A 54,229-nucleotide genomic window follows, 5' to 3' on the forward strand; every position below is an offset into this window, starting at 1 on the left:
GCCGCTGGCCCGCGTCACCGACTTCATCCGCTCGCAGGGTGCGGTGGCCTCGGTGCAACTCGCACACGCAGGCCGCAAGGCCAGCACCTGGGCGCCGGGCAAGGGCAACGGGGAGGTTCCAGTGGCGCAAGGCGGCTGGCAGGTGGTGGCGCCCTCCGCCCTCCGCTTCTCCGACAACTACCCGCAGCCGCAGGCACTGGATGCGGATGGCATCGCGAAGGTGATCGCCGACTTCGAGGCCGCGGCGCGCCGCGCGCTGTACGCCGGCTTCGAGGTGATCGAGGTGCATGCCGCGCACGGCTACCTGCTGCACCAGTTCCTGTCGCCGCTTTCCAACCATCGCAGCGACGCCTACGGCGGCAGCTTCGACAACCGTGTGCGCCTCACCCGCGAGGTCGTGCGCGCCGTGCGCAAGGTCGTGCCCGAACAGTTGCCGCTGCTGGTGCGGCTGTCGGCGACCGACTGGGCGGAATCCGGCGGCTGGGACGTCGAACAGACCATCGCACTGGCCCGCCTGCTGAAGGACGATGGCGCGGACCTGATCGACACCACCAGTGGCGGCATGCTGGCAGCGCCAGACATTCCGCTCGGTCCGGGCTACCAGACCGGTTTTGCAGCGCGCATCCGGGCAGAGGCCGGTATCGCCACCGGCGCGGTGGGCCTCATCACCCACGCCATGCAGGCGGAGCACATCCTGCGCACCGGGCAGGCCGACATGATCTTCCTGGCACGTGAGCTGCTGCGTGACCCGTACTGGCCGCTGCATGCCGCCAGCACGCTGCACACGACCACCAGCTGGCCGCGACAGTACCTGCGCGCCGCGCCGCAGGGTTCGACGGCCCGCACGGCGCGTTCTGCCGACTGAGAAGGCGTAACGGAATGGCGTGAGGCGCAGCGTAGCGATTCTGGCCAGGTGCATCGACGCAGGCAGTACGCGCCCGGTACGCCAGGGCGATGCAACGACGCCAGAACCGTTCCGCTGCGGCTTCTCCTCAGCAGCCCTCGCATGCCGGCACCGCCCGGGCGGACGCCGGCAGGCCGAACACCCGGTCGAAGCACCAGGTGAACACCATCGTGTAGAACATGAAGAACACGATGAGGCCGATGTCCATCACCAGCGCCTGCAGCAGGCTGACCTCCAGCCACCAGGCGATGACCGGCACGATGAAGAACACCAGCCCGGCCTCGAAGCCCAGCGCATGCAGGACGCGGCGCAACAGCGTGCGTTCGCGGCTGGCCTGGCGTGCCTCCCAGGCTTCGAAGCCGGTGTTGTAGAGCATGTTCCAGGTGAGCGCGATCAGCGACGTGGCCGCGGCCAGGCCACCGGAACTGGCCGCGTCGTGGTCCGACACCGCCATCACCGCGGCGGTGACCAGCACGATGGCGATCGCCTCGTAGCTCAGCGCCTGAACGATCTTCCGTTTGAATCCTTGCATGACTGTGTTCGACGCCTTTGTCGCAGCGGACTTCCGATGGGCTTGACTTTATGTCAGTGCCACTAACAATGCGAGTCAGCTGATTTCAGTTTTCCTGACAGGTTCCGGATCAAACGGCAACCGGTGCGCTACCCGACGATCCAGACAATCCAGACAACTCCATGAAGCTCTCCAGCGATGCGATCGAAGTCTTCCTGGCGGTGCTGGACCACGGCTCCTTCTCCGCCGCGGCCCGTGCCCTGGGTCGCGTGCCCTCGGCCGTAAGCATGGGCATCGCCAACCTGGAGGCGGAACTGGGCCTGGTGCTGTTCGACCGCAGCGGCCGCGAGCCGGCCCCGACCGATGCGGCCCGCGCGCTGGAGCCGCAGGCGCGTCACATGCTGGTCCAGCTGCGCGAGCTGGAAGCCCATGCCCTCGCGCTGTCGCAGGGGCTGGAAAGCCGGTTGAGCCTGGCCATCGCGCCCGAGCTGCTGGGATGCGACTGGGCCGCCCACCTCGCCACCCTGGTGCAGCGCTATCCGCAACTGGACGTGGAAGTCCTGTGCGCGCCACAGGACGACGCCCTGCGCATGCTGCACGAAGGCCGCGTGCAACTCGCGCTGGTGTTCGAACGCACCCACTTCGACGGCCGCGAGGGCTTCGAGGAGGTCAGCACCGACACCCTGGTCACCGTGCTCGCGCCCAGCCACGCCGCCTACGAAAGCGGCAAGGCTTTCCGCACCGACGAGTTGAACGAGTACCGCCAGATCGTGGTGGCCGGACGCGACGCGGGCCCGGCGGAGATGCGCCTGAAGCTGTCGCAACGCTACTGGCGCACCGACAACCACGAGGTGGCCATCGCGCTGATGCAGGCGGGCCTCGGCTGGGGCATCCTGCCGCACGCGCTGGTACGCCCCCATATCGCCGCCGGCACGCTGGTGGAGATCGCGCTGGAGAATGCAACCGGCATCTTCCGGCTGTGGGTGGACGTGGTGTGGTCGAAACAGCATCCGCTGGGCCCCGCGGCGCGGATGTTCGTGGACCTGATCCGCAAGCGCGACACGGAGGCCTGATGCTGCTCTACCTGTGCGACCTCATCGGCGTGGCGGTATTCGCCATCAGCGGGGCACTGGCCGCCGGGCGTATCGGCCTCGACTGGCTGGGCGTGAGCATCATCGCCGCGGTGACTGCCATCGGCGGTGGCACCTTGCGCGACATCCTGCTGGCGCGGCCGGTGTTCTGGCTGCGCGACCCGATCTACCTGTACGTCATTCTCGGCGCGACGCTGCTCACCATCGTGTGGGGACATTTCCTGACCGTGCCATTGCCGGCCCTGCTGATTCTCGATGCGCTGGGGCTGGCCCTGTTCGCGCTGGCTGGCGCACAGATCGCGGAAGAGGCGAAGCTGCCGCCGATCATCATCGTGCTGGCCGGCACCATGACCGGGGTGGCCGGTGGCGTGGTGCGGGACGTGCTCTGCGACCGCATTCCGCTGCTGCTGCGCGGCGACATCTACGCCACCGCCGCCATCGTCGGCATCCTCGTCTATCTGCTGGTGCACCGCCTCGGCACACGGCGCGGTGCGGCCTTCGCCGCCGGCTTCGCGGTCGTCTTCGGGGTACGCCTCGCGGCGATCGTGTGGGGGCTGAACCTGCCGGTATTCCGCTTCAGCCAGGGCTGAGCAGGCCGCGGCCCTGCGGGCCTGCCCTCGTCTGCCCTCTCTGCCCTCATCTGCCCTTTCGTCTGCCGCGTTCCGGGCCGAATCTGATTCGGCCGTCATGCAGGGGTAATGCTGTCCTACAGGGCCGCCGCCTGCCGCTCGCTAGCATCTGTTCCAGACAAGACGGCAGACAGGACGCGATCCACGCGAGCCTGCTTAGCCCCGGGCCATGGGTCGTTCCCTTCCGCCCGCAAGGAGAGCGCATATGTACTCCAGCACCCTCGCAGCACCCTCGGGCACCACCCGACAAGCCACCACACCGTCACGCTTCCGGCAGGCAGCCATGCCGCGGCTCTGGCTGAACGCCGGCGCACCGCTGTTGCTGGCGCTCGCCGTGCAGGCGCTGATGTACGCCCTGACAGGCGAGCATCCAGGACCGGCACAGGACGGCCTGCCGTTCGCCCCCGCGCCCTGGCTCTCGCTACTGGCCAGCGCAGCCCTCTTTCCGATGTGGGGCGTGGCACGCTGGAAGGCTTGGAGCAGCGGCGGTGAAGGCCGTCGGCAGTCACGCTGGGTGGTCGCCCTGGTCGCCTGGGGCCTGCTGCATCTGGTGCTGGTCGCCAATGCCGGCGCCTATGCCACGAGCTTCCTGAACCTCGCGTCGCTGCTGGTGGTGACCACCGCCACCTGGCATGTTGCCAAGGCGTCCACTGAAGCCGCCTGGTGGCTGACGCCGTCGGTACTCTGGACGCTCTATACGAGCTTCGTCGGTTTCGCTGCCCTCGCGCTGCAATGAACGAGGCCGACCTCTGGCAGCAGATCGTCGAGACCGTACGTTCCGAATTTTCCGATCTGGATGATATCCGCGAGCTCACCCGTGTCACCGTGCGGCTCTGCGTCGCCCTGGTACTCGGAGGCCTGATCGGCCTGGATCGCGAGCGCCACGACAGTGACGCCGGCCTGCGCACCCACATGCTGGTGGCGCTCGGCGCCGCGATGTTCGTCGTGGCCCCCGCGATGGCAGGCGTAGCGCCCGGCGACATGAGCCGCGTCCTGCAGGGCATCATCACCGGCATCGGTTTCCTGGGCGGCGGCGCGATCATCAAGCTCAGCGAGCAGGAGAAGATCAAGGGCCTGACCACCGCCGCGAGCATCTGGCTGACGGCTGCGGTCGGCATCGCCGCCGGCCTCGGCAGGGAAGTCACCGCCATCCTCGCCACCGTGCTGGGCCTGATCGTGCTGAGCCTGCTGCCTCACCTGGAAAAACACATCCCGCGCCGGGACCACGAGGACAAATCCACGGGCACGCGCAAGGCTGCGGACGTAGACCAGGGCTAGCCCCCGCCCCTCCCCAGCTGTCGGGGCGTCAGCCCTTCAGGCTGGAGGGCAGTTCCGCGAAATCCTCGCTGCGTGCCAGGTCGGCCTGCGCTGCCATGATCAAGTCGGGCGGCGCGACCAGCTTGCGTGCCTCCAGGTCCAGCCAGCCGCCGGTGCTGGTCAGCCGCGCCACCAAGGTCTCGTCCACCCAGAACAGGTTGCGCAGGCGGAAGCGACTACCGTCCGGCGACACGCCGGCCAGCATCAGCCCCACCCTCAGGGACTGCAGCAGCTTTACCTCGCGGAAGTACTCGATCTCGTCACGCATCACCACCGGCCCGATGCGCAGGCGCATGAACTCGCTCATCGGCAGACCGTGCTCGGCAAAGAACATCATGCGCAGGTCCGCCGCCTTGTCGAGGTAGGCAGTGTTGCGCATGTGCGCGTTGTAATCCATGTCGCCCCAGCCGGCGACGAACGTCTTCTCGAACATGCCTCTTCTCCGCATCACGTACGCCGGCAGCATGGCACAGGCGGCCCGTCCATGCTGCGTTTGACGACCGTCTGGAAGCTGGATGCAGCTCACGCGCCCTGTCACGCCGTCGTGGACACGGGTGTCGACTAGGCTGATCGGGAGCCGGCTGGTTGGCCGCCTGGATGGCCGGTGTCACCCGGCACATTCGCCGAGCCCTGCAAAGGAGGCACGATGTCCGGACTAACGAACCTGGGTACCTTCCACACCGTGCTGGCGCTGGTCGCCGTGGCTGCCGGCCTGGTCTGCCTGCTGCGCGACCAGGACATCTCGCTGCGCAGCCGCGCCGGGCAGGCGTATGTGGGGCTGACGGTGCTGACCTGCCTGACCGGCTTCGGCATCTTCCAGCGCGGCGGCTTCGGCGCACCGCACGTCCTGGGCATCCTGACGCTGGGGGTGCTGGCGTTGGCGGCCTGGGCGGGTACCGGACGATTCGGCAGGCTGTCGCCCTACGTGGCGACGGTCAGCTATTCGCTGACCTTCTTCTTCCACATGATCCCCGGCCTGACCGAGACCTTCACCCGCGTGCCACTCGGCGCGCCGCTGTTCAGCAGCCCGGAGGACCCCGCCCTGCAGAAGGTGGTGGGTATCGTGTTCGCGTTCTTCGTGGCCGGTGCCGCGCTGCAGGTGCGCCGCCTGCGCAGCGGCCGCGGCGTGATGGCGCGCGCCTAGGCGCGCCCGCTCAGGCTTCAGCCAGCGGCAACCAGCCGTTCTGCCGCAGCCAGCCTTCGGCCAGGCCTGTCCATGCCGCCACGGTGCCGTGACGCGCAAAACGGATGCCGAAGCCATGACTGCCGCGCTGGAAGCTGTGCAGCTCGGCACTCACGCCGGCATGGCGGGCCGCGAGGTACATCCGCACGCTGTTTTCCGGCAGCACCGACGCATCGTCGTCCGGCAGGAAGATGAACAGCGGCGGCGTCTGTGCATTCACCTGGCATTCCGCGCTGTAGCGACGCACGTGCGACTCGTCGCTGCCCAGCAGCGCCTGGCGGGAACCGGCGTGGGCAATGGCGGCATCCATGCTGATCACCGGGTAGCCGAGCAGCACGAAGTCCGGCCGTGCGGACAACGCGTCGGCCGCGTCGACAGCGGCGTACACCTCGCGGACGTGGCAGGTCGCCAGCATGGCCGCCACGTGACCACCTGCGGAGAAACCCAATGCGCCGACATGGTCCAGCCCCCACTCCGCCGCACGCTGGCGGATCAGTCGCAGCGCGCGCTGGGCATCCTGCAGCGGAACGTCGGCGCCGTGATTGTGACCTTCGGCCGGCAGCCGGTATTGCAGCAGGAACACCGTGACCCCCAGGGCATTGAGCCACTGCGCGATGTCCTCGCCTTCCTTGTCCAGCACGATGCGCTGGTAACCGCCACCCGGCGTCAGCAACACGCCGCAGCCGTTGGGATGCGCGGGCCGGAAGACGGTGAGGGTCGGCCGGCGGATGCTGCTCACCGCGCGGTCGCGCACAGCGGGGTCGGCGCTGCGCTCCACGCACTGCAGGTCGAAGTCCAGGCCTTCCGAGCCCGGCGCGTCGCCGGGCCAGAGTTGAAGGATTGCGGGTTTCATGTGCGGATGCTTCCTGTTGCTTCCCGATGGTTCCCGAAGGTTCCTGTCGCTGCCGGCTGTCAGCGACTCAAGCCCAGCAGCTCGGCTGCGTGGCTGCGGGTGGTGTCGGTGATCTTCACACCGCCCAGCATGCGGGCGATTTCCTCCACCCGTCCCGCGTCGTCGAGCTCGACCAGTTGCGAGCGGGTGACGTCACCTTCCGTGTGCTTGGACACGCGCCACTGCCAGTTGGCCTGTGCCGCCACTTGCGGCAGGTGGGTCACGCACAGCACCTGGCGATGCGCCCCGAGCTCACGCAGGCGGCGGCCGACGACTTCGGCCACGCCACCGCCGATGCCGACGTCCACCTCGTCGAAGATCAAGGTCGGCACCGATTGCGACTGCGAGGTAATGACCTGGATGGCCAGCCCGATGCGCGACAGCTCGCCGCCGGACGCCACCTTGGCCAGCGCACGCAGCGGCTGGCTGGGGTTGGCCGCCACCTGGAATTCGATGCGCTCGTTGCCGTTGGCGCTGCCCGCCGCCTCCGGCACCAGGGCGATCTCGAAACGGCCGCCGGACATCGCCAGGTCTTGCATCGCGGACGTGACGGCCGCGGCGAGTTCGGCGGCGGCAGCAGCGCGCAGCTTGCTGAGCTTCTGTGCAGCCCCGTCGTAGGTCTTGCGGGCCTTCTCTTCCAGTTCCGCGAGCTTCACCGGATCGCCGGATTCGCCGATGGCGGTCAATCGCACCGCCAGATCCGACAGCAGGTCCGGCAATTCTTCTGGCTGCACACGGTACTTGCGGGACAAACCCAGCACGTCACCGATGCGCCCGTCCACTTCCGCCAGCCGTGCCGGGTCAAGGTCGACGCGGTCGCTGTAGCGGCGCAGCTCATGCCCCGCCTCCTCCAGGCGGATCGCGGCTTCCGAGATCAGCTCGGCCATCGGCTTCAGCGCGTCGTCGTAAGCGGAAAGTTCGTGCAGGCGGGCGGCCAGTCGCTCGGCTTCTGCAGCCAGTGGCGTGTCGCCTTCACTGACGATGTCCAGTGCCGCCGCCGCGCCCTGCTGCAGTTCGGCCGCGTTCGACAGGCGGGCCTGCTCCTGGTTGAGGGCCTCCCACTCGCTGGGCACGAAGGCCAGCGCCGTCAGCTCGCGCACCTGGAATTCCAGCATCTCGCGCTCACGCGCCAGGCCGGCCTGGTCCTGCTCCGCCGCTTCACGCGTACGCCGGGCGCTCTGCCATTCGCGGTAGTAGGCCGCCAGTTCCCGCGCCTGCAGCGTCAGGCCGGCATGGGCATCCAGCAGCTGGCGTTGCGCGTCCGGGCGCAACAAGGCCTGGTGGGCGTGCTGGCCGTGGATGTCGGCCAGCAGGTCGCCCAGCTCACGCAATTGCGTGGCCGTGGCGGCGATGCCATTCACGTAGGCGCGGGAGCGGCCCGCGCTGTCGATGACCCGGCGCAACAAGGCCAGGCTGTCGTCGTCCCCGGCGAGGTCCTGCTCGGCCAGCCAGTTGCGCGCCGGGGCGGCGTCGGCCAGTTCGAACTCGGCGCTGAGGTCGGCCTTGTCGCAGCCATGGCGGACCATGGCGGCGTCTGCGCGCTCACCCAGCAGCAGCGACAGCGCGTCGAGAAGGATGGATTTTCCAGCACCGGTCTCGCCGGTCAGGGCGCCGAAGCCGGCACGGAAGTCCAGTTCCAGGCGGTCGACGAGGACGAAATCGCGGATCAGCAGGCGACGAAGCATGAGGTCGTTTCAGGACGGAAGTTCAGCGCGGGCGCTGTGGCACGGCGCTCCAGTGCAGCTTTTCGCGCAGCACCGCAAAGTAGCTGTAGCCCTCGGGGTGCAGCAGCGTGACCGTCTGCGGCGAGCGGCGCAACACGATGCGGTCGCCCTCGCGTGCGTCGAACAGGGTCTGGCCATCGAAATGGATACGCGCATCGTGGCCGGGGCGGATCACCAGTTCCACCGTACTGTCCTGTGCCAGCGCCAGCGGTCGGTGGGTCAGCGCATGCGGGCACAACGGCACCAGCACGATGCCGGCCAGTCGCGGATGCAGCAGCGGACCGTTGGCGGATAGCGCATAGGCGGTGGAGCCGGTCGGCGTCGCGACGATCATGCCGTCGGAGCGTTGCGAGTAGATGTACTCGCCATCGACGTGCAACTCGAACTCGATCATGCGGCCGATCTCGCCGCGCGACAGCACCACGTCGTTCAGCGCGGTGTCGGCAAAGACGCGTTCGCCCGCGCGCAGCACCTCGGCTTCCAGCAGGATGCGACGCTCGCGCAGGTAACGCCCGGTGAGGATCTCGCCGACCCGCTCCAGCATCTCGTCATGGCCGACGTCGGTCAGGAAACCCAGGCGTCCCAGGTTGATGCCCAGCAGCGGCACGGTGTGCGGTGCCACCCGACGGGCGGCCATCAGCATGGTGCCGTCGCCGCCCAGCACGATGACCAGGTCGGCAAATTCGCCGATGCGCTCGAAGCTGGCGGTCTCTTCCCGGCCGGTCAGGCCGGTGGCCGCAGCGGTCTCGGTCTCTATCCACACCTGCGCGCCAGCGTCACGGGCGAAGCGCGCCAGCCGCGTCAGGGTGTCTACGATGTCGGCACTCTGGTACTTGCCGACCAGCGCGACAGTGTTGAATTCCAGACTCATGCCGCGCATTTAACCATATCGGAATGTCAGGCATGCCTTTGCCTGCCAGCGCTGGCTCATTAGAATGGGGGCTGCTTATGAATGCCCTCGATCACCGCTCCCGGGTTCTGCTCAAGACGCTCATCGAGCGTTACATCGCCGACGGCCAGCCCGTCGGGTCGCGCGCCCTGTCCCGCCAGTCCGGTCTGGAACTGTCGCCCGCGACCATCCGTAACGTGATGTCCGACCTGGAGGATGCCGGCTTCGTCGCCAGCCCCCACACTTCCGCCGGCCGTGTGCCAACGGCGCGGGGCTACCGCCTGTTCGTCGACACGCTGCTGACCGTGCAGCCGCTGGAGCACACCCAGGTGCGCGAGCTGCGCAGCCAGCTGCAACCCGACGAACCGCGCCGCCTGATTTCCGCCGCCTCCCACCTGCTGTCCGACCTGACCCGGTTTGCCGGCGTGGTGGTGACCCAGCGCAACGACACGACGACGATCCGCCAGATCGAGTTCGTCAGCCTGTCCGAGACGCGGGTGCTGCTGATCATCGTCACGGCCAAGGGTGACGTGCAGAACCGCCTGCTGATGACGCAACGGCCCTACACCGCCTCCGAGCTGGTCGAGGCCGCCAACTTCCTGAACCATCACTTTGCCGGGCTGGACCTCGGCAACATGCTGACCAAGCTGCGCGAAGAGCTGCACCAGATCTCCGCCAACATGAACGAGCTGATGACCGCCACCGTTCATGCCGGCGAGGAGGCCCTGGGTGCCGACAGCGGCGTGGTGATCTCCGGTGAGCGCAACCTGCTGGAGGTGGACGAGTTGTCCACCAACATGGGCCGCCTGCGCGAGCTGTTCAGGCTCTTCGAGCAACGCACCGGCATGCTCCAGCTGCTGGACCTGTCCCATCGCGCCGAGGGCGTGCAGATCTACATCGGCGACGAGTCCGGCCTCGCACCGCTAGACGAATGCAGCGTGGTCACCGCGCCCTACGAAGTGGATGGCAAGGTCATCGGCTCGCTGGGCGTCATCGGCCCAACCCGCATGGCCTACGAGCGGGTGATCCCGATCGTGGACATCACGGCACGTCTGCTGTCGTCGGCACTGTCGTCCAGCAACTGAGGCATGCCGGCGCGCTGGCTGCTGCTGGTCGCCATCCACGGCTACAGGCGTTTCGTTTCACCATGGAAGGGTTTCCGCTGTGCCTACCGCGCCCAGACCGGCCACGCCAGCTGTTCCACGCTGGGCCTGAGGGCAGTACGGCGCCACGGTGCCTTGAAAGGGCTGGGCATCCTCGACCTTCGCCTCGCGCGTTGTCGCGAAGCGCAACGCCTGCATGTCCCGCCACCGCGCCGGCCGCTCGCCGCCCAGCGTGGTGATTGCGACCTGCCCTGCGATGTCGACTGCGACCTGCCGCGCAGCGGAATGACCCGGCTGGCGAATCTGCTGAGCTGTGCGGACTGCTGCTCCTGCGAACTGCCGGGTCGCCGCCGGAACAAGCTGGACGACAAGCCGCGTAAAATCCACGTTCCGCCGCGCCGGCGTGACCGCTGAACCCGTTCCGGACCTCTCTGTTCCTCCGTTCCCTATGTCCCGCTTCCTGCCCGAACCTGCCCACCGTCATGGCAGCACCGAACGCTTCGGCATCCTGCTGGTGAATCTCGGCACGCCGGAAGCCGCGACCGCGCCGGCGGTGAAGAAGTACCTCGCCGAGTTCCTGGCCGACCCGCGGGTGGTGGAAATTCCGTCCTTTGCCTGGAAGCCAGTCCTGCACGGCATCATCCTCAACACCCGCCCGAAGAAGTCCGCCGCCAAGTACGCGCAGGTGTGGACCAGCGAAGGCTCGCCACTGGCGGTCCACACCGAACGACAGGCCAAGCTGCTGCAGGGCTACTTCGGCCACGCCGGCGAGCAGCGCGTGTGCGTCATGCATGCCATGCGCTACGGGCAGCCAGCCATCGCAGACGTCATCGGCAAGCTGAAGGAGGAGCAATGCTCGCGCATCCTCGTGCTGCCGATGTATCCGCAGTACGCTGCCAGCACGACCGCCAGCGTCATGGACGCGGTGGGTGCGGCGCTCGCGCGCATCCGCAATCTTCCCGAGATCCGTCTGGTGCGCAGTTTCCATGACGACCCGGGCTACATCCGCGCACTGGCTGCCAGCGTGCAGGAGCACTGGGCGCGCAACGGCCGCGGCGAGAAGCTGGTGATGAGCTTCCACGGCCTGCCGCGCTTCTCGCTGGACCGCGGCGACCCCTACCACTGCGAGTGCCACAAGACCGCACGCCTGCTGGCCGAAGCCCTGGGCCTGAAGGCGGATGGCCATGTCGTGACCTTCCAGTCACGCTTCGGCCGGGCCGAATGGCTGCAGCCCTATACGCAGGCCACGCTGGAGAAGATGGCCGGCAAGGTGAAGACGGTGGATGTCATCTGCCCCGGTTTCGTCGCCGATTGCCTGGAAACGCTGGAAGAGATCGCCATGGAATGCAAGGCCGCCTTCCTCAACAAGGGCGGGCGCGAACTGCGCTACATTCCTGCATTGAACGAACGCCACGAGTTCGTCGCCGCTCTGCACGCCATCGCGCGGCGCCAGATGGGCGACTGGCTGGCCCGCCCGCAGCCTTCCGCCGAAGAACTCCGCAATACCGAAACCCGCGCCAAGACCCTTGGCGCATCCCGCTAGGAAGCCACCACCATGATGTTGCTGATCCGCTGGGCGTTGGGCGCCCTGGCCCTGATGATCGTGCCGGAAATCGTCAGCTCGATCCGCGTCGAAAGCTATCTCGCCGCGCTGGCCGCAGCCCTGCTGCTGGGCCTGGTCAACGCGCTCATCCGCCCCATCCTCATCCTGCTGACCCTGCCCATCACGGTACTGACCCTGGGCATCTTCGCGCTGGTCATCAACGCCCTGCTGTTCTGGGGCGTGTCGGAACTGGTGACCGGCTTCCGCGTCGACGGGTTCTGGGCCGCGATGTGGGGTGCGCTGGTGTACGGCGTACTCACCTGGATGATCAACCTTGCCCTGGCAGACCGGAAAAAATGACCACCACGATCTACGGCATCAAGAATTGCGACAGCATGAAGAAGGCTTTCACCTGGCTGAAGGAAGCCGGCGTCGCCTATGAATTCCACGACTATGCCCGCCGCGGCATCGACGAGGACACCCTCAAGCGCTGGGCTGCGCACACCGGCTGGGAAAAGCTCATCAACACCAAGGGCCTGACCTGGCGCGGCCTCTCGGACGCCGAGAAGAGCAACCTCTACGAAGCCAGGGCCTACCAGCTGATGATCGCCAAGCCCAGCCTCATCCGCCGCCCCGTCGTGGAACGCGATGGCCAGTTGATGATGGGCTTCGACCCCACCCGTTTCGACGAGTTTTTCAATCAATGAGCTCCAGCCAGTGAGCTCCAACCTGACGGGCAAGCGCCTGCGGTCCGCACCATGAGCAATCACGTACAACGCTTCCTGCTCGAAGAGCTGGACATCCGTGGCGCCGTCGTGCGCATCACCGACACCTGGTCGCTGATCCAGGCCCAGCGCGACTACGACCCCACTGCCCGCTCGCTGCTGGGACAGATGTGCGCCGTCGCCACGCTGATCGCCGCCAACCTCAAGCAACCCGGCCGCCTGACTTTCCAGTTGCGCGGCCACGGCACGCTGTCGCTGCTGGTCGTCGACTGTTCGCAAAGCCTCAACCTGCGCGGCTACGCCCAGACCGAAGGCAAGCTGGACGCCGCCACCCCGCTGCAGGACCTGCTGGGCGATGGCCGCCTGATGCTGACCCTGGACGCGGACAGCATGCGCCAGCCCTACCAGAGCTTCGTGCCGGCCGAAGGCGACAGCCTGTCGGAGATGTTCCAGAACTACCTGGCCTTGTCGGAACAGCAGCCGGCGCACCTGATCCTCGCGGCCGATGAGAATGTCGCTGCCGGTTTCTTCGTGCAGAAGCTGCCCGGCGCGGACGCGCGCGACGAGGACGGATGGTCGCGCGTCGAACAGCTGGTCAACACACTGTCGGACGCCGAGTTGCTGGCAACCCAGCCGGAAACGCTGCTGACCCGCCTTTTCCACGAGGAGACTGTCCGCGTCTTCACCCCCAGCGAGGTGACGCACGACTTCCCGCCGGACTGGGACAAGGTGCGCAACGTGCTGCGGTCACTTGGCCCGGCGGAGGTGGAACGCATGCTGACCGAAAACGGCGAAGTGGTGATCCGCGACGACCTGTCCAACCACACCTATCGCTTCACCGCAGACGAGGCCCGTGCTGCGGCAAACAGCAGTGACCTGACTCGACACTGACCCAGCGCAAAGCCGGTACCGAGGCGGGTCGGCATCGACACCAGGCCGCACTCCCTGCCCGGCAAAAGCAAACGGCCCGCAATGCGGGCCGTTTGTCTTGATGCAACCTCCTCCTGCTTCCTGCCTTCTTACTTCGCCTTCTCCGGCGGAGCGACCGGTGCCACGGCAGGCGCCGAGGTCTCGGCCGTCGGCGTCACCGGCTTGGTCTGCACCGGCAGGCCCTTGAGATGATTGACGGCCTGTTCGAACTGGAAGTCACCCTTGGTACCGAATTCGATGGGCGGGGCGTTGTCGACCTTCGCGGGCGGCGGAGCCTTCTCTTCCGTGGCCTTCGTCGGGGCAGCCGGCACGGCCGCGCCATCCTTCGGGTTGGACAGGTGGCCCTGCAGGTCGGCTTCACGCAGGCGCGGGAAATTTGCACCAGCGGTCTCTTCGACCAGCAGGTCGGGCTCGATACCCTTGGCCTGGATCGACCGGCCATTCGGCGTGAAATAGCGCGCCGTGGTGATCTTCACTGCCGTACCGCCCGGCAGGTCGATGACGCTCTGCACCGAACCCTTGCCGAAAGTCTGAGTGCCCAGGATGGTCGCGCGCTTGTAGTCCTGCAGTGCGCCGGCCACGATTTCCGAAGCAGAGGCCGAACCACCGTTCACCAGCACCACGATGGGCACCTTCTTGGCTTCGGGCGGCAGCCCCTTCAGCGGGTCGTCGCCACTGTTGTCAGCACGGTAGTAGTCCAGCGAAGCGAAGAACTTCGTCTTCGCATCCGGCAGGCGACCGTCGGTGTACACCACCAGCGCATCCTTTGGCAGGAAGGCCGCCGACACGCCGACGGCGTTGTTCAGCAGGCCGCCCGGGTCGTTACGCAGATCCAGCACCAACCCCTTGACCGGACCCTGCTTGTAGATGCGGTCGAGATGGCGCACCAGGTCGCTGGTGGTGTTGCGCTGGAACTGGGTCAGGCGGACGTAGCCGTAGCCGGGCTCGATGAGCTTGGACTTGACGCTCTGCACCTTGATGACCTCGCGGGTCAGCGTCACCTCGATGGGCGCCTCCGCACCCTTGCGGGCGATGGTCAGGTTGATCTTGGTACCGGGCTTGCCGCGCATGCGCTTGACGGCGTCATTGAGCGACAGGCCTTTGACCGACTCGTTGTCCAGGCGGACGATGAGGTCACCTGCCTTCACGCCTGCGCGGAAAGCCGGGGTGTCTTCGATCGGGGAGACGACCTTGACGAAGCCGTCCTCCATGCCGACCTCGATGCCGAGACCGCCGAATTCCCCGCTGATCGAAACCTGCAGGTCCTTCTTCTCTTCCTGGTCAAGGTAGGTCGAGTGCGGGTCCAGGCCCGACACCATGCCGCTGACCGCGTTCTTGACCAGCTTCTTGTCGTCCACCGAATCGACGTAGTTCTGCTTGATCGCCTCGAAGACCGTGGCGAAAGCACGCATCTCTTCCACCGGCAAGGGCGTCGGCCCCTCGCGGTCGGCGCGTGCGGAGAAATGGAGACTCAGGAGGACGCCGACGACGACGCCACTCATTACCAGACCTGCTTGCTTGAACTTGCTGCTCATTGTTTCTCCGTTGCGCCTGTGGGTGGGCACACCTGCATCAGCGCCCCGTCATCCATTTGACGGGGTCTTGCGGCTGACCGCGATAGCGTATTTCAAAGTATAAGCCGGATTCTTCCGCGCCCCCGGTGGCGCCTACACTGGCAATCGATTCGCCCTGCCGGACAGGCTGGCCCGGCGACTTGTACAGCGACTCGTTGTTGCCATAAATACTCATGTAACCCTCACCGTGATCCACGATGATGAGGTTGCCGAAACCACGCAGCCAGTCCGCAAAAGCCACACGACCACCGGCCACCGCACGTACGTCGCTACCCCCGGCAGCCCGGATCATCACGCCCCGCCAGGTACCACCTTCCGTCCTTTGAGCACCGAACCGGCCCAGTAGTTCGCCGCGCACCGGCCAGCGCAACCTGCCGCGCTGTGCCGCGAACGCGCCATCACCTCCGTCGTCGGGTGCGGCCACATCACCGGCGATGCCGGTCACCCGCTCGCCGGGCGCGGACTGGGATGCACCTGACGGTGCTGGCTTGTTTACGGCAGGACCGCGCGGTTTTGCAGGGGGGGGATTGTTTCGGGCAATCCGGTCGAGGCCCTGGATGAGCTTTTCCATCCGCGCTTCGTCACGCTGCAGGGACTTCATCTCGCGGCGCTGGACCCGCAGCTTCTCGGCCGCCGCGTTGAGTACGGCACGCTGCTGGGCGCGCTGGGCAGCCAGTTCCTTCTGCTGCCCCTTGCGTTCGGTCTCCAGCGCCAGCAACTCGGCGCGCTTGGCCTCGACCTCGGCCAGCACCGTCTGCAAGTTGCTCAGCGACACCCTGGCTTCATCGATGGCCCTGGCGCGCTGGCGGGCGATCTGCTCCAGGTAGTAGGCATCGCGGGCAAGCTGGTTGGGGTCATCGCCTCCCAAGAAGCGCCGGGCCCCCGCCTGGCCGCCCTCCACGTAGATGCGGTACAGGGTGTCGCCCAGCCGCTGGCGCTGGGCATCGACCTCGGCCTGCAGGCGGGCCTGCTCTTCGACCAGCCGGACGATCTCGACATCCAGCCGGCCACGCATGATCTGGATTTCGCGCAGGCGGCGTTGCGCACCGGAAATGCTGCGCTCGACCTCGGACAGCAGATCCGCGGCTTCCTCGCGCACGTCCTCGCTCTGGGAGATTTCAGCCTGCAGGGCGCCGATCTGCGCCCGCAGGCCTTTCAGTTCGTCGCGCCGCTCATCGATCGGCGCGGCATGCGCCGCGCCAGCCACCAGGGCGGTGACCAGCAGGCAGCGCATGCGCAACCGGAGCATCAGGCCTTGGCCTTGCCCTGGTTGGCGACGGCCGCCATGGCGGCGGCGATCGCGTCGGCATCGCCGAGGTAGTAGTGCTTGATGGGCTTCAGATCGGCGTCCAGTTCATACACCAGCGGCTGCGCCGTCGGGATGTTCAGCTCGACGATGTCGCCTTCGGACACGTTGTCCAGGTACTTGATCAGCGCGCGGATGCTGTTGCCGTGGGCGGCGATGATCACCTTCTTGCCCGACTTCACGACGGGAGCGATGGTGTCCAGCCAGTACGGTACGAAGCGGGCGACCGTGTCCTTCAGGCATTCGGTGCGCGGGAACTCGCCATCCTTCAGGTTGGCGTAACGCGGTTCGCCGGTTTCCAGGCGCTCGTCGCCATCTTCCAGTGCAGGCGGCGGCACGTCGTAGGAACGACGCCACACCTTGACCTGGTCATCGCCGAACTTGGCGGCGGTCTCGCCCTTGTTCAGGCCTTGCAGCGCGCCGTAGTGGCGCTCGTTCAGACGCCAGGAATGCTCGACCGGAATCCACAACTGGTCGAGTTGCTCCAGCACGACGTTGAGCGTCTTGTTGGCGCGCTTCAGCACCGAGGTGAAGGCGATGTCGAAGGCATAACCTTCCTTCTTGAGCAGCTTGCCCGCAGCGATGGCTTCATTCACGCCGTGCTCGGTCAGGTCGACGTCGGTCCAGCCGGTGAAGCGGTTTTCCTTGTTCCAGGTGGATTCGCCGTGACGCAGCAATACGATCTTGTACATGGGTTCTAACCTATTCGGAGGGTTGCAACAGCAGGGGAAAGGAAGGCCTGGCGCCAAAGATGATATTGTATCGGATTGCCCACGCCGCCAGACCGGCAGGCAGATTCTGCTTCCCTTCCCGCTCTTCTTTCTTGTCCCTGCGCATGGAATTCCTGACCCACAACGTTTTCTGGATCGTGATGGCCCTCGTCAGCGGCGGCATGCTGCTGGCACCGATGTTCCGCGGTGGTGGCCGCTACGGTGTATCGCCGGCCCAGGCCGTCACGCTGATCAACCGCGAAGACGCGGCCGTACTCGATGTACGCGAAGCCGCCGAGTTCGAGCGCGGCCACCTTCCCAACGCCCGCCACATCCCGCTGGGCGAGTTGGAGAAGCGTGCTGACGAACTCAACAAGCTGAAGAACAAACCTGTCATCGTCGTGTGCCAGAGTGGCAACCGTTCCGGCTCGGCGCGCGGCATCCTGGCCAAGCTGGGCTTCGAGCGTGCCGTCAACCTGGACGGTGGCGTGGATGCCTGGGCACAGGCCAGCCAACCCCTGGTCAAGGGCCGCAAGTAAGCACCATGCCGCGCATCATCATGTACGCCACGGCGGTGTGCCCGTATTGCGTGCGCGCCGAGCAGCTCCTGCGCCGCAAGGGCGTCAGCGACATCGAGAAGATCCGTGTCGACCTCGACCCCGGTGAGCGCGACACGATGATCGAACGTACCGGCCGCCGTACCGTGCCGCAGATCTACATCGGCGACACGCACGTCGGCGGCTGTGACGACCTGTACGCGCTGGAACACGCAGGCAAGCTGGATGCCCTGCTTGCCGGCGGCAACTGATTCAACCCGATCCATTCATCCGAACCGTAGCAACAACCATCAACGAGACAATCATCATGGCTGACGAACAACAGCAACCCGTTTTCAACATCGAGAAGATCTACGTCAAGGACCTGTCGCTGGAAGTGCCGAATGCACCGGCCATCTACCTGGACCGCACCCAGCCTGAAGTCAACGTGGAACTCTCCACTGGCGCCAACGCCATCGAGAACGGTTTCTTCGAAGTCACCCTCAAGTGCACGGTGACGGCCAAGGCTAGCGAGAACACCATGTTCCTGGTGGAAGTCGCCCAGGCCGGCATCTTCCAGTTGCGCAACATTCCGGAAGCCGAACTGGAGCCGGTGCTGATGATCGGCTGCGCCAACATCCTGTTCCCGTACGCCCGCGAAGCGATCTCCGATGCGGTGACCCGTGCCGGCTTCCAGCCGGTGCTGCTGAACCCGGTGAACTTCGAAGGCATGTACCAGGCCCGTCTGCAGCAACAGCAGGCCGAAGCTTCGCCGATCATCCAGTAAGACCATGCGCGGCGCCCTGTTGCTGATCGTCGGTCTGCTGGTCTCCAGCGCCGCCCAGGCGCTGGAGTATCGCAGCCTGACCGACAACGCCATCGTCTACGACGCCGGCTCTCGCCAGGCGAAGCCCCTGTTCATCCTGCTCAAGGGCACGCCGGTGGAAGTCATCGTGTCACTGGAGGGCTGGATCAAGGTCCGCGAACAGGGCGGTGGCCTGGGCTGGGTGGAGCGCAGCCAGCTCGGCGCGCAACGGCAGCTCATCGTCACGGCGTCCGGCGCGGACGCCCGCCTCACGGCCAGCGACGCTGCACCGGTGGTGTTCTCCGCCAGCAAGGACGTCGTGCTGGAACTGCTGGAGCCTCCCGCCAACGGCTGGGTACGCGTCCGTCATCGCGATGGCCAGATCGGCTTCGTGCCGTTGAAGTCCGTCTGGGGTCTTTGATGGCGCACATCGCCGTACTGGGGGCCGGTGCCTGGGGCACTGCGCTGGCCCTCACCTACGCCCCGCAACACGCCGTCAGCCTGTGGTCGCATGAGTCCGATCACATCGCGGACATGGCGGGCAGCCGCCGTAACGAACGCTACCTGCCCGGCTTCGAGTTCCCCGCCAGCATCAGCCTGCACGATGACATCGCAAAGGCTTGCGCCGGTGCCGAACTCGCCCTGGTGGTGACGCCGGTTGCCGGTCTGCGCCCTACCCTGCGCAGACTCGCCGGGCTTGCAGCCTGCCCGCCCGTATTGTGGGCCTGCAAGGGTTTCGAGGCGGATAGCGCCCTGCTGCCGCACGAAGTGGCTGACGCCGAGCTGCCTGCCGGCGTGCCGTACGGTGTGCTCACCGGGCCCAGCTTCGCCGATGAAGTGGCACGCGGCCTGCCCGGCGCGATCACCCTCGCGGCGAATGATCTCGACTTCGCCCGCCACTGGGTTCAAGCGCTGCACCACCCCCGCTTGCGCCTCTACGCCAATGACGATGTCGTCGGCGCCGAGATCGGCGGTGCGGTCAAAAATGTGCTGGCGATCGCCGCCGGCATCACCGACGGACTTGGCTACGGCCACAACGCCCGCGCGGCACTGGTCACCCGCGGGCTGGCCGAGATCGCACGCCTGGCCGAAGCGCTGGGCGGCCGCCGCGAGACCCTGATGGGCCTGGCCGGCATGGGCGACCTCATCCTCACCTGTACGGGCGATCTGTCGCGCAACCGTCGGGTCGGCCTGATGCTGGCACAAGGACTGGCACTGCCGCAGATACTGGAACAACTGGGTCACGTCGCCGAAGGTGTGCTGACCTGCCGCGTGGTCGTGCAACGCGCCGATTCGCTGGGCGTCGACATGCCGATTACCCGCGCGGTCGCCGCCGTGCTCGACGGCCGCATCTCGCCACGCGACGTCGTGGAAAACCTGATGACGCGAGACCCGAAAGTGGAACGCTGACCTACCAACGTAATACAGAAACACAAAAGGGCCGCTTGATGCGGCCCTTTGCTTGTCACCGATCCACCCGCCTCACAACCTGACTCAGCGCTCGAACACTTCCGGATACTGGCGGGCGATCTCCGGCAGGGACTCCAGGATTTCTTCCAGGTGCGCACGAACGGCCGCCTCGGCTTCATCCGGGTTGCGGGCCGCAATGGCATCGACGATGCGCTCGTGCTGCGCAATGAGCCGATCCACCGGCGTGGCGGCCTCGTAACTCAGGTAGCGGACCCGGTCCATCTGGGCCTTGATGCGATCGACCGCCTGCCAGGCCGATCGGCGCCCGGCGGCGTGGGCGAGTTCCTGGTGGAAGGCTTCGTCCAGCGCCAGGAAAGCATCGTTGTCACCGGCGGCGACCTGCCTCTGGCATTCCACCAGCTCGCGCAATGCCGCGATGGCGGCCGTCGTCGCGTTGCGGGCGGCCTCCCGCACCACCGCGACCTCCACTGCCTCGCGCACGAAACGGGCGTCCATGACGTCCTTCACCGAGATGCGCACGACGAAGGTGCCACGCTGCGGCTGGATGCTGACCAGGTTGTCGTTGGCCAGCCGGATGAACGCCTCCCGCACCGGCTGGCGGCTGATGCCGTACCGCGTGGAGATCTCGCTCTCCGACAAGGCCTGCCCGGGCGCCAGCGCACCGCGCACGATGTCCTCCCTCAGGCGGCGGTGGATCTGTGCCGCTATGGAGGACTGGTTGTCAGGACGAAGGGGAATGATGGTGCTCATATTGCTCGCTGCCAGACAAAACTGATCATCAGACTTGACGATCAGGCGATACGAAATATACTACCATACAAGACATCGATCCCGGTCGGGCGGAACCCTGCCGCCCTGCCTCGATCAGCCGCACTTCCGGACGATTTCCGGATTCCTTCCCTATAGTTGAATTGCCCCTCTGCAGGCAACACGCCAAGGACACTTCCATGAAAATGACATTCCGCTGGTACGGCGAAAACGATCCGGTCAAGCTCGAATACATCCGCCAGATTCCCGGCATGTACGGCATCGTATCCGCTATCTACGATGTGCCGGTAGGCGAAGTTTGGCCGCTCGAGAAATTGCAGGCCCTGAAGGCACGCATCGAAGGCGTCGGCCTGAAGTTCGATGTCGTCGAAAGCGTGCCGGTCCACGAAGACATCAAGCTCGGCAAGCCGACGCGTGACCGCCTTATCGACAACTTCTGCCAGAACATCCGCAACTGCGCAGCGGCTGGCGTGAAGGTCATCTGCTACAACTTCATGCCGGTCTTCGACTGGACCCGCACCGAGATGGCGATGGAGTTGCCCGATGGCTCCCTGACGCTGGCCTTCGACGCCGAGGCCGTGGCGAAGATCGATCCCGAGCAAGGCATTTCGCTGCCCGGCTGGGACAGCAGCTACAAGCCGGAGCAGCTCAAGTCCCTGCTCGATGAATACCGCAACGTTGGCGAAGATCAACTCTGGGCCAACCTGGAATACTTCCTGAAGCGCATCATCCCGGTCGCGGAAGAAGTGGGTATCCGCATGGCGATGCACCCGGACGATCCGCCCCGCCCCATCTTCGGCCTGCCGCGCATCGTCAAGAACCACGATGACCTGATGAGACTGGTGAAGATCGTCGACACGCCCGCCAACGGCATCACGCTGTGCTCCGGCTCGCTGGGCGCGGACCTGTGCAACAGCATCGTGTCGCTGGTGCGGGAGTTCGGCGGCATGGGCCGCATCCCCTTCGGCCACCTGCGCAATGTGTCCGTGCAGGAAGACGGCACCTTCTTCGAGTCTGCCCACCTGTCATGCGAAGGCTCGCTGGACATGGCCGAGATCATCAAGGCGTATCATGACGTCGGCTTCGAAGGCTACGTCCGCCCCGACCACGGCCGCATGATCTGGGGCGAAACCGGCAAGCCCGGCTACGGCCTGTACGACCGCGCCCTCGGTGCGGTCTACCTCAACGGTCTGTGGGAAGCCGTCAGCAAACTCTCCCCGCAGCGAACCAAGGAATCCGCCACCGCATGAGCCCACTTCCGTTTTCGATCGACCTGAACAACAAGGTTGCCGTCGTCACCGGCGGTGCCGGCGTGCTGGGTTCGGCGATGTGCCGCGCGCTGGCTGCCTGCGGTGCAAAGGTGATCATCGTCGGCCGCGACCTCGCCAAGGCGCAGAAGCTCGCCACCGAGATCGAGGCCACCGGCGGCATCGCGCTGGGCGTGAGCTGCGACGTGCTGGATCGCGCCGCGCTGGAGAATGTCGCCCGGCAGATCGAATCGGGCTTCGGCCCCTGCGACATCCTCATCAACGGCGCAGGCGGCAATCACCCCAAGGGGGTCAGCAACCTCGAGTACTACGATGCCGAGCAGGCGGAGGCCGACCCGGCCAACACCACCTTCTTCGACCTGGACATCGAGGGCTATCGCTTCGTGTTCGACCTGAACCTGCTGGGCACGCTGCTGCCGACGCAGGTGTTCGCGAAGCAGATGCTCGGCCGCCCCGGCTGCACCGTCATCAACATCTCCTCCATGAGCGCCTTCAAGCCGCTCACCAAGGTGGCGGCCTACAGCAACGCGAAAGCCGCGGTCAGCAACTTCACGCAATGGCTGGCCACCCACCTCGCGCAGAGCGGCGTGCGTGTGAATGCCATCGCCCCCGGCTTCTTCATCACCGAACAGAACCACAAGCTGCTGATCCAGGACGACGGCGAATTCACGCCCCGCGCGCGCAAGGTCGTCGCGCAGACACCGATGCGTCGCTTCGGCGAGGCCGACGAACTGATCGGTACGCTGCTGTGGCTGGTGGAGCCGAAAGCGTCAGGTTTTGTGACAGGCACGATCGTGGCGGTCGACGGCGGTTTCTCCGCTTATGCAGGCGTATAAGCGGGCGTATAATTAGTCAGACAACTATTCGTTTTCCCGTCCTTCAGTCTGACTGCAGTTGGAGACTCACAGCATGGCCAAGAACTTCATGGACGAGCACTTCCTGCTCGAAACCCCCACCGCGCAAAAGCTCTACCACGAGTTCGCGGCACCCCAACCGATCATCGACTACCACTGCCACCTGCCGCCTGTGGAAGTCGCCGAGAACAAGCAATACCGCAACGTCACCGAGATCTGGCTGGGCGGCGACCACTACAAGTGGCGCTTCATGCGCTCCTCCGGCATCACCGAGGACTTCATTACCGGTAACCAGCCGGACCAGGAAAAATTCCGCCGCTTCTGCGCCGTCCTGCCGTACGGCGTCGGCAACCCGCTGTACCACTGGAGCCACCTGGAGCTGCAGCGCTACTTCGGTACGAAGACGGTGATCTCCGCCGCCACCGCCGACGAACTGTGGGAGCTGACCAACGCCCAGTTGCCCAAGCCGGAACTGCGCGCCCGTGGCCTGATGGAGCGCTCCAACGTGCGCGTGGTGTGCACGACGGACGACCCGGTCGATGACCTCGCCTATCACAAGGCCGTCGCCGCCGACTCCGGCTTCAAGGTCAAGATGCTGCCGACCTTCCGCCCGGACAAATCCTTCAACATCGACCGCGTCGGTTTCCAGGACTACATCCGCAAGCTGGCGGACGTGTCCGGCGTCGCCATCAACAGCTTCGCCGATCTGCTGAAGGCACTGGATGCGCGCCTGGACTACTTCGCCGCCAACGGCTGCAAGCTGTCCGACCACGCCATCGACCTGGCCTTCTTTGCCGAAGCTTCCGAAGCCACGCTGAGCGCCACGCTGGCCCAGGCCATGGGCAACCAATCGGTCAGCAAGCAACAGGCCGACGAGTTCAAGACGGCGGTCCTGCTGCACCTCGGCCGCGAGTACGCGCGTCGTGGCTGGGCGATGCAGCTGCACATCGGCGCGCAGCGCAACAACAACACCCGCCAGTTCAAGAACCTCGGCCCGGACACCGGCTGGGATTCGATCAGCGATGACCTGATTTCCGCCAAGCTGGCGCGCTTCCTCGACACACTGGATGGTGACGACCTGCTGCCGAAGACGGTGCTGTACTGCCTGAACCCGATCCACAACGAAGTGCTGGCCACCATGATCGGCAACTACCAGGACGGCAAGGTGCGCGGCAAGATGCAGTTCGGTTCCGGCTGGTGGTTCAACGACCAGAAGGACGGCATGATCCGCCAGATCACCGCGCTGTCGCAGCTGGGCAACCTCGGCGCCTTCGTCGGCATGCTGACGGACTCGCGCTCCTTCCTGTCCTACACCCGCCACGAGTACTTCCGCCGCATCCTCTGCAACATGATCGGCGGCTGGGTAGAGAACGGTGAATTCCCGCAGGACTGGAAGCTGCTGCGCGAAATCGTCGAAGGCATCTGCTACAAAAACGCCGACCAGTACTTCGGCCTGTAAGCTTCACTGCACTCATCGGGGCCGGTTCGCCGGCCCTTTTGCATTCCGTCTGGCATTTCCGGCCACATCCAGAACAAGAGGAATCCCCGCATGTATTTCGAAGACCTCAAAGGCAAACGCATCCTCATCACCGGATCCACCATGGGCATCGGCCTCGCCGCGGCACAGGCCTTCGCGCAACTCGGTGCAAAGGTCGGTCTCAATGGCCGGCGCAAGCCGGAAGGCCTCGACGCCACGCTCACCGGACTGCGTAGCCAGGGCGGCGAGGCCGAGTTCTTCCAGGCCGACATCGCCAGCACTGCCGACTGCGAACGCATGGTGGCCGAATTCGTCGCCCGCTTCGGCGGCATCGATGTGCTCATCAACAACGCCGGCGGCCTGGTAGGACGCAAGCCGCTGGACCAGATCGACGACGCCTTCTTTGCCGACGTCATCAACGTGAATGTGCGCTCCGCCATCATGACCACGCGCTTTGCGCTGCCGCACCTGAAGGCGGCGGCGCAGGCCAGCGGCAAGACTTCGTCGGTGATCCTCGTCGGCTCCATCGCCGGCCACACCGGCGGCGGCCCGGGTGCGTCGCTGTACGGCGCCACCAAGGCGGCCCTGCACAACGTGCAGAAGAACTGGGTGGACTATCACTCCGGCGACGGCATCCGCTTCAACACGGTGTCGCCGGGCACGGTGGACACCGCGTTCCATGCCGACAAGACGGCGGAAACCAAGGCACGCATCGCCGGCAACATCCCCCTTGGCCGCCTGGGTGTGGCGGAAGACATCGCACCGGCCTTCGTCTTCCTCGCGTCCCATGCTGCGAGCGGCTACATCACGGGGCAGATCCTGGATGTGAACGGCGGCCAGTTCATGCCCTGATCTTTTCCATGGTTCCGGTGTCGGAAAATGGAAAAGAAAAAGCCCGTCTCAGGACGGGCTTTCTTGTTGCACTCGCGCTTGTTCAGAAGCCGTAGCTGAAGAAGACGCCGACGTGGCTGCCGTCTGCCTTGCGGACATTGGACACGTTGAACGACGAGTTGCCGTAGCGCGCCGACTCCAGCTCGTATTCCTCGTTCACGTAGCGCAGGCTCACCCAGCCATTGCTGAACACCTGGTAGCCGGCTTCGACCACGAAGCCCGTCGTGTCCTTGTACTCCAGCTTCGTATCTGCGTAACCGTCCTGGCTGGCTTCGGCCTCGGGACTCAACACGTAGCGGACACCGGCACCGATCCGCCAGTCCTGGTGCGGCAAATAGAAGCCGATCACTTCCAGCGGGAAGCGGGTGAAACTGGAATCGCCGTTGCGGGCGATGGTGCCGTCCGAGTGCAGATTGATGGTCGCCTGCAGGGCCAGCGGCAACTTCGAAGGCTGCCACAGCACACCGCCGCCTATCTGCACCAGGCCGCCTGCCTTCGTATCGTAGGAGCGGCCGTTGGTGTAATTGGTCGTGATCAGCGTGTCGCCACCGAAGGTCAGGCCACCGGTCACGACGAAGCGAAGCGGCCGCTCCTGCGCCAATGCGACCTGCGTTACGGACAGCGCGCCAAGCAGCGCGGCACAGGCAATCTTCTTCATGGAACCCCCGTCAGTCTTTTGGCGGTCCGGACGGACGCGCCACCACGGCGTGGCGGCGGGAGTCTAGCGCAATACCGTCCGGGCTCAACTGACCGGTGGGCTGCACCGACTGGCGGCACAGCCCTTCAACGCGACGTTCAGGCGAGGTTCTTGGCGAAGAAATCCAGCGTGCGCTGCCATGCCAGTTTGGCGATGGTTTCGTTGTAACGCGCGGCGCTGGTGTCGTTGTTGAAGGCGTGGATGCCGCCTTCATAGATATAGGCCTCGTACTTCTTGTTGGCGGCCTTCAGCGCAGCCTCGTAGTCCGGCCAGGTCTTGTTCACGTTGGTGTCGGTACCGGCGTAGTGGAACAGCATCGGCGCCTTCAGATTGGGCACGTCGGCCAGGTTGGCCGGCGCCCCGCCGTAATACACCACGCCGGCGCCGAGATCGGCGCCCGAAATCGCCAGGCGGTTCGTCGTCGCCCCGCCCCAGCAGAAACCCACCGCGCCGACCTTTCCGGTGGAGCGTGCATGCGTCTTCAGGAACTGGATGGCGGCTTGCCCGTTGGCCGTCACCTGGGCCTGGTCCAGCTTGGCAATCATGTCGCGGGCACGGTCCTCGTCCGCCGGCGTGCCACCCAGCGGGCTGAGGTAGTCGATGGCCAGCGTGAGGTAACCGGCCAGCGCGATGCGGCGCGCCACATCCTCGATGTGCGGGTTGAGGCCGCGGTTCTCATGGATCACGATCACCGCCGGCAGCTTGCCGGTAGCCGCCTTGGGCGACACCAGGTAGCCGCGGACTTCACCCGTGGCGCCCTGGAAGCCGATGCGCTCGACTGCCACGCGCGGGTCGTCGCCCTTGACCAGCTGCGCCTGTGCCACGTTGTTCTCCAGCAGCGGCAGCACGGTGTAGGCGGCCGCGGTACTACCGGTAATCGCCGTCAGGCGCTTCATGAACACGCGGCGCTCCAGCGGCGCGTGAGTGTATTCGTCGTACAGTGCGATGACTTCCTGGCTGACCAGGGGTGTTGCAGACTTCTGGCTCATGGCTGGACTACCTCCGTCGATAGCGAACAGGAATATGCGAGGTCAATGACACGCGCGGGGTTTGGACGCCGCAGCGTAGAGCAAAGTTCTGAACGGCCGCCGCTACCATACGTACCTTTACACTTCTCCCGCGCCGTGCCCCATCGCCCCACCCCACTCATCCCCGCCCGCCTGGAACAGCGTGACAGCACGCCCTACTCGGCCACTTACGGCGACGTCTTCCACACCCGGGCCGGCGCCCTGGCGCAGGCAGAACACGTCTTCCTGCGGGGAAACGACCTGCCGGTACGCTGGCAGGGACAGCAACGCTTCTGCATCGTCGAGACCGGCTTCGGCCTGGGCCACAACTTCCTAGCGACCTGGGCGGCGTGGCGGGATGACCCACGGCGTTGCGAACGGCTGCACTTCGTTTCTGCCGAGAAGCACCCCTTCCCGGCCGATGACCTGGCGCAGGCCCATCACGACGCTGGCGTGCCGAAGGCGCTGAGCGACGCCCTGTGCGAACGCTGGCCGCTGCTGGTGCCCGGCTTCCATCGCATCGAACTGGAGGGCGGCCGCGTGGTGCTGAGCCTGCTGTTCGGCGACGCCGCCGAGACGCTCCCGGAACTGGTGGCACAGGCCGATGCCATCTACCTCGACGGCTTCGCCCCGGACCGCAACCCCGACATGTGGAGCCCCCCGGTTTTCGCCGCCCTTGCGGCAGCGGCACGACCCGGCTGCACGCTGGCCACCTGGTCGGTATCCGCGGCTGTGCGTCACGGCCTGGCCGAAGCGGGCTTCACGACTGAAAAGCGCCCCGGCTTCGGCGGCAAGCGCGACATGCTGACGGGCCAACGCGATGGAGTGGCGCCTGCTGCAGACGCGGCCGTCCGCCATGCGCTGATCATCGGTGCAGGCCTCGCCGGTTGCGGGCTGGCCGAACGGCTGGCCTTGCGCGGCTGGCAGGTCGACCTCGTGGATGCCGCCGACGCGCCTGCACAAGGCGCTTCCGGCAATATCGCCGGCGCCTTCCGCCCTGTTCCGAGCGTGGAAGACAAACCCCTGTCGCGCCTGACCCGGGCCGGCTTCAGCTTTGCGCTCGGACATTTCGCGCGCCTCGCCGATGCTGGCCACCCCATCCGCCGGGCCAGCTGCGGCGCCCTGCACCTGGCCCGGGACGAGCGTCAGGCAAGCAAGCAGCGCGAGGCCATCGCCGCGCTGGGGCTACCGCCGGAATTCGTCCGCTGGGTGAGCGCCGACGAAGCCGCCACGCTGTGCGGCCAGCCCTGCGCCTACGGTGGCTGGTGGTTTCCGCAAGGCGGCTGGGTGCAACCTGGCAGCTTGTGCACGGCCAGCCTCGCGGCCACCGGCGCACGCCTCAGCAGCCACTACGGCCGCAACGTGGCACGCATCCGCCATGCTGATGGCCTGTGGCAGGCGCTCGATGACGAAGGGAGAATCATCGCCAGTGCGCCGGTACTGATCCTTGCCAACGCGCACGACGCGCGTCGCCTGGGGGGATTCGCCCGCCTGCCGCTTCGTGCTGCCCGCGGCCAGGTCAGCCATCTGGCCGCGACGGCAGTCGCCTCGCTGCAGAGCGTCGTGTGCGGTCAAGGCTACGTGACACCTGCGGTCGATGGGCTGATACCCACCGGCGCCAGCTTCCTGGTCGATGACCTCGCCATGGAATTGCGCGAGGCGGAACACGCCGAGAACCTGGACAAGCTGCAGCGGATGCTGCCGGGCTATGCCCACGGTATTTCGCCATCCGGCCTCGCCGGCCGCGTCGGACTGCGCCCCGTCACCCTGGACAAGCTGCCGGTGGCAGGAGAAGCCGGCAGGCCCGGCCTGCACCTGCTCAACGGCTACGGCGCACGCGGGCTGGTGTGGGGCAGCCTGTGTGCCGAGCTGCTGGCCAGCCAGCTCCACGGCGAGCCCTTGCCGCTGGAGCGCGACCTGGTCGCGATGCTCTCACCGCTACGCTTCGACCTCGCCAACTCGGCGCCGGCCTGACGGGCAGACTGATATTCCTGCCCCTTTGGGCACGGCACTTCAGCCGCCTGTGCCCCCGTCGTAGACAGACATTCTGGCATTCCATGACAAAGGAATGACTGCGGCTCGGTCATGAATTCTCATGAATGCCTCCTCTGTCCCTGACAAGGAGCGCCAATGTTTTCCAACATGAAGATCGGGAGCCGGCTTGCCGCCGGCTTTGGTGCGGTCCTCGCACTGCTGGTCGTACTCATCGTCGCCGGCATCATGAGCATGGCAGCGATCGAATCCCGCCTGGAAGAGATCGTCACCGTCAACAACGAGAAGACGCGCCTGCTCAGCGAGATGTCTGAATCGGTCCACATCGTCGCGCGCGTGATGCGCACCATCGTGCTGCTCGACGAGAGCAACGCGCAGGTCACCGAGCACAAGAAGATCGACGAGGCGCGGGCGCGCTACAACTCGGCCCGCACGGCACTCGAACAGTTTCCGCCGCCCAGCGACAAGGCCAAGGCCATCCGCGCCCGCATCCACTCCAGCGAGGAAGAGGCACGGCCGCTCAACAACAAGGTGCTGGAGCTCGCCATGACCGGCAAGGACGCCGAGGCACGCAGGCTGCTCATCGACAGGGCGGCCCCTGCGTCGACGCGCTGGCAGGATGTCATCGACGAAAACACCGCCCTGCAGGAAGAGGCCACTCGCTCCGATCACGAATCCGCCCTGCAGCAATACCACTCCGCCCGGCGGTGGATGTTCTCGCTGGGTGCCGTCGCACTGCTGCTGGGCGCAGGCATTGCCTGGGCGCTGACCCGCAGCATCGTGCGGCCCTTGCGGGAAGCGGTAGATGTCGCAAACAGGCTGGGCCGCGGCGATCTCGGCATGCAGATCGAGAACACCACACGCGACGAAACCGGGCAGTTACTCGCCGCGATGCGCAACATGGTGACGCAATTGCGGCAGGTGATCGCCAGCCAGCAAAGCGTGGTGGAAGCGGCCAACCACGGCGACTTCAACAGCCGCGTCGATACGACCGGCCTGGAAGGTTTCCAGAAGGACATGGCGGATGGCCTCAACCGGCTGACCGCGACGACCGGCGCCAGCATCGCCGACGTACTGCGGGTCATGGAAGGCTTGTCCGACGGTGACCTCACCCAGCACATCGACAAGCAGTACGAGGGCGCCTTCGCCGACCTGAAGGAATACGTCAACGGCACGGTCAACAAACTGGCCCAGGTCGTCAGCGAAGTGAAGCGCGGCGCGGAGTCGATCACCGGCGCATCGGAGCAGATCAGCCTCACCTCGCAGTCGTTGTCGCAGGCGGCCAGTGAGCAGGCTGCCGGGGTCGAGCAGACCAGCGCCTCCATCGAGGAGATCACCGCTTCGATCACGCAGAACACCGAGAACGCCCGCACCACCAACGGCATGGCCACGGCGGCGGCCAGCGAGGCGACCGAAGGCGGCGAAGCGGTGCGCTCCACCGTCACCGCCATGAAGGAGATTGCCAACCGCATCGGCATCATCGACGACATTGCTTACCAGACCAACCTGCTGGCGCTGAACGCAGCCATCGAGGCCGCGCGTGCCGGCGAGCACGGCAAGGGCTTCGCCGTCGTCGCCGCCGAGGTGCGCAAGCTGGCGGAGCGCAGCCAGGTAGCCGCGCAGGAGATCATCACCGTGGCCGGCAACAGCGTGGAACTGGCTGAACGCGCCGGCCGCCTGCTGGAGCAGATGGTGCCCAGTATCCGCCGGACCTCGGACCTGGTGCAGGAGATCACCGCCGCTTCGTCGGAGCAGACCGCGGGCGTGCACCAGATCAACTCGGCGATCAGCCAGCTCAGCCAGACCACGCAGCTGAACGCCTCCAACTCCGAGGAGTTGGCGGCCACCGCCGAGGAAATGAATGGTCAGGCCGAAGAACTGCAGCAGATCATCGAGTTCTTTAAGCTGAACAACCCCGCCCTGGCTGCCGCGACCACCCGCAAGGGGAGCAAGCGTCGCAACGACCAGGCCGCCGTGCTGGATCCGGTCAACGAGGCCGCCTTCACGCAGTTCTGAACGGAAACGCCGCCGGGGCGGCGGCGCTCATGGCGTGCGAGCCCCGGCCCTCAGCGCAGGCAAACCTTGCGCACCTGGGCCATGTCGGTCAGCCCCTGCAGCACCTTCTCGATGCCATCCTGGCGCAGCGTGCGCATGCCGTCTTCCAGCGCCGTGACCAGCAGGTCGCTGACCAGCGCCCGGGTCTGGATCTTGCGCTTCGCGTCGTCGGTGCCGAGCATCAGTTCATGCAGGCCGACGCGACCGCGGTAACCCGTGTTGTTGCAGTCGGTACAGCCCACCGACCGGTACAGGCTCAGCCTGCCCTTGTCGTTGGCAAAGCGCGCCAGCCAGTCGTCCAGCACCTTCTCGCGCTCGGCCTCGGCGTTCGCCGCGAAGGCCGGAATCTTGCGCAGGTCCTCGCAGTATTCATCCAGCAAGGCATCGACGTCGGTGCCTTCGGGTTCATAGGCTTCGCGACAGGTCGGACACAGCCGCTTGGCAAGACGCTGCGCCAGGATGCCCAGCAATGCATCGGCGAAGTTGAACGGGTCCATGCCCATGTCCAGCAGGCGCACCACGGATTCCGGCGCGCTGTTGGTGTGCAGCGTGGACAGCACGAGGTGGCCGGTCAACGAGGCTTCGAGCCCGATCGATACGGTCTCAGCGTCGCGCATTTCACCCACCATGATGACGTCCGGGTCGGCCCGCAGGAAAGCACGCATCACCGTCGGGAAATCCAGCCCCGCCTTGCGGTTGATCTGCACCTGCCGCAGTCCGCGCTGGGTGATTTCCACCGGGTCCTCGGCTGTCCAGATCTTGGTGTCCGACGTGTTGATGTACTTCAGCACCGAGTGCAGCGTCGTGGTCTTGCCCGAGCCGGTCGGACCGCAGACGAAGAAAATGCCATACGGTTTGGTGACGGTCTCCTGCAGGCGCCTGAGGTTGTGCGGCGAGAGCGCCAGCTTGTCCAGCGGCAGGGGCTCGCCCTGCGCCAGCAAGCGCATCACCACGTCTTCCATGCCGCCGGCCGTGGGCACCGTGGCCACCCGCAACTCGATGTCGAGCGGGCCGTACTTGCGGAACTTGATCTTGCCGTCCTGCGGCTTGCGACGCTCGGCGATGTCGAGGTCGCACATGATTTTGATGCGCGCCACCAGCGGGCTGCGATAGCTGGCCGGCACCTCGATGTAGGGCACCAGCGAGCCGTCCTTGCGGAAGCGCACGATGGTCTTTTCCTTGCCCGGCCGCGGCTCGATGTGGATGTCGGACGCGCCCTGGCGGTGTGCGTCGACGATGATGCGGTTGACCAGCTTCACCAGCTCGTTGTCGGACGCGGCGGACAGTTCGTCACTCTGCGCCGGGTCCCGATCGTCGTCGCCGAGATCGGACAACAGGTCGCCCACCGCGATGTCATCCATCTGCAGGTCGAAGAACTGCGCGACAGTCTGCTCGAACTCGCGCTCGGTCGTCACCCGGTAAGACAGCTTGGCGTGATGGAAGACGTTCTGGGCGACACGGCTGCCGATCACCTGTTCCGGATCCGGCGACAGTACGACCAGCCCTTCCGGCCCGTCCTCCAGCGGCACCCAGCGGCTCTTCATGGCGTACTCGCGCTTGATGTTGCGCAGCAGGTCCATGGGCTTGATGCGTTCCGGCTTGAAAGGCTCGTAGCTGACGCCATAGAAGCGCGCCATGGACTCTCCGATGTCGGCAAGCCCCAGTTTGAAGTCCTCCATCAGCGCCTGCTCCACCGTGATGCCGCGCTGCCGTGCCGCCTCGCTCGACGTCTCCAGCTGGGCACGATTCAGGCGTCCGGACACCACCAGGTAGTCGTAGCGCGAGCGCAGCGGCTCTTCGGCACGCATGCGCTGGGCAAGCGCAATGGAGAGCGTCTGGGCGAGCCCCAGCGCGCCCTCTTCCTCGATCTGCGCGAACGGCTTGCCATGCACGGTATTGATGAGCTGCATGACGCCCAGCAGCTCATCGTCCTCCACGTTGAAAAGCGGCGCGACCAGCATCTGCTTGCTGCGGAAGCCGCTGCGCTCGTCCACCTCCTTGCGGAATTCCAGCCCGGGCGAGATGCGCTTGAGTTCGGCGTCGTCATACACGTCCTGCACGCTGAGCATCATGCGATGCATGGCGCAGTAGCCCGCGATGCTGCGGTCGGAAATCGGCAGGCGGATGCTCTTGGCGACGTGCAGGCCGGTCTTCACGCGGGAGCTGATCGTGCTCTTCGTCTCATCCACGGTGTAGATCGTCACCCGCTCGGCGCCGAACAGGCTGCACACCTCGGTGGACACCTCGAAGATGATCTCGTCGATGTTCTGCGTGGCGTGGATGCGCGCCGTGAGTGACTGCAGGCCCTTGAAGAAGGCGAGGCGTCGGGAGAGGTCTCCGCCGCCCTTGGCGGCCGGTGCTGCACTGGAAGTCGACATGGGCTACTCGCTTTGAGCGCAGACGGCGCTCTCGACAGGGGGTACGTCAGGGTACCGCGGCCGGCACAGGCCGCGATGACGGATCAGATCGGATCAAATACGGAAAACCTGGTCGTTCGCCAGAATCCGCGGCCGGAGGCGACCAGCGTAGGCCAGCACTTCCTCCGCAGTACGCTCCACGAAACCGGGCTTGAGGTGGGTGATGAACACCTCCGGATCACCGGTCAGCCGATCGAGGAGGCGATGCAGCATGCTGGGGCACAGGTGGCGTGCCGCCATCGCAAGGTCCTGCTGGGAATTGGAGAAAGCCGTCTCGATCAGCAGGTAGCGCAGGTCGTGGATGCGGTTCACCGCCTCGATCATGCTCTCCGAGATGGTCGTATCGCCCGAGAACACCAGGCTGCCGCCCTCGGACTGCAGCCAGTAACCGACCGCCGGCACCGAATGCAGCGCGGGGATCGCCGTGATGCGCCGCCCGCCCAGCTCCACCCCCTCGCCCACCCGCAGCGGTTGCATGCGCAGGTAAGGATTGACGCGATCCGGGATGGCGGTGAAGTCCGGCCAGATGAGCCAGTTGAAGATATGCGAGCGGATCAGCTTCAGCGTCGCATCGGTGGCGTAAAGGGTGATCGGCCGTTCGCGCAGGTCGCCCACGGTATCCACCAGCAAGGGCAGCAGCGCAATGTGGTCGAGGTGGGCATGGGTCAGGAAGATATGGTCGATGCCAACCAGTTCATCGACGCTGAGGATGCCCGCGCCAGTGCCGCAATCGATCAGGATGTCGCGGTCGACACGCAGCGAAGTCGTGCGCTGGTCCAGCCCACCGATGCCGCCGCTGCAACCCAGGACCTTCAGCTCCACCCGCTCTCCTCACCCGTCGACAATGACCGGGCCACACGCACCGGAAGCGCCCGCAATCAGGCGCCCATCATCCGCATTCTGGCAAGCCGCCTCTTGCGCCGCACGCCAAAAGCTTGTGCCGGCGTGACGTCACTCACGCTACCGGGCGCAGGTAGAACTCCATCTTCACGCCGGCAATCTCGATGACATCATGGTCGCTCAGCAAGTGCGCCTGGGCATCGAGCTGCTTGCCGTTGAGAATCGGAAAGCTGTCGCCTTCCACGTGGGTAATGAAATAGCCATGCGGGCGCCGCGTGATGACCGCCACCTGGAAGCCCGGCTTGCCCAGCGTCGTGAGCGATTTGGACAAGTCCAGTTCGCGGCCCGCGTTGCGACCCGACAGGATCTGCACCACCCCCACCGGTTCGCCGACGGCAGCCGTAGTTGCCGGCGCAGCCGGCTGCTCGCCCTGGGCCGCGCTCCAGCCACCGCTGCTGGTGGTGGAAGCTTCGGTCAGCGTGGTTTCCGGCTGGAAGCCGAGCATGGTGTCGGTATGGGTCTTGGCTGAAGCCCCCAGCTTTGCCGCTTCCGGGGCGGCGACGAAGGCCTTCTCGAACGTGCTGCCCGCCGAGAAGTCAGGCGCGTCCTTCAGGAACTTCAGGCGGTACTTGCCCAGCTCCACGACGTCGTTGTCCTTCAGCACGTGCTTCTTGATCGACTGGCCGTTGACGTAGGTGCCGTTGGTGGAATTCAGGTCTTCGAGAAAGGCGTCGTTCAGGATCGCCACGATGGCCGCGTGCTCGCCGCTGATCGCCAGATTGTCGATCTGGATGTCGTTGTGCGGCTTGCGACCGATGGAGGTGCGCTCCTTCGTCAGCGGAATTTCCTTGAGCACCAGTCCGTCCATGCTCAGTATCAGCTTTGCCATGTCTTTCCTCGAACCCCGCGTCGCCGTCCATGTCGATGGACTGCACGGAATATCAGTAGGGTAATGCCGCGCCGACGCCTGCGGCATGTGCACGCTGCAGGATTGCCGCCCCGAGCGCGATGTCCTGCAAGGCCATGCCTTGCGATTCGAACAAGGTGACCTGGTCCGCGGCCGTACGTCCGGGCCGGAAACCTGCCACCAGCTCTCCCAATTCAACCACGGCACCGGGCAACAGTCGCCCTTTCTCGATCAACGGCAACAGGTCGCCTGCCTCCGCAAACGCACTGCCACGACTGTCGGCGCAGACGACGTCTGCGCGCCGCACAGCCGCTTCATCCAGCTCACGGCGGATCAGCGAATTGGAACCCACCGCACTCAGGTGCATGCCCGGCATCAACCAGGCCCCTTCCAGCACGGGCCTGGGGGAAGTCGTGGCGGTCACGACGATATCCGCGCCCTCCACGGCCTCCTGCACCGACGTGGCCGGCTCCATCGGAACGCCGGTTTCCGCCGCCATCTCCGCACAGAATGCTTCCAGCTTATCGGATCGACGCGCGAAAACCTTGAAGGACGTGACTTCACATACTGCCGCCAGGGCCAGAACCTGGCCACGCGCCTGCCAGCCCGCACCGATCAGCGCCACCCGGCGCGCGTCCTGGCGAGCGAGATAGCGCGCCGCCACCCCACTGGCCGCGCCGGTACGCAGCATCCCCAGCCGGTCGGCCTCGATGACTGCCAGCGGCTCGCCGGTACTACTGTCGAACAGGTGGAGCCAGAACCGGGCGCCCTGGGCCGAACTGGTGTAGGCCTTGTAACCCATCACCCCGCGCGCCGGCCAGCCGGCCTGAAGGACATGCTGCATGGCGGAGCCAGTGCGTACCCGTTGGCGCGGGATGTCCATCGCCTCCCCGAGTGCCAGGGCGCGATGCGCGGCCTCGACCGCGTCCAGCGCCAGGCGGATGTCGGCCAGACGGCCGACATCCTGTTCGGTGAGGTAGAGCGCCATGCGCTCAGGACGAGGCGTTGTCGGCCGCGGCAGGTTTGCTGCGACCCGCCAGCGCCTTGCCGATGGCCAGCACCAGCAGCGCACCACCGATCTCGAAGGTGTACTTCGTCAGGTCGGTCTGCGGCACGTACGGAATGATCGCCGGGTCGGTGTAGGCCATGTGGCCGGCAATCCAGCCCAGCAGCATGCCGCCCAGGGTGATGATCACCGGGAAACGGTCCATCAGCTTGATGACCAGCTGGCTGCCCCACACGATGATGGGAATGCTGATAACCAGGCCGAAGATGACCAGCGCCACCTGATGGTCGCCACCGGCCTTTTCTGCGGCGCCGGCAATGGCGATGACGTTGTCCAGGCTCATCACGAAGTCGGCCACGATGATGGTCTTGACCGCGGCCCACAGGCGATCGCTGGCCTGGATGTTGGCGTGTTCATCGTCATGCGGCAGCAGCAGCTTGATGCCGATCCACACCAGCAGGATGGCGCCGACGATCTTGAGGAACGGGATTTCCAGCAGCTGCATCGCGAAGAAGATCAGCACCACGCGCAGGCCGATGGCGCCGGCGGTGCCCCAGATGATGCCCTGCATGCGCTGCTTGGCCGGCAGGCTGCGGCAGGCCAGTGCGATCACGACGGCATTGTCGCCGCCCAGCAGGATGTCGATCAGGATGATCTGGAATACGGCGGTAAGGAACTCGGGTGTCAGGAAATCCATGGCTGGCCTGGAGTAAGGAAGAAGACGAAAGACGCGATTATCGCATTTTGGTTCGCTGCAGACGCCCAGCGAAATCAAGTGGCGCCAAAACAGAACGACCCGGCAGACAACAAAAACCCGGCTGACGCCGGGCTTTTGTCGAAGCGCGTGCCGCTTACAGCACCGACTTCAGCAGCTTGCCCATCTCGGACGGGTTGCGGGTCACCTTGAAACCGCACTCTTCCATGATGGCCAGCTTGGCATCAGCCGTATCGGCACCGCCGGAGATCAGCGCACCGGCGTGGCCCATGCGCTTTCCGGGGGGCGCGGTCACGCCGGCGATGAAGCCGACCACCGGCTTCTTCATGTTGGCCTTGCACCACTGCGCCGCTTCGGCTTCGTCCGGACCGCCGATCTCGCCGATCATGATGACCGCATCGGTATCCGGATCGTCGTTGAAGGCACGCATGATGTCGATGTGCTTCAGGCCGTTGATGGGGTCGCCACCGATACCCACGGCGGACGACTGACCCAGACCGATTTCGGTCAGCTGCGCCACGGCTTCATAGGTCAGCGTGCCGGAACGCGACACGACGCCAATGCGGCCCTTGCGGTGGATGTGGCCCGGCATGATGCCGATCTTGATTTCGTCGGGCGTGATCAGGCCGGGGCAGTTCGGGCCCAGCAGCAGGGTCTTCTTGCCACCCTTGGCTTCCTTGGCCTTCATCTTGTTGCGCACTTCCAGCATGTCACGGACGGGGATGCCTTCGGTGATGCAGATCGCCAGGTCCAGGTCGGCCTCGACGGCTTCCCAGATGGCGGCGGCGGCACCTGCCGGCGGCACGTAGATGACCGACACGGTCGCGCCGGTGGCACCGGCGGCTTCCTTCACCGAACCGTAGATGGGAATGTTGAAGATGGACTCGCCGGCCTTCTTCGGGTTCACACCGGCCACGAAGCAGTTCTTGCCGTTGGCGTATTCCTGGCACTTTTCAGTGTGGAACTGACCGGTCTTGCCGGTGATGCCCTGGGTGATGACCTTGGTGTCTTTGTTGATGAGAATCGACATGTTTACTAGCTCCTCGCCTGCGGCTTACTTGCCAGCAACGGCGGCAACGATCTTCTGGGCGGCTTCGGCCATGGTGTCGGCCGAGATGATAGGCAGGCCGGAGTCGGCCAGGATCTTCTTGCCGAGATCCTCGTTGGTGCCCTTCATGCGGACCACCAGCGGCACGGCCAGCTTCACTTCGCGCGCAGCCGTCACCACGCCGTTGGCGATGGTGTCGCACTTCATGATGCCGCCGAAGATGTTGACCAGAATCCCCTTCACGGCCGGGTTCTTGAGCATGATCTTGAAGGCTTCGGTGACCTTCTCGGTCGTCGCGCCGCCACCCACGTCCAGGAAGTTGGCCGGCTCGGCGCCGAACAGCTTGATGGTGTCCATGGTCGCCATGGCCAGACCGGCGCCGTTCACCAGGCAGCCGATGTTGCCTTCCAGCGAGATGTAGGCCAGGTCGAACTTGGAGGCCTCGATTTCAGCCGGATCTTCTTCGTCCAGGTCACGGTACTCGACGATGTCCGGGTGACGGAACAGCGCGTTGGAGTCGAAGTTGAACTTGGCGTCCAGCGCCTTGATGTTGCCGTTGCCTTCGAGGATTAGCGGGTTGATTTCCGCCAGCGAGGCATCGGTTTCCATGTAGCAGGTGTAGAGCTTCTGCAGGCAGTCGATCGCTTGCGGGATCGAGGCTTCGGGAACACCGATGCCGGCAGCCAGTTCGCGCGCCTGTTCGGTGGTCAGGCCCGCTGCCGGATCCACGAAGACCTTCAAAATCTTCTCCGGCGTGTTGTGGGCGACTTCCTCGATGTCCATGCCGCCTTCGGAAGACGCCATCATGGCGACCTTCTGCGTGGCGCGGTCAGTCAGCGCGGCAACGTAGTATTCCTTCTTGATGTCGGCGCCTTCTTCGATCATGAGGCGACGCACCTTCTGGCCTTCCGGGCCGGTCTGGTGCGTGATCAGCTGCATGCCGAGGATCTGGCCGGCGATCGTACGCACTTCGTCCTTGCTGCGAGCCAGCTTGACGCCACCGCCCTTGCCACGGCCACCGGCGTGGATCTGGGCCTTGACCACCCAGATGTTGCCGCCGAGCTGGTCGGCAGCCGCAACCGCTTCATCGACGCTGAAGCAAGGAATGCCGCGCGGCGTCACGACGCCGAACTTGCGAAGGATTTCCTTGGCCTGATATTCGTGAATCTTCATGTTTGCCCTTCGAACGGGAATGCCGGGCCTGCTTGCGAAGGCCGGCAGGAGGTGGGTTGCCTGGCTGGTTGAACACTCCGCGGCGCACGCATTTGCAAGGCCCGGAAGTCAGCCGGCGATTGTAGCGCAATGAGACTTCTTTGCGTCGCGGGGCACAAGGTCTGGTGGCCTTCATGGCAGCGGAGTCGCCTCCAGATGGCATGTTCGAAGCAATAGGACACGGGGAAGGCTTCATTTCAGGCCAAAGCAGGACGACGAGTGTTCTAGAATCGCGCTTTCATGATGACCCTGCGTCGCGCCACCCTCCCTGCAGCGCCACGACACCCCATGCCGGCGACCGCCCCTCGCCCGGCAAGCCCCTGCTCCCCGCATCTCGGGCGACTGGCCCTCGCGCTGCTGGCGGCATGGCATGCCAACCCCCTGATGGCCATCGGGCTCGGCGAGGCGCGCAGCAGCAGTCGCATCGGCGATCTGCTCCGGGTCGATATCACCGTACAACCCGGCCCGGGCGAAACCGTCGAGCCAGAGTGTTTCCGCCTTGCTGCCGCAGGCCCGGCATCCGATGGATTGCCCGGCCTCGCCGAAGGCCGCCTCAGCCTGCAGACGCTGAATGGCGTGCCAACCCTGGTCATCACCAGCACGCGGCCCATCTACCACCCGGCGCTCGCTTTCGCGGTGCGCGCCACCTGCGGCGCCCAGTTGCGTCGCGATTACACCCTGCTGCTCGATCCACCCGCGGCTACGCCATCGCTCGCTGCCGCCGTCACCGAGCCGGTCGCTGCACCCATTGCCGCGCCCATTACATCCCGTCCGAGCGCAGCGCCGCCGCCCCCCGACAGGCCGGCAACCGCCAGTACCTGGACCACCGTCGAGGGCGAGAGTCCGGCCAATATTGCCGCGGTCCTGTACCCGGACGACCGTCGCATGCAGCGACGCTTCGTGCAGGCCTTGCGCGCACTCAATCCGGACGCGCGCGGCAACCCGGACGCCCTCTTGCCCGCGGGGACCGAACTGGTGATTCCGGATGCGCGCGCCGTGGCACGAGCCAACCCGGCTCCCGCTCCCGCCCCGGCATCCGCAAGTACGCGTCCCGCCGGGCCGCGCCCCGTCGAACCCGCGCCCCGGCAACGCCAGGCCGCGCCGGCACCTGCCGAGCCGGCCGGTACCGACCGCCTGCGAGTCGACAGTGGCGACGACGCCAGCCTGCGCCTGTCCACCATCATCGAATCCCGCCAGGAGCTTGGTGAAGCGGAGCGGGAACGGCTGCGCACGGAGTTGCAGCTGATCGCCACGCTGGACGAGAAGATCAGCACCCAGCTGGAGATGACGGAGAAGCTGCGCCAGCTCGAAGCCATGCAGGCACGGTTGCAGGCCGATGCCAACCGCCTGGAAGCGCAGATCCAGGCGCAGTCCCAGGCCACGCCGCCCGTTGCGACGGTCGATACAGCGTCCGCGCCCGGCACCTCCTGGATGCCAGGCTGGCTGTCAGCGGAAACGACGCGCTACGCGCTCCTGGTAGCCGCCCTCGTCGCCCTCCTGGGCTGGCTGGGATGGCGCGGCTATCGCCGGCGCCAGGATGAAGCCGGCCCGGCAACGATTCCCCTGCCCGTTTCCGCGCACACCGACGTGGAGCAGGACCGCGACGAGGATGTCCTCCTTGCGCCACTCACGGCGGCAGACATCTGGCCCGACCAGCCGCAGAACGCCGGCCCGGTTGCGGCTGCGACCTCCACCGCCATCGATGGTGCGATCGGCCCGCTGTCGCACGCCAGCCTGGGGCCGCCCTCGGTACTCCAGATCGAGGATGAGGCAGAGGAGCACGATTCCGCGGTCGAACTGGCCGAGATCATGATGTCCTTCGGCCGGGTCCATGGGGCCGCCCAGACCCTCGCCGAGTTCATCCGTGCCAATCCCAAGCAGGCCGTCAAGCCGTGGATCAAGCTGCTGGAGGTCTACAAGGCTGCGGACTTGCGCGCCGAATTCGAGGCACTGACCGGCCAGCTCAACAAGACGTTCAACGTCAAACCGGTGACCTGGGACGATTTCGAGGTGGCCCTGCGCGCACCGGAATCGCTGGAGAACATTGCGCACATCCGCGACAAGGTCTGCGCGACCTGGGGCAAGCCGGAATGCCAGGCCTACCTGCACGAGCTGTTGCGGGATAACCGCCAGGGGACGCGCCAGGGCTTCCCGCTGGCCATCGTCGACGAAATGCTGTTGCTGCTGGCAATCCTCGAAGGCCAGCTCGGGGCGTATCGACCGGACGCTGCGCCGGGCGCTCCGGCGCCCGAGGCGACACCCGCCACGCCCACCCTGCCGGTGGCCGCCGCAGCCGCCGGTACCGGCACCTGGGTGCCCACCAACAGCAAGACGCTGGATTTCGAACTGGACATGTCCGAGCTATCCAACACGCTCAACATCAACCTGGACGATCTCGACCCGCTGGAGCCGGAAGAGCCGCCCAAGCACTAGTGCGGTTTCCGCCACGCGTTCAGGCCGGGTTGTCGATGTCCACGAAACCCGCATCCAGCCCCAGGCTGTCGCGCAGGTATTGCGCCAGCGCGCGGATGCCGTAGCGCTCGGTCGCATGGTGGCCTGCCGCGATGTAGGCCACCCCGCTCTCCCGCGCAAGGTGCACGGTCTTTTCGGAGATCTCGCCGGATACGTACAGATCCACGCCGGCCTCGACCGCATCGTCCAGGTAGCCCTGGGCGCCGCCGGTGCACCAGGCCAGGCGACGCACGAGGCGAGCCGCATCGCCAACCAGCAAGGCTTCACGCCCAAGGCGCTCGCTGATCATCGCCTGCATCTCGCCCAGCGTGAGCGGCTGCTCCGGCTCGCCGACGAAAACCAGATCCTGTTCGCCGCGACGTCCGGTGACCCGCCAGTCCAGCACCTGGGCCAGTTGCACGTTGTTGCCGAGTTCCGGGTGAAGGTCCAACGGCAGGTGGAACGCAAACAGGTTGATGTCGTGCGCCAGTAAGGCCGCCAGCCGCTGCTTGCGGATCCCCAGGACGCGGCTATCCTCGCCGCGCCAGAAATAGCCGTGGTGCACGATGATCGTGTCCGCCCCTTCGGCAATCGCGTGGTCGATCAGCGCCTGGCTGGCGGTGACACCGCACACGACTTTGCGGACCTCTTCGCAACCTTCCACTTGCAGACCGTTTGGACAATAATCCTTCACGCGGGCGCAATCAAAAAGCTTGTCCAGAAAATCCCGCAAGGCCGTGCGTTCGATGATGCGGCCTGTCTCCCGATTCATACCCGTCCCGTTCAGATCACATTCCGATAGCGATTATGCAGCGCCTGTGGCTCATCTTTGCGCAGTCCGTCACCGTGGCTCTGGCGCTCCTTTTCGTGGTGAGCACCTTCAAGCCGGAATGGCTGAGCCGTACCGACGGCAAGACGCCGCCGCAGGCGGCCCAGCTGCCGTTCTCGATCACCGGCGCGCCGACGGCGCCCGCGATTGAACGTACTGCCGCGGTCCCGAGTTATGCCGAGGCAGCCCGGCAGGCGCTGCCGTCCGTCGTGCACGTCTTCACCAGCAAGGAAGTCAAAGCGCAGCGCCACCCTTTCCAGAACGATCCCCTGTTCCGCCATTTCTTCGGCGATCGCGGCGGCGAAACCCAGCCGGAGCGACGCGCCTCCGGCCTTGGCTCGGGCGTGGTGGTCAGCCAGGACGGCTACATCCTCACCAACAACCACGTGGTGGAGGCCGCCGACGAGATCGAGGTGGCCATGCACGATGGCAGCAAGCACCTTGCGAAGATCGTCGGCCGCGACCCGGAAACCGATCTGGCCGTGCTGCGCATCGAAGCAGGTAAGGCGCTGCCGACCGTGACCTTCGCAGAGAACGACAACCTCAAGGTGGGTGACGTGGTGCTCGCGATCGGCAATCCCTTCGGCGTAGGCCAGACAGTCACCATGGGGATCGTCAGCGCCCTGGGACGTTCGCATCTGGGCATCAACACCTTCGAGAACTTCATCCAGACCGACGCGGCCATCAATCCCGGCAACTCCGGTGGCGCGCTGGTCGATGCAGACGGCAACCTGGTCGGCATCAACTCGGCGATCTACTCGCGCTCTGGCGGCTCGCTCGGCATCGGCTTCGCCATTCCGGTGTCGCTTGCGCGCAATGTGCTGGACCAGATCGTGCAGACCGGTGGCGTGACGCGCGGCTGGATCGGCGTGGAAGTGCAGGAGATCACGCCGGAACTGGCCGAGTCCTTTGCCCTGCCGCGTGAAGGCGCGTTGATCGCCGGCGTGATGCGCGGCGGCCCGGCCGCTCAGGCGGGTATCGAACCCGGCGATGTGCTGGTGAGCGTGGATGACCGCATCATCACCAACCCCCAGCGGATGCTGGAAGCGGTCGCTGCCCAGGCACCTGGTCGCACCGTGAAGGTTATCGTCGTGCGCAAAGGCAAGCAGTTCGAATCGCGCCTGCAGGTGGCGCGTCGCCCGAACAGCAGCGAACGCTGAGCGTCCTGCCCGGGCCGGTTCAGGCCTTGACCGTTTCGCCGCGCTGGATCAGGCGCGACACGATGATGCCCACCTCGTAGAGGATGCACATCGGCACCGCCAGCATGATCTGCGAGGCCACGTCCGGCGGTGTCACCACCGCAGCAATCACGAAGGCACCGACGATCACGTAGGGACGGATCTCGGTCAGCTTCTGCACCGTGACGATGCCCGTTTTCACCAGCAGGATCACCGCGATCGGCACCTCGAAGGTCACGCCGAAAGCCAGGAACATCGTCAGCACGAAGGACAGGTACTGCTCGATGTCCGGCGCAGGCGTGATGCTCTTGGGCGCGAAGGTCGCGATAAAGTGAAAGACGGTCTGGAAGACGAAGAAATAGCAGAACGCCATGCCCGCGAGGAACAGCAGCGTGCTGGCCACCACCAGCGGCAGCGCGAAGCGGCGCTCATGCGCATAGAGCCCCGGCGCGATGAAGGCCCAGGCCTGGTACAGGATCACCGGCAGCGCCAGGATGAACGCAGCCATCAACGTGACCTTGATCGGCACGAAGAACGGCGTCACCACGCCGGTCGCGATCATCTTCGTGCCCTCTGGCAGGGCAACCATCATCGGCTGCGCCAGCAGGTCGTAGATCGCCGACGACCACGGCATCAGGCAGAGAAAGACGACCATCAACGCACCGACGGCCTTGATGACCCGGTTGCGAAGTTCGATCAGATGGGACAGGAAAGAGTCTTGCGGAGCGTCCACGGGCAGGCTCGGGGCAGAGGGTCAGGAGCGGGAAACCGGCTCTGCCGGTACGGCAGTAACCGCAGGCGAGCCACCGAACAGGTCCAGCTGGTTTTCGTCGCGAGCGTCCTGCTCGGAGTCGGTCGGCAAGGAGGTGTTTTCCGGCAGCGCGGCCACGGACACCTCGGCATCGGGAGCAGCGGCAGCAAGCTCGGGCGTCGCGGAAGCCGGATCATGGGCCAGTCCATGCAGGCTGGCCCTGGTGTCCGCCAGCGCATCGCCAATCGGCGCCACGGCTTCCCGCATCTCCTGATCAAAAGCACGGGCCTGATCGTTGATGCTCTGCTCGAAGCTGCGCGCCGCATCCTGCACTTCGTCCTTCATGCGATGCAGCTCGGCGAACTCCATCTCGCGGCTGATGTCGGACTTCACATCGGACACATAGCGGCGCAGGCGGCCCAGCAGATGGCCGACCGTCCTGGCCACACGCGGCAATTCCTCGGGACCGATGACGATGAGCGCCACCAGACCGATGATGGCCAGTTCAGAAAAACCGATATCGAACATGGGAGTCGGGGTTCAGGCGGCGCATGCAGGCATGCGGGCCGCCTGATGGAGAGGAAGGCTCAGGCCTTGTCCTTTTCGCGGGCGGGTGCGTCGATGGTCTGGCCACCGATCTGCTCGGTCTTGTTGTCCACCGCAGCGTCGCCGTCCTTCATGCCTTGCTTGAAGCCCTTGACCGCACCGCCCAGGTCTTCACCCAGGTTGCGCAGCTTCTTGGTGCCGAATACCAGCAACACGATGACCAGGACGATCAACCAGTGCCAGATGCTGAAGGAACCCATTTCAAAATTCTCCGAAAATCAATACTTGAGCATGGCCGGAAGCGGCGTGTCGCCACCCAGGATATGCAGGTGAAGATGATACACCTCCTGCCCACCCACCCTTCCGGTGTTGATGATGCTGCGGAAGCCATCCGAGCAACCCTGCTCGCCTGCAATCCGCGGCGTCACAGCGAGCAGATGGCCGAGCACGGCACTATCTTCGCTGCGAACGTCCGACAGCGTAGCGATATGTTGTTTCGGAATGACGAGTATGTGCACCGGCGCTTTCGGCGCGATGTCCTTGAAGGCCAGGATCTGGTCGTCCTCGTAGACTTTCGTCGCGGGAATCTCGCCACGTACGATGCGGCAGAAAAGGCAGTCACTCATCGTCAGGCTCCTGTCACTTCTTGCCGCGCGCGGCCTTCTCGTCGATACCGGAGATGCCCTCGCGGCGGCGGAATTCGGCCAGCACGTCGTCGGCCGACAGGCCGAACTGCGCCAGCAGGATCAGCGAGTGGAACCACAGGTCGGTCACTTCGTAGACGATGTGGCGCAGTTCGCCGTCCTTGGCTGCCATGATCGTTTCCGCCGCTTCCTCCGCCACCTTCTTGCAGATGGCGTCGGTGCCTTTCGCATACAGGCTGGCGACGTAGGACGAATCGGCGGACGCGTTCTTGCGCTCCGCCAGCGTGGCAGACAGGCGTTGCAGGATTTCGGGGTCGATCATGGTGAGGCGCTCCGCGTCAGTCCTTGCGATAGATCTGGTCGGGGTCCTTCAATACCGGCTCGACCGGCTCCCAGCGCCCTTCACTGAGGTACTGCTGGAAGAAACAGCTGCGCCGACCGGTGTGACAGGCGATGCCGCCCACCTGCTCCACCTTCAGCAGAACGACGTCGCTGTCACAGTCGATCCGGATGTCGCGAACTTTCTGGATGTGGCCGGACTCTTCGCCCTTGTGCCACAGCTTGCGACGCGAACGGGACCAGTACACCGCTTCGCCATGCTCGGCGGTCAACGACAGGGCTTCGCGGTTCATCCACGCGAACATCAGCACCTCGCCGCTCGCGGCATCCTGCGTGATGACCGGAACCAGTCCCTGCTCGTCCCATTGCACCTGGTTGAGCCAGCGGGTGTCTTCCATCACAGGCGCACCTCGATGCCGCGTCCCTGCATGAACTCCTTGGCCTGGCGCACGGTGTACTCACCGTAATGGAAGATGCTGGCGGCCAGCACGGCGTCGGCGCCGCCCTGGCTCACACCGTCGGCGAGGTGCGACAGGTCGCCCACGCCACCACTGGCGATGACTGGAATGCCGACGGCATCCGCCACCGCGCGGGTCAGGGCGAGATCGAAACCGCTCTTGGTGCCATCGCGGTCCATGCTGGTCAGCAGGATCTCACCCGCGCCCAGCGACTCGACCTTGCGCGCCCATTCGATGGCGTCCAGGCCGGTGTTCTTGCGGCCACCGTGGGTAAAGACTTCCCACTTGCCCGGCGAGGTCTGCTTGGCGTCGATGGCGACCACGATGCACTGGTTGCCGACCTTGCCGGAAGCTTCGGCGACGAGGTCCGGGTTCTGTACGGCGGCGCTGTTCATGCTCACTTTGTCGGCACCGGCGTTCAGCAGGCGACGCACGTCGGCGACGCTGCGCACGCCACCACCCACGGTGAGGGGAATGAAGACCTGTTCGGCCACCTGCTCGACGACGTGCAGGATGATGTCGCGCTCGTCCGAACTGGCGGTGATGTCGAGGAAGGTCAGTTCGTCGGCGCCCTGTTCGTTGTAGCGGCGCGCGACTTCGATCGGATCGCCCGCATCGCGCAGTTCCAGGAAGTTCGTACCCTTGACGACCCGGCCGGCGGTGACGTCAAGACAGGGAATGATGCGCTTGGCGAGCATGGATCACGCGGCGCTCTTGGCGTCCGCCCTCTCCTGCGCAGCCTTGAAATCCAGCTTGCCTTCGTAGATCGCGCGGCCGGTGATGGCACCGGTGATGCCTTCTTCCTCGACGGCACACAGCGCGTCGATGTCGTCCAGCGAGCCGATACCACCGCTGGCGATGACCGGGATGCGCAACGCCTGCGCCAGCTTCACGGTCGCCTCGATGTTCACGCCGTTGAGCATGCCGTCACGACCGATGTCGGTGTAGATCACGCCTTCGACGCCGTAGTCCTCGAACTTTTTGGCGAGGTCGATCACGTCGTGGCCGGTCATCTTGGACCAGCCGTCCACCGCCACCTTGCCGTCCTTGGCGTCCAGGCCGACGATGATGTGGCCAGGGAATGCGCTGCAGGCGTCGTGCAGGAAGCCGGGATTCTTCACCGCGGCGGTGCCGATGATGATGTAGGTAATGCCGTCATCGAGATAGCGCTCGATGGTGTCCAGGTCGCGGATGCCGCCGCCGAGCTGGATGGGGATCTCGTCGCCCAGCTCCTTCACGATGGCCTTGATGGCCGGCTCGTTCTTCGGCTTGCCGGCCACTGCGCCATTGAGGTCGACGAGGTGCAGGCGACGCGCCCCCTGGTCGAGCCAATGGCGGGCCATGGCGCCCGGGTCTTCGGAAAACACGGTGGCATCCTGCATGTCACCCTGGCGCAGACGGACACAGTGGCCGTCCTTGAGGTCGATGGCGGGGATCAGAAGCATGGCGGAACGGGAGGTCGGGCGAAAGGCGAACGGGTGGGATCGGAAGGCGCTGTTTGAATGTGCGAAGGCTTGCGTGTCGTAAGACTCAAGGCTGCCAATTCATGAAGTTGGCGAGTAGCTGCAAACCCGCACGGGCGCTCTTTTCCGGGTGGAACTGGACTGCGACGATATTATCTTGCACCACAGCACAGGTAAAGGGCAGGCCATAGCGGGCCTGGACCTTGATGGCGCCGGCTGTGGCAGGCGTGTCGAAACGCGGGTCACAGTAATAGCTGTGCACGAAATAGAAGCGCTCGTTCGCCTCCAGCCCCTGCCACACCGGGTGGCCGGTCGGGATTTCCGCCTCGTTCCAGCCCATGTGGGGCACCTTGAGGCGGTTGCCCGCATCGTCGGTCATGCCGTTGGGGAAGCGACGCACGCGGCCGGGCAGGATCGCGAGGCCCGGCGTGTCGCCCTCCTCGGAGTGCTCGAACAGCATCTGCATGCCGACGCAGACGCCCAAGAAGGGCTTGCTGGCGGCGGCCTCCTCCACGCACTGGCGCAGGTCACGGGCCAGGAACTCGCGCATGCAGTCGTGCATGGCGCCCTGCCCCGGCACCACCACGCGGTCGGCGGCGCGTACGACGGCGGCGTCGCTGGTCACGACGACCGATGCTTCGGGGGCGACGTGCTCGATGGCCTTGGCAACCGAGCGGATGTTGCCCATTCCGTAATCGACGATGACGACTTTCATTTCAATGCTGGTAATCGGATAAAGGCGGGAAGCGCCTCGGGCGCCTCCCGGAAAACATCGATGCGGTCAGAGCGTGCCTTTGGTGGAGGGCATCTGGCCGGCCGAACGCGGATCGCGCTCCAGCGCGAAACGCAGTGCGCGGGCGAAGGCCTTGAACACGGTTTCGCACTGGTGGTGGGCGTTGATGCCACGCAGGTTGTCGATGTGGAGCGTGACGCCAGCGTGATTGACGAAGCCCTGGAAGAATTCGCGGGTCAGGTCTACGTCGAAGTCGCCGATGCGGGCACGGGTGAAATCGACGTTCATGGTCAGGCCCGGGCGGCCGGAAAAATCCACCACCACGCGCGACAGCGCCTCGTCCAGCGGCACGTAGGCGTGGCCATAGCGCAGGATGCCGCGCTTGTCACCGACGGCCTTGGCGATCGCCTGGCCCAGGGTGATGCCGGTGTCCTCGACGGTGTGGTGCGCGTCGATATGCAGGTCACCCTTGGCTTCCACCTCCAGGTCGATCAGACCGTGGCGGACGATCTGGTCGAGCATGTGGTCGAGGAAGGGGACGCCGGTGTCCAGCTTGCCGACGCCGGTGCCATCGAGGTTCACGGCGACGCGGATCTGCGTCTCCAGGGTGTTGCGGACAACTTCCGCGGTGCGTGCGCTAGCAGTCATGATTGAAAGGTAAATCGTTCAGACGAGTTCGCCGAGTACGGAAAGGAAGGCATCGTTCTCGGTCGGAGTGCCTACCGTGACGCGCAGGCAGTCGGCCAGCATGGGATGGCTGCCATCCAGGTTTTTTATCAGAATCCGCCGCGACTTCAAACCTGCATGGATGCGGGCGGCCTCCGGGAGGCGGAACAACAGGAAATTGGCCTGACTGGGAAATACGGTAACGCCCTTCATCGCCGCCAGCTCCCGCTGCACGCGGGCGCGCTCGGCGACGATGGCAGCGGCCTGGTTGTCCAGCGCCTCGCGCTCGTCGAGCAGGCGGTTGGCGATGGCCTGCGACAAGGCACTGATGTTGTAGGGCAGGCGCAGCTTCTCGAATTCGTCCATCCAGGCCGGCGCGCCGACCATGTAGCCCAGCCGCAGCGCCGCCAGGCCCATCTTGGACACGGTGCGCATCACGACAAGATTGGCGAACTCCGGCACCCGCGACATGAAGGAGGTGCTGGCAAACGGTGCATAGGCTTCGTCCACCACCACCACGCCCGGCGTGGCGCGGATGATCGCTTCCACGTCGCTCGCCGGGAACAGGTTGCCGGTCGGGTTGTTCGGATAGGCCAGGAACACCGCTGCGGGCTGCTCACGGCCGATCACTTCCAGCATCGCCGACAGGTCCAGCGAGAAATCCTCGCGCAGCGGTACACCGACGTAGCGCAGGCCGCAGAAGGCGGCGATCTGGCGGTACATGACGAAGCTGGGCTCCGGCGCCACCAGCACTGCGCCGGGCTTCGCCAGCGCCATGGCGACGATCTGGATCAGTTCGTCCGAGCCGTTGCCCAGCACCAGCCCGCTCGCCTCCGGCACATCGAAGGCCCTGCGCAAAGCTCCCTTGAGCTGGCTGCAGGAGGCGTCCGGATAACGGTTGAGCGACACGCCATGCACGATGTCCGCCAGCGCATCGCGCAGGCGCTCGGGCAGATGGTAGGGGTTCTCCATCGCGTCGAGCTTGATCATCCCGGTTGCCGGCGGCACGTGATAGGCCGTCAGGGCGAGGACTTCGGGGCGGACAAGGTCTTGCGGGCGCGTGCTCATGGCGTCAGTTCGAAGCTGGGCGGGTTGGGGCGGACGATCGGTAAGGCTGCAGGCGGAAGGTATCAGTCCGCGTGGCCTTCCGCGCGCATTTCTGCAGAACGCGCATGCGCCTGCAAGCCCTCGCCATAGGCCAGCGTGGCGGCCACCGGCGCCAGGGCACGGGCACCGGCCTGCGACATGTGGATCAGGCTGCTGCGTTTCTGGAAGTCATACACGCCCAGCGGCGACGAGAAGCGCGCGCTGCGCATGGTCGGCAGCACGTGGTTCGGGCCGGCGCAGTAGTCGCCCAGCGCTTCCACGGAGTGGTGACCGATGAAGATCGCGCCGGCATGGCGGATCTTCTCGACCCAGGGTTCGGCATCCGCCAGCGACAGTTCAAGGTGCTCGGCCGCGATGCGGTTGGCGAGCTCGCAGGCCTGATCGAGCGAGGCCACCTTGACCAGCGCGCCACGATTGGCCAGCGAGGCGGCGATGATCTCCGCGCGCGGCATGGTCGGCAGCAGGCGCTCGATGGAGTGCGCCACGCGCTCGATGAAATCCGCATCGGTGCACAGCAGGATGGATTGCGCCACCTCGTCATGCTCGGCCTGGGCGAACAGGTCCATCGCCACCCAGTCCGGCTCACCCGTGCCGTCGGAAATGATCAGCACCTCGGACGGACCGGCCACCATGTCGATGCCGACCGTGCCGAACACCCGGCGCTTGGCTTCGGCCACGTAGGCATTGCCGGGGCCGACGATCTTGTCCACCTGCGGGATGCTCTGCGTGCCGTAGGCCAGTGCAGCCACGGCCTGGGCACCGCCGATGGTGATGACGCGGTCCACTCCCGTGATGGCCGCAGCGGCCAGCACCAGCGGGTTGCGCTCACCGCGTGGCGTCGGGCTCACCATGATCAGCTCGCCGACGCCGGCCACCTTGGCCGGAATGGCGTTCATCAGCACGGAACTGGGATAGCTGGCCTTGCCGCCTGGCACGTACAGGCCGACGCGATCCAGCGGCGTGACCTTCTGGCCCAGGCGCGTGCCGTCGGCCTCCTGGAAAGTCCAGGACTGCAGCAGCTGCCGTTCGTGGTAGACGCGCACGCGCTCCGCGGCGGTCTCCAGCGCCGCACGCTGTTCCTTCGACAGGCCGTCGAGCGCGACCTGCAACTCGCGGCGCGGCAGATCAAGCGCCTCAATGCCGGCAACATCCAGTTTGTCGAACTTGCGCGTGTATTCCACCACCGCCGCATCGCCCTGCTTGCGCACGGCGGCCAGCACTTCGGTCACCGCCTGCTGGACGGCGTCGTCGGTGCCCTGGTCGAAGTGCAGCAAGGCATCGAGTTGCGCGTCGAAACCGGCGGCACTCGCGTCGAGGCGGTGGATGCGGCGGGTGCTCACTTGATGGCTCCTGCGAAGGCGTCGAGGATGGGTTGCAGCAACTCGCGCTTCACCTTCAGCGCGGCCTGGTTCACCACCAGGCGCGAGCTGATCGGCATGATGTCTTCCACCTCGACCAGGTTGTTGGCGCGCAACGTGCCACCGGTGGATACGAGGTCGACGATGGCGTCGGCCAGCTCCACCAGCGGCGCCAGCTCCATCGAGCCGTAGAGCTTGATGAGGTCGACGTGCACGCCCTTGGCGGCGAAGTGCTCGCGCGCGGTCTTGATGTACTTGGTGGCGACGCGGATGCGCGCACCCCGCTGGATCGCCGCTTCGTAGTCGAAGCCCTTGGGTGCCGCCACGCACAGGCGGCACTTGGCGATGTTGAGGTCCAGCGGCTGGTACAGGCCGGCACCGCCATGCTCCAGCAGCACGTCCTTGCCGGCGATGCCGAGGTCCGCCGCGCCGTACTGCACGTAGGTCGGCGTATCGGTGGCGCGCACGATCACCAGGCGCACGTCCGGGCGGTTGGTGCCGATGATCAGCTTGCGCGACTGCTCGGGGTTCTCGTCCGGCACGATGCCGGCGGCCGCGAGCAGCGGCAGGGTTTCTTCGAAGATGCGGCCCTTGGAGAGGGCCAGGGTGATGCCGGGATTCACAGATCGTTTCCGTCGTTCAGCTCACGCGGCGCACGTTGGCGCCCAGCGCGGCAAGTTTGGTTTCCAGTTTCTCGTAGCCACGGTCGAGGTGGTAGATGCGGTCCACCAGCGTCTCGCCTTCCGCCGCCAGGCCGGCAATCACCAGGCTGGCCGAAGCGCGCAGATCGGTCGCCATGACCGTGGCGCCAAGCAGGCGTTGCACGCCCGTGACTACCGCCGTGTTGCCGTCAATCTTGATGTCGGCGCCCAGGCGCTGCAGCTCCACGGCATGCATGAAGCGGTTCTCGAAAATGGTCTCGCGGATCACCGCCGTACCGTTGGCCACGCAGTTGATGGCCATGAACTGCGCCTGCATGTCGGTCGGGAAGGCCGGGTATGGCGCGGTGCGGATGCTCACCGCATTGAGCCTTGCCGGCCCCTTGAGGCGGATCGCGTCGCGCTCGATGGTGATGTCGCAGCCGGCATCCATCAGTTTGTCGACGACCGCGTCCAGGTAGGCCGCCGAGGTGTTGGTCAGGCGGATGTCGCCCCCGGTGGCCGCGGCGGCACACAGGTAGGTGCCGGTTTCGATGCGGTCCGGCATCACGGCATGGGTCGCACCATGCAGGGCCTCGACGCCACGGATGCGGATCTTGTCGGTGCCGGCGCCGGAAATCTGGGCGCCCATGGAAATGAGACAGTTGGCGAGGTCCACCACTTCCGGCTCGCGAGCAGCGTTCTCGATGATCGTCTCGCCGTCGGCCAGGCAGGCGGCCATCATGAGGTTCTCGGTGCCGGTCACCGTCACCATGTCGGTGAAGATGCGGGCGCCCTTCAGGCGACGCGCCGTGGCATGCATGTAGCCATGTTCGACGCGTATCTCCGCGCCCATGGCCTGCAGGCCCTTGATGTGCTGGTCCACCGGGCGGGCGCCGATGCCGCAGCCGCCGGGCAGGCTCACCTGCGCCTGGCCGCAGCGCGCCACCAGCGGGCCGAGCACCAGCACGGACGCACGCATGGTCTTCACCAGCTCGTAGGACGCCATCGGGTTGGTGATCTCGCCGGCATCCAGGCGCACGGTGTCGCCCTCGCGCTGCGTCTTCACGCCCATTTCTTCCAGCAGCTTCAGCAGCGTGCGGGTGTCGTTCAACGACGGCACGTTGGTGATGGTGACCGGCTCACGGGTCAGCAAGGCCGCACACAGGATGGGCAGCGCGGCGTTCTTGGCGCCAGAGATGGCGGTCTCGCCGTTGAGGCGGGCACCACCGGTAATCAGGAGTTTGTCCATGTTTCTGTTTCAGCTCGCGGACGGCTTCAACCGCCCTGCTCGTTCATTCACCCAGCTCGCGCTGGAAATCGGCCCACTGGGCCGGGGTGTAGGTCTGCAATTGCAGGGCATGGATCTCGTTGCCCATCAGCGGGCCCAGGGTGGCGTACACCGCCTGGTGCTGGCGGACCCGCAGCTTGCCTTCGAAGCCGGCACTCACGACGATGCCGGAAAAATGCACGCCGTCGTCGCCGACGATCTCGACGTAGTCGCAGGGCATGCCTTCTTCGATCAGGCGCTTGATTTCGGATGCTTGAAACATGTCAGTCCAGTGAAAATCCGGTCAGCCGCGCAGCTTGTAGCCACGCCGCAGCATTTCGAGACAGAGCAGCGACAGGAAAATGAAGCAGCTCCCCACGACCAGCAGGCTGAGCCAAGGGGAAACGTCCGAAATACCGAAAAAGCCGAAGCGGAAGCCGTCAATCATGAAGAAAAACGGGTTGAAATGCGAGACGGTCTGCCAGAAAGCCGGCAGGGAATGGATGGAGTAGAACACGCCCGACAGCATGGTCAGCGGCATGATGATGAAGTTCTGGAAGGTGGCGAGCTGGTCGAACTTGTCGGCCCAGATTCCGGCGATGACGCCAAGGGTGCCGAGGATCGCCCCGCCCATCAGCACGAAGGCCAGCACCCACACGGGATGGGCCAGGCCGATGCTGGCGAAGGGCAACGAAGCCAGCCATACGCCGATACCCACCGCCACGCCGCGGGTCACCGAGGCCAGCACGTAGGCACAGAAGAACTCGCGGTAAGACAACGGCGGCAGCAGCACGAAGATGATGTTGCCGGTGATCTTGCTCTGGATCAGCGACGAGGAGCT

At 65.7% G+C, this 54,229-nt stretch carries 60 protein-coding genes (2 of these 60 cut by a window edge); 25 read left to right on the forward strand and 35 right to left on the reverse strand.

The window, feature by feature from the left end; translation table 11 throughout:
• Positions 1 to 865: the 3' portion of an NADH:flavin oxidoreductase/NADH oxidase gene (locus VVD47_RS02545; protein WP_327601825.1), read on the forward strand. The gene continues 245 nt to the left of window position 1, outside the view; only the last 865 of its 1,110 coding nucleotides appear in the window; its start codon lies beyond the left edge, outside the window; it ends in the stop codon at positions 863 to 865.
• 127 nt (positions 866 to 992) lie between these two features.
• On the opposite strand, the gene VVD47_RS02550 is transcribed toward VVD47_RS02545, so the two are convergent.
• Positions 993 to 1,436 carry a PACE efflux transporter gene (locus tag VVD47_RS02550; RefSeq protein ID WP_327601826.1) on the reverse strand — a complete coding sequence of 148 codons (444 nt, stop codon included), beginning with the start codon at positions 1,434 to 1,436 and terminating at the stop codon, positions 993 to 995.
• Between the two features lie 161 nt (positions 1,437 to 1,597).
• Here VVD47_RS02550 and VVD47_RS02555 point away from each other — a divergent pair, with 161 nt between their 5' ends.
• The 4 genes from VVD47_RS02555 to VVD47_RS02570 all read left to right on the forward strand — a co-directional run bounded on the left by VVD47_RS02555 (position 1,598) and on the right by VVD47_RS02570 (position 4,413).
• The gene (locus tag VVD47_RS02555) at positions 1,598 to 2,488 is read left to right on the forward strand and encodes a LysR family transcriptional regulator (RefSeq protein ID WP_327601827.1); all 891 of its coding nucleotides are present in this window, start codon (positions 1,598 to 1,600) and stop codon (positions 2,486 to 2,488) included.
• Positions 2,488 to 3,096 (forward strand): trimeric intracellular cation channel family protein, encoded by a 609-nt coding sequence (locus tag VVD47_RS02560; protein ID WP_327601828.1) that lies wholly within the window; start codon positions 2,488 to 2,490, stop codon positions 3,094 to 3,096. Before VVD47_RS02555 ends, VVD47_RS02560 begins: the two co-directional genes overlap by 1 nt.
• A gap of 244 nt (positions 3,097 to 3,340) precedes the next feature.
• Complete coding sequence (locus tag VVD47_RS02565; RefSeq protein ID WP_327601829.1) at positions 3,341 to 3,871, forward strand: tryptophan-rich sensory protein; 531 nt, start codon at positions 3,341 to 3,343, stop codon at positions 3,869 to 3,871.
• Complete coding sequence (locus tag VVD47_RS02570) at positions 3,868 to 4,413, forward strand: MgtC/SapB family protein (RefSeq protein WP_327601830.1); 546 nt, start codon at positions 3,868 to 3,870, stop codon at positions 4,411 to 4,413. The genes VVD47_RS02565 and VVD47_RS02570 overlap by 4 nt, the downstream gene beginning before the upstream one ends.
• 28 nt (positions 4,414 to 4,441) lie before the next feature.
• On the opposite strand, the gene VVD47_RS02575 is transcribed toward VVD47_RS02570, so the two are convergent.
• Positions 4,442 to 4,885, reverse strand: a complete 444-nt coding sequence (locus tag VVD47_RS02575) for an acyl-CoA thioesterase (RefSeq protein WP_327601831.1) — start codon at positions 4,883 to 4,885, stop codon at positions 4,442 to 4,444.
• 213 nt (positions 4,886 to 5,098) lie between these two features.
• Between VVD47_RS02575 and VVD47_RS02580 the strand changes: the two genes are divergently transcribed.
• On the forward strand, positions 5,099 to 5,596 hold the full coding sequence (locus VVD47_RS02580; protein WP_327601832.1) for a hypothetical protein: 498 nt from the start codon (positions 5,099 to 5,101) through the stop codon (positions 5,594 to 5,596).
• 10 nt (positions 5,597 to 5,606) lie between these two features.
• Here VVD47_RS02580 and VVD47_RS02585 read toward each other — a convergent pair whose 3' ends face one another.
• From VVD47_RS02585 to VVD47_RS02595, 3 genes are read right to left on the reverse strand one after another with little or no spacing between them, the layout of a single operon-like run.
• The gene (locus VVD47_RS02585; protein ID WP_327601833.1) at positions 5,607 to 6,488 is read right to left on the reverse strand and encodes an alpha/beta hydrolase; all 882 of its coding nucleotides are present in this window, start codon (positions 6,486 to 6,488) and stop codon (positions 5,607 to 5,609) included.
• Between the two features lie 59 nt (positions 6,489 to 6,547).
• On the reverse strand, positions 6,548 to 8,212 hold the full coding sequence (gene recN / locus VVD47_RS02590) for a DNA repair protein RecN (protein ID WP_327601834.1): 1,665 nt from the start codon (positions 8,210 to 8,212) through the stop codon (positions 6,548 to 6,550).
• Positions 8,213 to 8,234: 22 nt separating this feature from the next.
• Entirely contained in the window at positions 8,235 to 9,122 is an 888-nt protein-coding gene (locus VVD47_RS02595) for an NAD kinase (protein ID WP_327601835.1), read from the reverse strand.
• 77 nt (positions 9,123 to 9,199) lie between these two features.
• Here VVD47_RS02595 and hrcA point away from each other — a divergent pair, with 77 nt between their 5' ends.
• From hrcA to hslO, 6 genes are read left to right on the forward strand one after another with little or no spacing between them, the layout of a single operon-like run.
• Positions 9,200 to 10,225 (forward strand): heat-inducible transcriptional repressor HrcA, encoded by a 1,026-nt coding sequence (hrcA, locus tag VVD47_RS02600; RefSeq protein ID WP_327601836.1) that lies wholly within the window; start codon positions 9,200 to 9,202, stop codon positions 10,223 to 10,225.
• Between the two features lie 3 nt (positions 10,226 to 10,228).
• Complete coding sequence (gene yidD, locus VVD47_RS02605; RefSeq protein ID WP_327601837.1) at positions 10,229 to 10,657, forward strand: membrane protein insertion efficiency factor YidD; 429 nt, start codon at positions 10,229 to 10,231, stop codon at positions 10,655 to 10,657.
• 34 nt (positions 10,658 to 10,691) lie between these two features.
• Positions 10,692 to 11,786, forward strand: a complete 1,095-nt coding sequence (hemH, locus tag VVD47_RS02610) for a ferrochelatase (RefSeq protein ID WP_327601838.1) — start codon at positions 10,692 to 10,694, stop codon at positions 11,784 to 11,786.
• Positions 11,787 to 11,798: 12 nt separating this feature from the next.
• The gene (locus tag VVD47_RS02615; protein ID WP_327601839.1) at positions 11,799 to 12,146 is read left to right on the forward strand and encodes a phage holin family protein; all 348 of its coding nucleotides are present in this window, start codon (positions 11,799 to 11,801) and stop codon (positions 12,144 to 12,146) included.
• Positions 12,143 to 12,493, forward strand: coding sequence for an ArsC family reductase (locus VVD47_RS02620; protein ID WP_327601840.1), 351 nt, complete (start codon positions 12,143 to 12,145; stop codon positions 12,491 to 12,493). Before VVD47_RS02615 ends, VVD47_RS02620 begins: the two co-directional genes overlap by 4 nt.
• A 51-nt stretch (positions 12,494 to 12,544) precedes the next feature.
• Positions 12,545 to 13,402, forward strand: coding sequence for an Hsp33 family molecular chaperone HslO (hslO, locus tag VVD47_RS02625; protein ID WP_327601841.1), 858 nt, complete (start codon positions 12,545 to 12,547; stop codon positions 13,400 to 13,402).
• A gap of 128 nt (positions 13,403 to 13,530) precedes the next feature.
• Here the strand turns inward: hslO and VVD47_RS02630 are convergent, their stop codons facing one another.
• The 3 genes from VVD47_RS02630 to gpmA form a co-directional block, all read right to left on the reverse strand.
• Positions 13,531 to 14,976 (reverse strand): S41 family peptidase, encoded by a 1,446-nt coding sequence (locus VVD47_RS02630; RefSeq protein ID WP_327601842.1) that lies wholly within the window; start codon positions 14,974 to 14,976, stop codon positions 13,531 to 13,533.
• Between the two features lie 37 nt (positions 14,977 to 15,013).
• Positions 15,014 to 16,030 carry a murein hydrolase activator EnvC family protein gene (locus VVD47_RS02635; protein ID WP_443080923.1) on the reverse strand — a complete coding sequence of 339 codons (1,017 nt, stop codon included), beginning with the start codon at positions 16,028 to 16,030 and terminating at the stop codon, positions 15,014 to 15,016.
• A gap of 233 nt (positions 16,031 to 16,263) precedes the next feature.
• A complete protein-coding gene (gene gpmA, locus VVD47_RS02640; protein WP_327601844.1) occupies positions 16,264 to 17,013 on the reverse strand; it encodes a 2,3-diphosphoglycerate-dependent phosphoglycerate mutase in 750 nt (249 codons plus the stop codon).
• Positions 17,014 to 17,156: 143 nt separating this feature from the next.
• On the opposite strand from gpmA, the gene VVD47_RS02645 reads away from it, so the two are divergent.
• Genes VVD47_RS02645 through VVD47_RS02665 form a run of 5 tightly spaced genes read left to right on the forward strand, consistent with a single transcriptional unit; the run spans position 17,157 to position 19,782 of the window.
• A complete protein-coding gene (locus tag VVD47_RS02645; protein WP_327601845.1) occupies positions 17,157 to 17,570 on the forward strand; it encodes a rhodanese-like domain-containing protein in 414 nt (137 codons plus the stop codon).
• Positions 17,571 to 17,575: 5 nt separating this feature from the next.
• A complete protein-coding gene (gene grxC / locus VVD47_RS02650) occupies positions 17,576 to 17,839 on the forward strand; it encodes a glutaredoxin 3 (RefSeq protein ID WP_327601846.1) in 264 nt (87 codons plus the stop codon).
• 56 nt (positions 17,840 to 17,895) lie between these two features.
• Complete coding sequence (gene secB, locus VVD47_RS02655) at positions 17,896 to 18,354, forward strand: protein-export chaperone SecB (RefSeq protein ID WP_327601847.1); 459 nt, start codon at positions 17,896 to 17,898, stop codon at positions 18,352 to 18,354.
• 4 nt (positions 18,355 to 18,358) lie between these two features.
• Positions 18,359 to 18,793 (forward strand): SH3 domain-containing protein, encoded by a 435-nt coding sequence (locus VVD47_RS02660; RefSeq protein WP_327601848.1) that lies wholly within the window; start codon positions 18,359 to 18,361, stop codon positions 18,791 to 18,793.
• Entirely contained in the window at positions 18,793 to 19,782 is a 990-nt protein-coding gene (locus tag VVD47_RS02665; protein WP_327601849.1) for an NAD(P)H-dependent glycerol-3-phosphate dehydrogenase, read from the forward strand. Before VVD47_RS02660 ends, VVD47_RS02665 begins: the two co-directional genes overlap by 1 nt.
• 84 nt (positions 19,783 to 19,866) lie before the next feature.
• Here VVD47_RS02665 and VVD47_RS02670 read toward each other — a convergent pair whose 3' ends face one another.
• On the reverse strand, positions 19,867 to 20,553 hold the full coding sequence (locus tag VVD47_RS02670) for a GntR family transcriptional regulator (RefSeq protein WP_327601850.1): 687 nt from the start codon (positions 20,551 to 20,553) through the stop codon (positions 19,867 to 19,869).
• A gap of 197 nt (positions 20,554 to 20,750) precedes the next feature.
• Between VVD47_RS02670 and uxuA the strand changes: the two genes are divergently transcribed.
• The 4 genes from uxuA (at position 20,751) to VVD47_RS02690 (ending at position 25,022) form a co-directional block, all read left to right on the forward strand.
• Complete coding sequence (uxuA, locus tag VVD47_RS02675) at positions 20,751 to 21,821, forward strand: mannonate dehydratase (RefSeq protein WP_327601851.1); 1,071 nt, start codon at positions 20,751 to 20,753, stop codon at positions 21,819 to 21,821.
• A complete protein-coding gene (locus VVD47_RS02680; protein WP_327601852.1) occupies positions 21,818 to 22,675 on the forward strand; it encodes an SDR family oxidoreductase in 858 nt (285 codons plus the stop codon). Before uxuA ends, VVD47_RS02680 begins: the two co-directional genes overlap by 4 nt.
• A gap of 73 nt (positions 22,676 to 22,748) precedes the next feature.
• Complete coding sequence (uxaC, locus tag VVD47_RS02685; protein WP_327601853.1) at positions 22,749 to 24,152, forward strand: glucuronate isomerase; 1,404 nt, start codon at positions 22,749 to 22,751, stop codon at positions 24,150 to 24,152.
• A 90-nt stretch (positions 24,153 to 24,242) separates the two neighbouring features.
• A complete protein-coding gene (locus tag VVD47_RS02690) occupies positions 24,243 to 25,022 on the forward strand; it encodes an SDR family NAD(P)-dependent oxidoreductase (protein ID WP_327601854.1) in 780 nt (259 codons plus the stop codon).
• Between the two features lie 82 nt (positions 25,023 to 25,104).
• Here the strand turns inward: VVD47_RS02690 and VVD47_RS02695 are convergent, their stop codons facing one another.
• Together VVD47_RS02695 and VVD47_RS02700 are read right to left on the reverse strand one after the other, a co-directional pair.
• Positions 25,105 to 25,719, reverse strand: a complete 615-nt coding sequence (locus VVD47_RS02695; RefSeq protein ID WP_327601855.1) for an outer membrane beta-barrel protein — start codon at positions 25,717 to 25,719, stop codon at positions 25,105 to 25,107.
• Positions 25,720 to 25,856: 137 nt separating this feature from the next.
• Positions 25,857 to 26,747 (reverse strand): dienelactone hydrolase family protein, encoded by an 891-nt coding sequence (locus VVD47_RS02700; protein ID WP_327601856.1) that lies wholly within the window; start codon positions 26,745 to 26,747, stop codon positions 25,857 to 25,859.
• Between the two features lie 135 nt (positions 26,748 to 26,882).
• Here VVD47_RS02700 and mnmC point away from each other — a divergent pair, with 135 nt between their 5' ends.
• Together mnmC and VVD47_RS02710 are read left to right on the forward strand one after the other, a co-directional pair.
• Positions 26,883 to 28,739: a bifunctional tRNA (5-methylaminomethyl-2-thiouridine)(34)-methyltransferase MnmD/FAD-dependent 5-carboxymethylaminomethyl-2-thiouridine(34) oxidoreductase MnmC gene (gene mnmC, locus VVD47_RS02705; protein WP_327601857.1), complete on the forward strand. Its 1,857-nt coding sequence runs from the start codon at positions 26,883 to 26,885 to the stop codon at positions 28,737 to 28,739.
• A 156-nt stretch (positions 28,740 to 28,895) separates the two neighbouring features.
• Positions 28,896 to 30,773 carry a HAMP domain-containing methyl-accepting chemotaxis protein gene (locus tag VVD47_RS02710; RefSeq protein WP_327601858.1) on the forward strand — a complete coding sequence of 626 codons (1,878 nt, stop codon included), beginning with the start codon at positions 28,896 to 28,898 and terminating at the stop codon, positions 30,771 to 30,773.
• A 50-nt stretch (positions 30,774 to 30,823) separates the two neighbouring features.
• On the opposite strand, the gene VVD47_RS02715 is transcribed toward VVD47_RS02710, so the two are convergent.
• From VVD47_RS02715 to sucC, 7 genes are all read right to left on the reverse strand, one after another.
• Positions 30,824 to 33,190: a GspE/PulE family protein gene (locus VVD47_RS02715; RefSeq protein ID WP_327601859.1), complete on the reverse strand. Its 2,367-nt coding sequence runs from the start codon at positions 33,188 to 33,190 to the stop codon at positions 30,824 to 30,826.
• Between the two features lie 93 nt (positions 33,191 to 33,283).
• Positions 33,284 to 34,051: a 3',5'-cyclic-nucleotide phosphodiesterase gene (locus VVD47_RS02720; protein WP_327601860.1), complete on the reverse strand. Its 768-nt coding sequence runs from the start codon at positions 34,049 to 34,051 to the stop codon at positions 33,284 to 33,286.
• 133 nt (positions 34,052 to 34,184) lie between these two features.
• Positions 34,185 to 34,958 carry an FHA domain-containing protein gene (locus VVD47_RS02725; RefSeq protein ID WP_327601861.1) on the reverse strand — a complete coding sequence of 258 codons (774 nt, stop codon included), beginning with the start codon at positions 34,956 to 34,958 and terminating at the stop codon, positions 34,185 to 34,187.
• 52 nt (positions 34,959 to 35,010) lie between these two features.
• Positions 35,011 to 35,964: an ornithine cyclodeaminase family protein gene (locus VVD47_RS02730; protein WP_327601862.1), complete on the reverse strand. Its 954-nt coding sequence runs from the start codon at positions 35,962 to 35,964 to the stop codon at positions 35,011 to 35,013.
• Positions 35,965 to 35,968: 4 nt separating this feature from the next.
• Entirely contained in the window at positions 35,969 to 36,679 is a 711-nt protein-coding gene (locus VVD47_RS02735; protein WP_327601863.1) for a TerC family protein, read from the reverse strand.
• Between the two features lie 154 nt (positions 36,680 to 36,833).
• The gene (gene sucD / locus VVD47_RS02740; protein ID WP_327601864.1) at positions 36,834 to 37,727 is read right to left on the reverse strand and encodes a succinate--CoA ligase subunit alpha; all 894 of its coding nucleotides are present in this window, start codon (positions 37,725 to 37,727) and stop codon (positions 36,834 to 36,836) included.
• A gap of 24 nt (positions 37,728 to 37,751) precedes the next feature.
• The gene (gene sucC / locus VVD47_RS02745; RefSeq protein ID WP_327601865.1) at positions 37,752 to 38,918 is read right to left on the reverse strand and encodes an ADP-forming succinate--CoA ligase subunit beta; all 1,167 of its coding nucleotides are present in this window, start codon (positions 38,916 to 38,918) and stop codon (positions 37,752 to 37,754) included.
• A 327-nt stretch (positions 38,919 to 39,245) separates the two neighbouring features.
• On the opposite strand from sucC, the gene VVD47_RS02750 reads away from it, so the two are divergent.
• Positions 39,246 to 41,390 (forward strand): type IV pilus assembly protein FimV, encoded by a 2,145-nt coding sequence (locus tag VVD47_RS02750; protein ID WP_327601866.1) that lies wholly within the window; start codon positions 39,246 to 39,248, stop codon positions 41,388 to 41,390.
• A 19-nt stretch (positions 41,391 to 41,409) separates the two neighbouring features.
• On the opposite strand, the gene VVD47_RS02755 is transcribed toward VVD47_RS02750, so the two are convergent.
• Positions 41,410 to 42,156 (reverse strand): Nif3-like dinuclear metal center hexameric protein, encoded by a 747-nt coding sequence (locus VVD47_RS02755; protein ID WP_443080954.1) that lies wholly within the window; start codon positions 42,154 to 42,156, stop codon positions 41,410 to 41,412.
• Positions 42,157 to 42,215: 59 nt separating this feature from the next.
• On the opposite strand from VVD47_RS02755, the gene VVD47_RS02760 reads away from it, so the two are divergent.
• A complete protein-coding gene (locus VVD47_RS02760; RefSeq protein WP_327601868.1) occupies positions 42,216 to 43,397 on the forward strand; it encodes a Do family serine endopeptidase in 1,182 nt (393 codons plus the stop codon).
• 19 nt (positions 43,398 to 43,416) lie between these two features.
• On the opposite strand, the gene tatC is transcribed toward VVD47_RS02760, so the two are convergent.
• The 16 genes from tatC to VVD47_RS02840 form a co-directional block, all read right to left on the reverse strand.
• Positions 43,417 to 44,148 carry a twin-arginine translocase subunit TatC gene (gene tatC / locus VVD47_RS02765; protein WP_327601869.1) on the reverse strand — a complete coding sequence of 244 codons (732 nt, stop codon included), beginning with the start codon at positions 44,146 to 44,148 and terminating at the stop codon, positions 43,417 to 43,419.
• 21 nt (positions 44,149 to 44,169) lie between these two features.
• Entirely contained in the window at positions 44,170 to 44,694 is a 525-nt protein-coding gene (tatB, locus tag VVD47_RS02770) for a Sec-independent protein translocase protein TatB (RefSeq protein ID WP_327601870.1), read from the reverse strand.
• Between the two features lie 59 nt (positions 44,695 to 44,753).
• Positions 44,754 to 44,972, reverse strand: a complete 219-nt coding sequence (tatA, locus tag VVD47_RS02775; RefSeq protein WP_327601871.1) for a Sec-independent protein translocase subunit TatA — start codon at positions 44,970 to 44,972, stop codon at positions 44,754 to 44,756.
• An 18-nt stretch (positions 44,973 to 44,990) separates the two neighbouring features.
• Positions 44,991 to 45,338, reverse strand: coding sequence for a histidine triad nucleotide-binding protein (locus VVD47_RS02780; RefSeq protein ID WP_327601872.1), 348 nt, complete (start codon positions 45,336 to 45,338; stop codon positions 44,991 to 44,993).
• A gap of 13 nt (positions 45,339 to 45,351) precedes the next feature.
• Positions 45,352 to 45,678, reverse strand: coding sequence for a phosphoribosyl-ATP diphosphatase (locus VVD47_RS02785; protein WP_327601873.1), 327 nt, complete (start codon positions 45,676 to 45,678; stop codon positions 45,352 to 45,354).
• Positions 45,679 to 45,694: 16 nt separating this feature from the next.
• Positions 45,695 to 46,096 (reverse strand): phosphoribosyl-AMP cyclohydrolase, encoded by a 402-nt coding sequence (hisI, locus tag VVD47_RS02790; protein WP_327601874.1) that lies wholly within the window; start codon positions 46,094 to 46,096, stop codon positions 45,695 to 45,697.
• Complete coding sequence (hisF, locus tag VVD47_RS02795; RefSeq protein WP_327601875.1) at positions 46,093 to 46,851, reverse strand: imidazole glycerol phosphate synthase subunit HisF; 759 nt, start codon at positions 46,849 to 46,851, stop codon at positions 46,093 to 46,095. The genes hisI and hisF overlap by 4 nt, the downstream gene beginning before the upstream one ends.
• A 3-nt stretch (positions 46,852 to 46,854) precedes the next feature.
• Positions 46,855 to 47,598 (reverse strand): 1-(5-phosphoribosyl)-5-[(5-phosphoribosylamino)methylideneamino]imidazole-4-carboxamide isomerase, encoded by a 744-nt coding sequence (gene hisA, locus VVD47_RS02800; protein ID WP_327601876.1) that lies wholly within the window; start codon positions 47,596 to 47,598, stop codon positions 46,855 to 46,857.
• An 85-nt stretch (positions 47,599 to 47,683) separates the two neighbouring features.
• Positions 47,684 to 48,331, reverse strand: a complete 648-nt coding sequence (gene hisH, locus VVD47_RS02805; RefSeq protein ID WP_327601877.1) for an imidazole glycerol phosphate synthase subunit HisH — start codon at positions 48,329 to 48,331, stop codon at positions 47,684 to 47,686.
• A 66-nt stretch (positions 48,332 to 48,397) separates the two neighbouring features.
• Positions 48,398 to 48,997 carry an imidazoleglycerol-phosphate dehydratase HisB gene (hisB, locus tag VVD47_RS02810; protein ID WP_327601878.1) on the reverse strand — a complete coding sequence of 200 codons (600 nt, stop codon included), beginning with the start codon at positions 48,995 to 48,997 and terminating at the stop codon, positions 48,398 to 48,400.
• 18 nt (positions 48,998 to 49,015) lie between these two features.
• A complete protein-coding gene (gene hisC, locus VVD47_RS02815; RefSeq protein WP_327601879.1) occupies positions 49,016 to 50,083 on the reverse strand; it encodes a histidinol-phosphate transaminase in 1,068 nt (355 codons plus the stop codon).
• 62 nt (positions 50,084 to 50,145) lie between these two features.
• Complete coding sequence (gene hisD, locus VVD47_RS02820; RefSeq protein WP_327601880.1) at positions 50,146 to 51,462, reverse strand: histidinol dehydrogenase; 1,317 nt, start codon at positions 51,460 to 51,462, stop codon at positions 50,146 to 50,148.
• Positions 51,459 to 52,103, reverse strand: coding sequence for an ATP phosphoribosyltransferase (gene hisG, locus VVD47_RS02825; RefSeq protein ID WP_327601881.1), 645 nt, complete (start codon positions 52,101 to 52,103; stop codon positions 51,459 to 51,461). The genes hisD and hisG overlap by 4 nt, the downstream gene beginning before the upstream one ends.
• Positions 52,104 to 52,119: 16 nt before the next feature.
• A complete protein-coding gene (gene murA / locus VVD47_RS02830; protein ID WP_327601882.1) occupies positions 52,120 to 53,370 on the reverse strand; it encodes a UDP-N-acetylglucosamine 1-carboxyvinyltransferase in 1,251 nt (416 codons plus the stop codon).
• A 43-nt stretch (positions 53,371 to 53,413) separates the two neighbouring features.
• Positions 53,414 to 53,671 carry a BolA family protein gene (locus tag VVD47_RS02835; RefSeq protein WP_327601883.1) on the reverse strand — a complete coding sequence of 86 codons (258 nt, stop codon included), beginning with the start codon at positions 53,669 to 53,671 and terminating at the stop codon, positions 53,414 to 53,416.
• 21 nt (positions 53,672 to 53,692) lie between these two features.
• Positions 53,693 to 54,229, reverse strand: partial view of an ABC transporter permease gene (locus VVD47_RS02840; protein WP_443080955.1) — the 3' portion only. It continues 186 nt past the right edge of the window; only the last 537 of its 723 coding nucleotides appear in the window; its start codon lies beyond the right edge, outside the window; its stop codon occupies positions 53,693 to 53,695.

Origin of the sequence: Uliginosibacterium sp. H1, from assembly GCF_036017065.1 — a bacterium.
In the GTDB taxonomy this organism is placed as follows: Bacteria; Pseudomonadota; Gammaproteobacteria; order Burkholderiales; family Rhodocyclaceae; genus Uliginosibacterium.

Excerpts from the sequence above, each read along its gene's own strand:
- VVD47_RS02550 (WP_327601826.1), bottom strand. The coding sequence starts at position 1,436 with ATGCAAGGATTCAAACGGAAGATCGTTCAGGCGCTGAGCTACGAGGCG.
- VVD47_RS02555 (WP_327601827.1), top strand. The coding sequence starts at position 1,598 with ATGAAGCTCTCCAGCGATGCGATCGAAGTCTTCCTGGCGGTGCTGGAC.
- VVD47_RS02560 (WP_327601828.1), top strand. The coding sequence starts at position 2,488 with ATGCTGCTCTACCTGTGCGACCTCATCGGCGTGGCGGTATTCGCCATC.
- VVD47_RS02565 (WP_327601829.1), top strand. The coding sequence starts at position 3,341 with ATGTACTCCAGCACCCTCGCAGCACCCTCGGGCACCACCCGACAAGCC.
- VVD47_RS02570 (WP_327601830.1), top strand. The coding sequence starts at position 3,868 with ATGAACGAGGCCGACCTCTGGCAGCAGATCGTCGAGACCGTACGTTCC.
- VVD47_RS02575 (WP_327601831.1), bottom strand. The coding sequence starts at position 4,885 with ATGTTCGAGAAGACGTTCGTCGCCGGCTGGGGCGACATGGATTACAAC.
- VVD47_RS02580 (WP_327601832.1), top strand. The coding sequence starts at position 5,099 with ATGTCCGGACTAACGAACCTGGGTACCTTCCACACCGTGCTGGCGCTG.
- VVD47_RS02585 (WP_327601833.1), bottom strand. The coding sequence starts at position 6,488 with ATGAAACCCGCAATCCTTCAACTCTGGCCCGGCGACGCGCCGGGCTCG.
- recN (WP_327601834.1), bottom strand. The coding sequence starts at position 8,212 with ATGCTTCGTCGCCTGCTGATCCGCGATTTCGTCCTCGTCGACCGCCTG.
- VVD47_RS02595 (WP_327601835.1), bottom strand. The coding sequence starts at position 9,122 with ATGAGTCTGGAATTCAACACTGTCGCGCTGGTCGGCAAGTACCAGAGT.
- hrcA (WP_327601836.1), top strand. The coding sequence starts at position 9,200 with ATGAATGCCCTCGATCACCGCTCCCGGGTTCTGCTCAAGACGCTCATC.
- yidD (WP_327601837.1), top strand. The coding sequence starts at position 10,229 with ATGCCGGCGCGCTGGCTGCTGCTGGTCGCCATCCACGGCTACAGGCGT.
- hemH (WP_327601838.1), top strand. The coding sequence starts at position 10,692 with ATGTCCCGCTTCCTGCCCGAACCTGCCCACCGTCATGGCAGCACCGAA.
- VVD47_RS02615 (WP_327601839.1), top strand. The coding sequence starts at position 11,799 with ATGATGTTGCTGATCCGCTGGGCGTTGGGCGCCCTGGCCCTGATGATC.
- VVD47_RS02620 (WP_327601840.1), top strand. The coding sequence starts at position 12,143 with ATGACCACCACGATCTACGGCATCAAGAATTGCGACAGCATGAAGAAG.
- hslO (WP_327601841.1), top strand. The coding sequence starts at position 12,545 with ATGAGCAATCACGTACAACGCTTCCTGCTCGAAGAGCTGGACATCCGT.
- VVD47_RS02630 (WP_327601842.1), bottom strand. The coding sequence starts at position 14,976 with ATGAGCAGCAAGTTCAAGCAAGCAGGTCTGGTAATGAGTGGCGTCGTC.
- VVD47_RS02635 (WP_443080923.1), bottom strand. The coding sequence starts at position 16,030 with ATGCGTGGCCGGCTGGATGTCGAGATCGTCCGGCTGGTCGAAGAGCAG.
- gpmA (WP_327601844.1), bottom strand. The coding sequence starts at position 17,013 with ATGTACAAGATCGTATTGCTGCGTCACGGCGAATCCACCTGGAACAAG.
- VVD47_RS02645 (WP_327601845.1), top strand. The coding sequence starts at position 17,157 with ATGGAATTCCTGACCCACAACGTTTTCTGGATCGTGATGGCCCTCGTC.
- grxC (WP_327601846.1), top strand. The coding sequence starts at position 17,576 with ATGCCGCGCATCATCATGTACGCCACGGCGGTGTGCCCGTATTGCGTG.
- secB (WP_327601847.1), top strand. The coding sequence starts at position 17,896 with ATGGCTGACGAACAACAGCAACCCGTTTTCAACATCGAGAAGATCTAC.
- VVD47_RS02660 (WP_327601848.1), top strand. The coding sequence starts at position 18,359 with ATGCGCGGCGCCCTGTTGCTGATCGTCGGTCTGCTGGTCTCCAGCGCC.
- VVD47_RS02665 (WP_327601849.1), top strand. The coding sequence starts at position 18,793 with ATGGCGCACATCGCCGTACTGGGGGCCGGTGCCTGGGGCACTGCGCTG.
- VVD47_RS02670 (WP_327601850.1), bottom strand. The coding sequence starts at position 20,553 with ATGAGCACCATCATTCCCCTTCGTCCTGACAACCAGTCCTCCATAGCG.
- uxuA (WP_327601851.1), top strand. The coding sequence starts at position 20,751 with ATGAAAATGACATTCCGCTGGTACGGCGAAAACGATCCGGTCAAGCTC.
- VVD47_RS02680 (WP_327601852.1), top strand. The coding sequence starts at position 21,818 with ATGAGCCCACTTCCGTTTTCGATCGACCTGAACAACAAGGTTGCCGTC.
- uxaC (WP_327601853.1), top strand. The coding sequence starts at position 22,749 with ATGGCCAAGAACTTCATGGACGAGCACTTCCTGCTCGAAACCCCCACC.
- VVD47_RS02690 (WP_327601854.1), top strand. The coding sequence starts at position 24,243 with ATGTATTTCGAAGACCTCAAAGGCAAACGCATCCTCATCACCGGATCC.
- VVD47_RS02695 (WP_327601855.1), bottom strand. The coding sequence starts at position 25,719 with ATGAAGAAGATTGCCTGTGCCGCGCTGCTTGGCGCGCTGTCCGTAACG.
- VVD47_RS02700 (WP_327601856.1), bottom strand. The coding sequence starts at position 26,747 with ATGAGCCAGAAGTCTGCAACACCCCTGGTCAGCCAGGAAGTCATCGCA.
- VVD47_RS02710 (WP_327601858.1), top strand. The coding sequence starts at position 28,896 with ATGTTTTCCAACATGAAGATCGGGAGCCGGCTTGCCGCCGGCTTTGGT.
- VVD47_RS02715 (WP_327601859.1), bottom strand. The coding sequence starts at position 33,190 with ATGTCGACTTCCAGTGCAGCACCGGCCGCCAAGGGCGGCGGAGACCTC.
- VVD47_RS02725 (WP_327601861.1), bottom strand. The coding sequence starts at position 34,958 with ATGGCAAAGCTGATACTGAGCATGGACGGACTGGTGCTCAAGGAAATT.
- VVD47_RS02730 (WP_327601862.1), bottom strand. The coding sequence starts at position 35,964 with ATGGCGCTCTACCTCACCGAACAGGATGTCGGCCGTCTGGCCGACATC.
- VVD47_RS02735 (WP_327601863.1), bottom strand. The coding sequence starts at position 36,679 with ATGGATTTCCTGACACCCGAGTTCCTTACCGCCGTATTCCAGATCATC.
- sucD (WP_327601864.1), bottom strand. The coding sequence starts at position 37,727 with ATGTCGATTCTCATCAACAAAGACACCAAGGTCATCACCCAGGGCATC.
- sucC (WP_327601865.1), bottom strand. The coding sequence starts at position 38,918 with ATGAAGATTCACGAATATCAGGCCAAGGAAATCCTTCGCAAGTTCGGC.
- VVD47_RS02750 (WP_327601866.1), top strand. The coding sequence starts at position 39,246 with ATGCCGGCGACCGCCCCTCGCCCGGCAAGCCCCTGCTCCCCGCATCTC.
- VVD47_RS02760 (WP_327601868.1), top strand. The coding sequence starts at position 42,216 with ATGCAGCGCCTGTGGCTCATCTTTGCGCAGTCCGTCACCGTGGCTCTG.
- tatB (WP_327601870.1), bottom strand. The coding sequence starts at position 44,694 with ATGTTCGATATCGGTTTTTCTGAACTGGCCATCATCGGTCTGGTGGCG.
- tatA (WP_327601871.1), bottom strand. The coding sequence starts at position 44,972 with ATGGGTTCCTTCAGCATCTGGCACTGGTTGATCGTCCTGGTCATCGTG.
- VVD47_RS02780 (WP_327601872.1), bottom strand. The coding sequence starts at position 45,338 with ATGAGTGACTGCCTTTTCTGCCGCATCGTACGTGGCGAGATTCCCGCG.
- VVD47_RS02785 (WP_327601873.1), bottom strand. The coding sequence starts at position 45,678 with ATGATCGACCCCGAAATCCTGCAACGCCTGTCTGCCACGCTGGCGGAG.
- hisF (WP_327601875.1), bottom strand. The coding sequence starts at position 46,851 with ATGCTCGCCAAGCGCATCATTCCCTGTCTTGACGTCACCGCCGGCCGG.
- hisA (WP_327601876.1), bottom strand. The coding sequence starts at position 47,598 with ATGCTTCTGATCCCCGCCATCGACCTCAAGGACGGCCACTGTGTCCGT.
- hisH (WP_327601877.1), bottom strand. The coding sequence starts at position 48,331 with ATGAAAGTCGTCATCGTCGATTACGGAATGGGCAACATCCGCTCGGTT.
- hisB (WP_327601878.1), bottom strand. The coding sequence starts at position 48,997 with ATGACTGCTAGCGCACGCACCGCGGAAGTTGTCCGCAACACCCTGGAG.
- hisC (WP_327601879.1), bottom strand. The coding sequence starts at position 50,083 with ATGAGCACGCGCCCGCAAGACCTTGTCCGCCCCGAAGTCCTCGCCCTG.
- murA (WP_327601882.1), bottom strand. The coding sequence starts at position 53,370 with ATGGACAAACTCCTGATTACCGGTGGTGCCCGCCTCAACGGCGAGACC.
- VVD47_RS02835 (WP_327601883.1), bottom strand. The coding sequence starts at position 53,671 with ATGTTTCAAGCATCCGAAATCAAGCGCCTGATCGAAGAAGGCATGCCC.